Source organism: Streptosporangium fragile, from assembly GCF_039534445.1.
Classification (GTDB): Bacteria; Actinomycetota; Actinomycetes; order Streptosporangiales; family Streptosporangiaceae; genus Streptosporangium; species Streptosporangium fragile.
Genome location: NZ_BAAAVI010000053.1, coordinates 1 through 57,671, shown reverse-complemented (window position 1 = coordinate 57,671; position 57,671 = coordinate 1). Strand labels below are relative to the sequence as shown.

The following is a 57,671-nucleotide window of genomic DNA, read 5'->3' as shown; positions in this document are numbered from 1 at the left end:
ACTGGTCTCCGACGGCGCGCCCACCGACGATTGGGAGGCGCCGCTCGACGCGCTCCTGTCGGAAGGGCGCGCCGCCAAGGCGGTACGGCTCGCGATGGGCATCGGCAGTGATCGCACTCCCGAGGCCGAGCACGTGCTCACCACGTTCGCCACGCCAGGCTGGGACGTCCTGCGCGCCGACCAGGTCGACGAGATCGCGCGGAGCTTCCGGTGGGTCACGGCGAAGGTGACGAGCCAGTTCCGTCAGGTCACCGGACGAGTGGCGCCCCGCCTGCAGGATCTGGACGCGCCATGACCATGACCGTGGAACATATACCGGAGTATGTCCGTGACGAGCGCGGCAACACCTATCAGTTGGACCGTGGGACGCCGATCGGAGAAGGCGGCCAGGGTGTGGTGCTGCGGGTTAAGCGCAGCAGGTTGGCAGTGAAGATCTGCTTTGACGACGGCCAGCCGTCGTTGGGTGACGACATCCGGGAGCGTCTTGATCGGCTCCGCTGGCTTCCGATCGAGGACCTGCCCGTCAGCAGACCAATCGTCCGGCTCGACGAGCCGCATGTCGGATACGTTATGGAGCTCCTGGAGGACATGGCCTCGATGGAGTCCCTTTGCCAGCCGCCCGCAGGCGACCTCGGTCCCTGGTACGCGAGAGGCGGTGGGCTTAGCCGCAGGCTGCGCCTGCTCGCGAAGTGCGCCGACGTGCTGGGCCGGATGCACGGCCGCGGCATCGTGTACGGCGACGTCTCCCCCGGCAACATCCTCGTCTCGGCAGACCCGGAGCATGACGAGGTCTGGTTGGTCGATGCGGACAACCTGCGCGTCGAGAGCTCTCCGGCTGACCGTGTGGTGAAGACGCCGTTCTACGCCGCGCCGGAGCTGTTGCGGCGGCTCAGCGGCAACACACCGTTCAGCGACGCCTACTCCTTCGCCACGGTCGCCTACGAGACGCTGGTCGCCAACCACCCACTGTTAGGCGACCTTGTGGAAGACGGCCCCGTCGAGTACCAGGAGGATGTCCAGCGCGGTCTGCTGCCGTGGGTCGGCCACTCCGACGACGACAGGAATCGCTCCTCGCACGGACTGGAGCCCGGTCTGGTCCTGACGAAGCGGCTGCGGGCACTGTTCGAGCAGACCTTCGAAGAAGGTGTCCGCACTCCGTATCGCCGTCCAGGACTCCACACCTGGGCGGACGCACTACACGCCGCGGCCGATCTCACGATCGTGTGCCCTTCGTGCCGGCAGACGTACTATGCGTTCTGCATGTTCTGCCCGTGGTGTCGGGCGGAGCCGCCACAAATCGTGGTGGTCCAAGCGCACGACGTACTTCCGGCGGGGTTCGCCGGCAGGGCGCAGCACTTGGCTCCCCGGACGGAGTATCTGGTGCTCCAGGGAGGCCAGCCGGTCAACGTGACAGCGCGGCTCACGCGAGTGCTCGGGGGCGACGCGCACACCTCAGTCGCGCGCTTGACCTGGAACGGTGCCTACGACGTGACCGTGCGCAACGTGGGCACCACCGCGATGAGACGGGTCCCGGCTGCGGGTGGGGCAGGCCGGATGGTCTTCCCCGGATCGGAGTTCGTCGAGGACGTACGGATGCCGTGGTTCCTGCACTTCGGCGAGGACAGCCGCGTCCATCGTGCGCTGACCTTTATGTTGCCACGGCGATCGGAGAGCTGACGTGAAGGCCCATGAACTGCACACGGGAGAGGCCGTCCCTGTCGAATTGCAGCCGTGCGGCACCCCGCAGGGATGGCTGCGGAATCCGTCGGCGGAAGTGTTCCTCAGAAGGCCCGCGCCGGGCTCCGCGCACGACGTCGTCGTCGTTCCCGTTGGCGGCGGAACGCCAGTGCAGGCGATGGCGGTCGATCGGGCCCAGCTTGACGCCGTGCTCGACTCGGGCATGAAGACCGTGAGCTGGGTGCTGACGGGTACGCGTGAAGCCCGTGACCCCTTCGTCGTCCAGTGCCACCTGTTCCCCGGCGTTTCGCTGGGTGAGCGTCTCGTCATCGGCGTGGACGACTACGTGGCGGACCAGGTCCGCTCATCGGCGGGCTCCCAGAGCGTCTACACCTGGCTGGGAGAAGAGTTCACGCTCTCACCCGGCCCCTCCCGGATCGTCCACAGCGGCGGCCCAGCCGACACGGAGACCCCAGAGGTGCGCCCCTTCAGCATGCACGGCCGCCGCTGGATCGCTGACGTGGGGCTGCGCGACGACCGGCTGCAGATCGTTCGCATCGTGCCCAGCGGCAGAAGACAGCCGAGCCGCTGGATCAGGATCAGCGAGGTCGAGCTGTCGTTCGTCGACGTCGCGGAGGCGGTCGCGACGGAGCAGATACGCGCGATGCTCGCCGGTCTCATGGAGGAGGGACGCTCCTATATCGAGATGTGGAGTGCCTACAACGACATCGAGCGCGAGGCGCTCGTGGAGGAGGCTCTCAGGCTCAAGTCGGCGCGCTACGAGCGGTGGGAACTGCTGCCCGACGGGCTTTGGCGCTTCCACCTCGCTGGCGACGAGCGCTCGGCAGCCTTTCTACGCGCGCTGAAGTCCTACGGGGGAAAGCTCGACCTCGAGGCGGGTAGCGATCTTCCGCCGGAACTGACAGGCGACCAGAAGTCCCGCGGCGGCCAGACGGTGTCCGGCGCCCTCGCCGGCGTGCGGCCGGACATCGACGCGATCGATGTCACGCCGCTGCGCGACGACCTCGACGCCGATGATCCGTCCTCGTCCGGGCACCTGTTCCGCGCGCTCACCGGCGACCGGATCCGGCTGAGCCGACGTGAGCAGGCCAAGCGCCGGATCTGGTCCGGCCACGCGGAGATGCGCGGCCTCGCCCAGTTGATCGAGGGCATCGACGTCTCAGCGGGCACGCCGCGGCGGATCATGGGGGAGAGCGAAATACTCTCCCAGGCGGTCAGAGACGTCTTCGGCGGAGGCGGGCCCACCGACGCGCAGCGGGCGGCGCTGAAACTCGCCCTGACCACGCCTGACATCCTCCTCGTCCAGGGGCCTCCCGGCACCGGCAAGACGCAGTTCATCAGCGCCCTCCTGCACTGCCTGGATCAGATCGACGAGAAGGCGCTCGCGCTCAACCGTACTTTGATCACCAGCTACCAGCACGACGCGGTCGACAATGTCGTGGGCAAAGCACGCCGCAGGGGAATGCCGCCTACCCGGGTGGACTCCCGGCCAGGGCGCCAGGCTCAGAGCGCCCGTAGCTGGCGCGAGGAGACCCTGGCCAGACTCGACGAATACCTCCAAGAGCACCGGCCCGACGTCAGGACCAGGCAACACCTGGACGACCTGCGGCGCATTGCCGCTGCCTACGATGCGCACCCGGCGACCGCCCGCGACCTACTGGATCTGCTCGACAAGGTCAGGCGGTCGGTGGGAGAGCTGCTTCCGCCCCCGTTGCGCGGACGTCTCGACCAGGCTCGTGCTGCCGTCCACGGACGCATCAACGCTCAGCTGCACCTGGCCGCGCCCGTACGCAGAACCGCGCTCGCCGTGATCAGGTCGATCCGCGTCAGCGCGGAGTCGTTCGCAGATGACGGCCCGGAGCGCGCCAGGACGGCACGCGCTCTGCTCGACCGCTACGACCTCCTCGACGAGGGGGACCACGCCCTACTGGACCAGGCGGCGGACCAGCTCGACAGAGGAGACGTGCAGGCCGTGATCGGCGAGCTGCGGCTTCTGTGCGAGCGGCTGTTCGACCGGATCTCCGCCGAGCGGCATCTCGAGGGCACGACCGGTCGCGACCCCGCCATCCTCGTGCTGCTCCAGGACATCATCGACGCGGTCGAGGAGCGCGTGGCGGCCGAGCCGGACAATGTCGGTGAGGTGCTGCGCGCCTTTCGAGCCGATCTCCAGGATGACCTGTCTCTGGTGGAGGCGACGCTGCGCCGATACAACTCCGTGCTCGCGACCACGGTCCAGCAGGTGGACTCCAGCGAGATGCACCGAATCGTGGACGCGCCGCTGCCGGTCTTCGACACGGTGATCGTCGATGAGGCAGCCCGGGCCAACCCGCTCGACCTCATGATCCCGCTTGCCTGCGCGCGCAAGCGCATCGTCCTAGTCGGCGACCACAAGCAGCTTCCGCACGCCCTGGAGCTGAAGCTGGAGAGGGAGCTGCGCCGTACGAACCGCATCAGCACTTCCTCGGACCTGTCACGCAGCCTGTTCGAGCGGTGGTTCGACATGTTCGACGGCATCGAACCCCGGCTGCGCACGATACGGCTGGACGAGCAGTTCCGCATGCATCCCCACTTAGGGGAGTTCGTGAGCAGGGTCTTCTACGGCGGCCCGCGCGCGGTCCGGCCGCATCCGTCCACGCACGCGCTCACCCACTCCCTGCAGCCCTACCACGGAAAGGTCGCCGCGTGGATCGACGTTCCGCACGAGACGGGTGGCGAGGAGAGGGACGGCCACAGCTTCGTCCGCGAATGCGAGGCGAAGCGGCTCGTCAGCGAGCTGGCCGCCCTGATGGCGTTGGACGCCAATCGTAGGCTCAGCTTCGGCGTGATCACCTTCTATAAGGCGCAGCAGCTACGGCTGGAAGATCTTCTCGTGGACGCGGGGCTCGGCGTCAAGGACGACAAAGACCGTTTCGGGCCGATGCCTCATATGGCGTGGACAGACGAACGCCGTCCCCGCGAACGCCTGCGCGTCGGCACGGTCGACGCCTTCCAGGGCATGGAGTTCGACGTCGTCCTGCTTTCCGTCACCAGAAGCAGCCCGTGGTCGGACGAGCCCGGCTCGGCGGTCAGACGCTACGGCCACCTGCTCCGCGACAGTCGCATGTGCGTGGCCATGAGCAGGCAACGTCGGCTGCTCATCGCTGTGGGCGACCCGGCGATGGCTGATCGTGACACGGCTCCACACGACCAGCTCCTCGGCCGGTCGCTCGCCGAAGGACTCGTCGCCTTCCGCGAGCTGTGCGAAGGGAGGCACGGTGTCGTTCGGTCCTGACACACCCGTGCTGATGTCGGAGTACGTGAGCTATCGGGGCAGGCTGCAATGGCTGCTCTGGCCGGCATGGCAATACCGCGTGCTGGCACCACTGGTCTACGAGCAGCACCTCAACGCCTTCCAAAAGGCCGTGCTAGGTCTCGCCCGAGCCGGACACCGCAACACGACGACTATGGCCGAGCTGCTGCAACTGCACCCGGACCTGCTCGAACTCGTCCGCGACGACCTGCGCCAGCTCTCCTACCTCGACCAGCACGGCGTGGTAACCGAGCGAGGGGCCGCGGCCATGAAGGACGGCTTCCTCGATCCGGACAAGACCATCGTCACCTATGTCTACCAGGACCCCGTCACCGGCACCCTCTGGCCGGCCTCTACTCAGGAGCCGCAGATCGCTCCGGCGCAGTGGGAGGGCGTCAACCGCGCGAGCGTGCGATTCCGGACCGCGGGCGCGCCGCTACATGTGTCGGCCCTGCCCGTCCCCCCGCCCGCTATGGGTCCTTCCGTTGGGCCGCCAGGCCACGAGGACATCGTCGAGGCGGTCTCACGCGGTGAACGCCTCGGCAGGCGGATTCGACGCGACCGACCCTGGCAGCAGGCGCCGCCGGAACGCGTCGTGGCCCGCGTCTCGGTGGTGAGCGCCGGGCAACCGGTATTCCTGCCTGTCGCGCTCGGGCTGTCCAAGCAGGCCAAGGAAGGCGTCGCGAGCGTGACCTGGGTCGCGCGCAATCCGTTCTCCGGACGGCCCAGCACGTACCTGCGGCGGCTCGTCGCCACTCGGGCACAGCACAGCCCCCCGTTACGCGGCGCCATCGACAAGCTGCTCGGCCGGTCGAGCCAGGCCCTGTACGCGGAATTCGACCAGATGGATCGGGAAATTCGCCGGAGGCTGGCGGAGGACCTGGAGGCCCGATTCACCCATCGCATCCGCGACGAGCAGGCGGTGTTAGAACTGCTGACGCTCCTGGAACGCGACATCAACAGGGTGCGGCGGCCCGGCGACCACACCGCCGAAGTGGCCGACGTCGTGCGCAACGCCTGGCGACTGCACGAGGTCGTGCTGCGCGGTCTCGTGCGCCGCCGGCGTGTGCCGATCGCCAGGAACGAGTCCATACGCGAGCGCCTGACCAGAGCGCTCACGGAGCTGGGCCTGCCGTTCTCACAATACGCGCCGATCAAGGCTGCGGACTGGCGCACGGTCTTAAAGGCGTTCAACAACCCTGACAGCGCCACTTCCCCCAGCCTGCTCGCCGCCGCCACTCTGTCGGCCGCCGCCGGGGACTCCGCCCACCCCTTCCGCAGGCTCGCCGCCCATCGGCGAACTTTAATCACCGACCTGACGAACCTCTCGAAAGACCGCAACTCCCCCGGCTCGCACGCGGGGCTTACCCCGCTCAGTCCCGCGTTCGCCGAGCTCGCCTGGCAACTGGCGCAGGAGACCGTTGCGGCACACCTCAATCTGCCGATACCGAAGGGAAACGATGTCGAAGCGTAGTCGCCGCTCGGGCAGCACCAGGCAGAACAACGGCACGAGCGTCGCCAGGAAGACCGAGGCGCTCAAGACCCTGCTGGAGCGGGCTCGACAAGCCGATCCAGCAGAGGTGGAGGCAGTCATGACGGCGGAAGGCGTGCCGGCCGCCGACATGACTGCCATGACAATCGAGCCTGCGGACGTCACGCGGCTGGGCGAGGTGCTGGACGCGTTGGACATGCAGCGTCTGGCGTACCAGAAATGCGCCACGGCAGCCAGCGAGCGGGAGCGCCAAGCCGAGGAGACCCGCAAGTCGCTGGAGGAGGAGCGCCGAAGCCTCGCCGGCGAACGCCAGAACCTGGCCGACCAGCAAACCAAGATCCAAAAAACGAGTCTGGCCTTGGCTGCACGCGAGGACCAACTCCGCGCCCTCGAGCAGGACGCGGAAGAGGGCTTCGTCGCCGCTGCGGCGAACGCCCACCAGGCTCTGACGACCGAGCTGACCCGTCGCCGCGACGATTTCGACCGGCGGCTCCAAGAGGAGGCTGACGCCCTGCGGGACGACCATCGGCGGCGGTTAGCGCGGCTCGACGAGGACCGCGTCGAGCTCCAGGCCGCCCGCGACACGCTGAAGGCAGAGCAGGCGGAGCTGCGCGCCGCGCTCGCCGAGGCGCGCCGTACGCAGATCGCCGGTGAGCGGCGCGATGCGGCGATCGAGGCCGAGGTGGCCGCGCGAGCGGCCGCCGAGATCGCGGCGGTGCAGGTGGAGCTGCACACCACGACCGTGCGGGCGGACGCCGCCGAGCAGCTGGTAGGCGAGCTGTCGGCCAGGCTGCGGAGGCTGGAGAGCGACTGGGAAAGGTACGGGATCGAGGACCCAAGCCACATCCTCGACCAGCTCCATGCTGTCAAGGAGGCGAATAGGGACCTCCGCGACAAACTCGCCGCCCGACTTGACGACGACACGCTCGACCGACTGCGCCGTCTGGAACAGCAGAACCGCGAACTCAACGCCGAGCGCGAGCGACTCGGCTACGAGCTGGAGGAACTGCGCGGCCAGGCGCTGGCGAACCGGATCAGCAACCTCCAGATCAAGCAGCTCGCCGACGCCGAACAACACTTCGCCATCCTCGAACGCGGCTACCAGACACGCATCGGAGAGCTGCGCGCGAGCGTGGAGGAGCTCTATCGGGATCGCCCCGATCCCACATCGCCACTGTTCCCAAACTGCGTCGCCATGGACGACGATGACGAGCTGAACGAGGAGGGCGTGCTGGTGGACGAAGCGCCCGACTTGGCGGAGCTCGCGCTCGCCCTCCAAGCCAAGATGTTCACCGGGTCCGACCGGGCCTACCGGCTCAACGACGTGTGCGCCACGCTCGGAGGCATGCACATGAGCAGGCTCCACCTGCTGGAGGGCATCAGCGGTATCGGCAAGACCTCGCTGCCCAAGGCGCTGGCGCGAGCACTCGGCACCGACTGCGTGGTGATCGAGGTCCAAGCGGGCTGGCGCGACCGCCACGACCTCATCGGCCACTACAACACTTTCGAGAAACGGTTCGACGAGTCGGAGTTCCTGCAGGCCATCTACCGGGCGCAGACACCGAGATTCCGCCACCGCCCCTATTTCATAGTGCTCGACGAGATGAACCTGTCGCGTCCAGAGCAGTACTTCTCGGTGTTTCTGTCCAAGCTCGAGAACAACGACGGCAAGCCCATCCAACTCGCCCCCACTGGACTGGGCAGGCAACCCAACTGGATGGTGGGCGGCAAAGCCATCCATCTGCCGGACAACATCTGGTTCGTCGGCACTGCCAACCAGGACGAGTCGACGCTGGAGTTCGCAGACAAGACCTACAACCGCTCGTTCGTGCTGGAACTGCCCGCCGTACGGCCGTGGGTGCCGCGCTTGGCCGCGCACGCCGCGCAGCCGTACAGTGTTACAGCCTTGGACCAGGCCTTCCGCGGGGCGAGGAAAACGCACGCCGAAGCGGGAACGAAGGCACGCGAGTTCGTCAAGTCACTGCGCAACGACCTCTACGAGTTCGGCAGGGTGCAACTAGGCAGCCGGGTGGAGAAACAACTGGAGAGGTACGTGCCCGTGGTGGTGGCCGCGGGCGCCGGCCAGCAGCAGGACGACTCCGGACAGGACGGCCTGGCCTTCGCTATTGACCAGTTCCTCTCCTCGAAGGTACTTCGCCAGCTCCGCACCAGATTCGAAGTGACCGTCGAGCATGTGAAGAAGATCGAGGCCAGCCTCCTCAACGAGTGGGACAACGGAGGCATGAGCGGAATGCCCGAACGGTCCATGCGTACGCTGGAAGACGCACGCCGTCGGCTGGACGGCTGATCATGAGCGCTCCGGACCTGCTGATGTCATCCTCGGTCATCGCCGTGGCACACGCGCTGCGCCGAACGTCGAGCGTGGCCGGCTGGCTGCGCGAGAACGTCTTCATGCCCGACACCAAAAACCGATCTGGACTGAACGCGCTGGACAAGGCGATCATAGAAGACTGGCGGGCGTTGAAGACGGTGTGCTGGCGCCCCCACGACCGGCTCGAGACCAGGCCGGAGATCGTACGCGCGGCGCGGGCTCGCCGCGTGCCGCCGGCTGGCCTCATGCGCTTGGCAAGCCACACCGCGGACTGGGCCGGTGTCGAGCACGGACGCATTCATCCGCACCGGCTGCTCTCGCTGAACTTTGCCGAGAACCTCGACTTCTACGAGAACCGGGTGGCAGCCCAGCTCGTTGATCGGCTACGCGCCTATTTGACCGCCCGCATCGACGAGCTCGACAATCTTGCACGGAGCATGGCCGACCTGGATCAATACCGCTACCACGACGCTTTGGGGCGAGCGCAGTCATGGCGGAAGACCGACAGGCTCGCTCACCTGGTGGCTGCCGCCGTCGCCAGCACCGAGGGGCAGGCCGTCGTCGTCCAGGAGACCGTCGCGACGCTGCGTACGGCCCGCGACCGAGTGCTGGGGCTGCAGAGCTCGCCGGCCTACCGGCACGCCAGCCGCCGTCTGCGGGTTCCGCTAAGGCTGCTCCGCACTAACCTTTTCGCGAACGACGACAACTATCACCGAGTCGGCACCCTCTGGGATCAGTGGCTGGTCCGGCACGAGGCCGAGCGCGACCTGCGGAAGGCGGCCGACGCCGAGTTCAGCTCGTGTTACGGGCTTTATGTGGCGACGCTCGCCGTACGCGCGTGTCAGGTGCTCGGGTTCTCTCCAGTGGACCCGTCCGCCCCCTTCCCGCGATCCGGCTCTGGCATCGATCTGAGCGACTCGAGCAGGACGATCACATGTCATCTCGAACCGGACGGCATAAGAATGTCGATGGACGGGCGCATCCTCGTCCACGTCAAGGCCGTGCAGGAGTCGCTCTCGGCGCATTCCTCGGCCGCCGCCGCCCAGGAGGCGGTCAACCAGCTCTATGCCGCACTCGGCGACGACGGCCCGGTCATCGTCGCCTATCCAGGGCTTCGCCACGAACGAGAGAACCTTCCTCAATCACTCCGGCGAGCGCTGCACAGCAGCGGACCCAGCCGCGGCAGTCCCGCCTCACTCATAGGAGTCGTCCCGGTCACGCCACTGGAGATCGAGGGTATCGAGCGTCTGGCACGTGCCTTGCGCTGGGTCGTCCACGGTTTTCCGATGCGGGATGAGTATCCCCCAGCCCAGCTCGCGGGACGGACGCCCACCGCTGAAGACCTGCGAGAGGCGGACGGCGGGCGTGCCCAGCACATTCTGCGGTGCCCACTGTGCGGGGCAGCGAACGCCAAATTTTCCGCCCGTGGTGGTGACACCTTTCATTGCCGCTGCGGGGATTGCGAAGGAACGTGGGGCACCCGCCTCTGCGGCCGATGCAGCCGACGTTATCCGGTCCTGTGGCCGAAGAACGCGAAGGCGACTGGCGATGACGGCGACCAGCTCGATCTCGCCTTCGGCGCTGACCTCCTGGCGATGCCCTGCACTTCGCCGGAGGCGGGTACCCGTTTTCGCTGCCCATGGTGCGACTGACAAGGAAAGGGCTCACCGTGGTACTCATCAACCTGCAAATCCACTTCTATGGTCTTACGTTCGAGGAGCTTTACAAGTTCGTCAATGCGGCTCGTGCGACCGGCGTGGATCCATCGAGCGAGGTTCCGTTGGCCGAGCGCGAAGACGACTACGAAAGAGTGACGACGGTGACAGGCTTCCAACTCGCACTCAACGACAGAACCTTCAAAGGTTTCCCCGAGCCCCTGAGCGCTGATGAGGCGCAGCAACTCTCCACCGTGCTGGATAGGCTGCTTACCGCGGAGGACCCCCAAAACTCCGTTCAGATGTCCTGCTGTGGAGGGATCGACTTCGGGAGGCCTGGCATCTTGCTGCAGCGATCTGACAGCGCATTCGCGACGTGTGCTGCGGTGAAAATTCGGAACATCGTCCGGCCATGCCCTTGCCGTTGACAACGAAACTGGATTGTCGGGGCCGTCGCGGCAGTCCAGTCGGCTGGCACGTGACAGACCACGCGGCAGCCGGATGCGTACGATGTGGTTGAGATCAACCGTCCAGCCGGACACGCACGCGTCCCCCTACCGAAAGTGGCTGGAGGGCCGAAGTACGCGCGAGCAACCATGGCTCGCCATCTGGGGACATACGCGGGATGATCAAGCCTGTCCCATGCGGGCGCCACAGCGTTTCAGCAGGTCAGCCCATATGCGCGGGCATCTCCGCCCCCACTCTTCTAAAGCGGGTGTCGCATGTTCGAATCATGCCGGGGGCACCTAGTTGACCTTGTGGTCTGCCTGAGGGCTTCTTGCATGCCTCAACGATAGAAGCAACCGAATCGGTTGATCCGGCTGCTCTGCCCGTCTCAAGGCATACAGCAAGCCTTACGTCTCCAGAGCTTCGGTGATCTGCCTGTTCGCATGGGCATGCTGCCCGTCGATGCACTTCGGGTAGATGCGGAGGAGAACATCAACCCCGTGCCCGGCACGTTGAGCCACCTCGGTCGGCGGGATTCCCGCTTTGAGCCGCAGGGAGACCGCCGCGTGCCGGAGGTCGTACGGTCTGGCCGAGTCCCTGCCGGAAGCAGCGGTCCGGGAAACGCCGGAGAAGACCGGCCTCGCCAGCACCTGCACCAATCCCAGGTGCGTCATCCTCTACATCAGTACACCAGCAACGGTGAGACCGCCAGGAGTTCTCCATCGTGCTGGGCGCCGCCCCGTCGCCGGCGAGCCGGCTCCGAGCGGCGAGTCCCGCGAAGTGCGGTGTGTGCCCCGCGACACGGTCGCCTCCCTGACCATGGACCGCTCGGTACGCCTGCGCATCGGCCACTACCTCGACGGCACTGCACTACCACGCATCGGCCACTACCTCGACGGCACTGCACTGCCGCGCGTCGGCTGACTCACCTCGATTCTGCGCGGCCCTTATCAGGCGAGAGCCGTGCCATCGAGCGGGAAAGCGGCAGTGCAGGGGGCCACCGCGAGGCAGCTACGCGACCTTGCCGGACGGGGCGGTCCAGGTGTTGCACGACTTGGGGTTGCCGGTGGAGTAGCCTCGCTTGACCCAGTAGGCGAGGTTGGCGCCCTTGCCGAAGACGCTGATCACGCCCTTGTCGGCCCCGGCCTTCGCCAGGTCCGCCAGACGCTTGGCGTCCTTGGCGGGGTAGCCGAGAGCGGGCCACAGGCTCCTGGCGGTCACTCCGCTGATGCACTGCGCCTGCAGGTTGTAGCGGCGAAGCTGCTCGGAGATCTCCTCGCCGTCGTCGGCGTGCAGGGCGTTGTAGGCCTCCGCGATGTCGACCATGTTCAGCACGTGCTCGCCGTACGCCGAACTCAGCTGCGCGAAAATCTGGACGTCGTCGGATGCTTTGATCCAGTCGGAACGGATCTGCACGATGAAGTTGGCGTGCCCTCCGCAGTAGAAGGCTGCTGATTTCTTCGGGCTCAGCGTTCGCCCTCGACAGTCCGTCTTGTACTTGTCCGTCATCTCCACTCGGACCGGGACGAACTGCAGGTTGGCACCTTTGAGGTAGGAACCCCAGGTGTCGTCCAGACAGGAGATGACCGCGTTGACGTGCTTCTTAACCGAGGCCAGGGTCTTTCCCTTGGCGGGTTTCACGCACGCCGCGTCGGGGAGCTTACCGGCGGCGTAGAGGGAGTTGTTGGTCAGATCCGGGGCGTCCTCGACCGGATATGCGGAGGCGGAGGCCGTACCGGGGAAGAGCAGTGCGGACGCGCCGACAGCTACCATGATCATGCGAATCTTCATGGTGAAGGACATTAGAGCAAAAATCTATGCTTGTTGAGCATTTATCCTTTATTGGCCTCTTCCGCTTCCACGGTAGAGAGCCTTTCGGCTGCGCTGCCGCCAGGCCCTCACCGCTCCTACAGCAAGGCGGTTTCACCGATGGACAGCACACATATCCCTTTTGAGCGGCACGACACTGCCGCATATCGGGTAAGTTTGCCCTGGATCACCACCGTTGCGCGCGTTTAAGAAATCGCCGAACGAGCGGTTTACGAACGCGGTCCACCCTCTCAGGCACTCGGCGAACGGCCGACCGCCCGCGCTCGGCGAGGTGGCCGAAAGGCGAGCTGTGACCTGACCCATCACACGACTGATGTACGGGAGCACCGATCGAACGGAACCGGCGTTTCAGTGCCGTGAAGCGTCTCCACGTGGTCGGCGTCGTCCTGGCCGCGATCGCGGTCTGCGCGGCAGCCGTACTGATCTCGCGATCGGTGGGCGGGCCGTCATCCGTACCGGCGTCGTGCCCGCAACGCTGGGACGGTGAGGAGCCCGGTGGCTGGGTGCCCGCCGCCGCCGACATCGACGGGGTCGAGGAGTCGCTCGTGCCCGGTGAGCCGGTCGCGGCGATGATCTGCGCCTACCCCGGCGACAATGCGCATCCGGGAGGCGAGCGCCTCACCGGATCCCGGACCCTGACCGGTGAGGCCGGAGCGATGGCTCGTGACCTGGCCTACCTTCCGGTGGCCACAGCGGCTGTCGGAGGCCCGTGCACGCAGATGGGCGGGCCGATGACGAACTATCTCATCCGGTTGGCCTACTCCACCGGGGAGGCGCTGTGGGTGGGCAGCGCCGAAGAGGTCAACTCCTGCGTGACAACGACGAACGGCACGGTCGGCACCCGCTCGTACGTCGGGAAGAGCATCACCGCCGCCTACCGGACCGGAAGGTGGAAGCTCATCCGTCCCGACGACCCCTGCCGAGAGACCATCGGACGCCGGGGCCAGAACGAGTGGATGGTGCCCGACGGACCCATCTCTGTCCTGGTGTGCGGGGAGGCCACCTCCCACGACAGCCCGTCCCCCCGGCGAGAGCACGGCAGGCAGGTCGCCGAGACCCTGGCGGCGGCACTGAACTCCCTGGACACCTGGCCGAGCGAGAACACCTGCCGCGGAGGCGGCGACGGCTGGTTCCGGCTCATATTCACCTACGCCGACGGACCACCCGCGGGCATCGGGATCCTGGTGGGCTGCACCCCCGGCATCAACAACGGGCTGCTCCAAGCCGACCTCATCGACCTCGTCCGCGACCAGGTGGTACGGCTCGCCCCACCGGCCTGAACGACCGCAGCGCCGATCGGCCGAGGGCGACGCGATGCTCGGCGAACGGATGGTCGTGAAACGGATGTCAGCGCGACCCGTACACCGCGCACGAGTGATGCGCGACCAACCGGATGAGCTTGTCGTCGGCCCGGTGGGCGTCGCCCAGGTAGCGGACACCGTCGAGCGACCCGATGAACATCACGCAGGTACCGGACACCATCGAGCGGGTGGAACCCGGTGTCGACCGGCTCCGGCGCATGCCGATGTCGTACGGCCAAGCCGACGCGGTCAGCAGGGCTCGTTCCGTGCTGCCGGACGCCCTACGTGACGATCCGGCATCCGGCTGTGCGACGCGGTCACTGGAGAAACCGGCCGAACTCCACCGCTATTTCGTCCATCCGACCAGCGGAGACGGCATCGTCGCCCGTACGGCCCAGCAGGTCGAACACTCTGCGCCCACGGAGTTCGCGCGGCAGGTCTTCCATGCGCGGCACGAGGTGAAAGTGCACGTGCTGGAAACCCTCCAACTCGGCGAACTGCACCACGTACGTCTTGGCGCAGCCGGTCACCGCGTGCAGCGCCCGTGACAGCCGGACCTGCCAGGCGCCGAGCGCGGACGCCTCCGCGTCGGTCAGGGCGGCGATCTCCGTGACGTGGCGGCGGGGAACCAGCACCAGCCAGCCCGGCAGCGCCGTGCCGATCGCATGGGTCACACGCCAGTGCCCGTCGACGGCAATCCTCTCCCTCGGCGGCAGCGTGTCGAACCGCGCCTCCTGCTCGCACGTGTAGCACCCGGTGGAGGTCGTCACACCGCCCGATGCTACGTGGCGGGTGCTCCAGGGGTCTGGCTTTGCGCCGGCGCGGTCTGTACGGCATGGACGGTATGGATGGTGTAGTCCCAGGGTCGTGCATCTCGCGGACAGGGCTCGTCAGGTCATGAAGAGCGACCCGCGGGCGATGCCAGTGATCTGCAAGCCAGCCTTCAGCGCCTCTACCTAGCGTGATCGTCGGCCACGGGGTTCGGCATCGATGGACGGCCGGACCGTTGGGGGGTCGATACGGCCGGACCGTTCGGGGCCGGTGTGGTCGGGCCGAGTTACGCCGGTTGTCTCGGGAAGGGGAGTCATGACGGGGGACAAGAAGCTCCCAAGGGCCGCTGTACTGCGGATCAACAAGTGTCTGCGAAAAGAATCGGACGTGCTCAATCTGAGCGACATACCTCTGGACGTGTTGCCGGAGCAACTGCGTGAACTGACTCATCTGCGCGAGGTTCGCCTGCACCTCACCAGGATCCCTGAGCGGCTGAGCGACCTCACCAACCTCACCCATCTCGGCTTGGCTGGTCAGCTGACCAGCCTCCCTGACTCGCTGGGCAACCTCACCTCCCTCACCTCCCTCACCTCGCTCCACCTGTACGGCAACCAGCTGACCGAGGTTCCTGAGTGGCTGGGCAGCCTCACCTCTCTTACCTCGCTCCACCTGCAGGGGAATCAGCTTGTCGGCCTCCCTGACTCGCTGGGCAACCTCACCTCCCTCACCGAGCTCATCCTGAGCAAGAACCAGCTGACCGAGGTCCCTGAGTCGCTGGGCAACCTCACCGCCCTCAAACGCCTCTACCTGGGAATCAACCGGCTGACCCGCCTTCCCGACTCGCTGGGCAACCTCACCGCCCTCACCTCGCTCGTCCTGGAAGTCAACCAGCTGACCGAGGTCCCTGAGTCGCTGGGCAACCTCACCGCCCTCAAGCACCTATTCCTGGGGTACAACCGGCTGACCCGCCTTCCCGACTCGCTGGGCAACCTCGCCGCCCTCACCTCGCTCTACCTGGAGAGCAACCCGCTGGCCGGCCTTCCCGACTCGCTGGAAAACCTCACCGCCCTCACCAGGTTCCGCCTGGAGGGCGACCTGCTGGCCGACCTTCCCAAATCGCTGCGCCGTCGCGCCCGGACCCCGTCGCGATAGCACCGGTTCCCGGCCGACCTCAACCGTTGACGAGCCCGTCCTGACAGCCTCGCGATCATCTTCCGAGCACGTTCTCAGAGGTCGGTGGGGGTCACTGATCCGTGAACGCCGGTCCACCGCCGAGACGGACCGATCCGCCAGGCGGGGAACGATGTCCTGCGCCCACTGGTGTAGGACATCGAGGAAGCCGGACGAGGTCTTGCTGAACGCTCTGCAGAAGGCCGGGCAGGGCGTCACGGGGGATATCGATGTACTGCTCGGACGGGCCGGGGAGTCCCCCCGGCGGAGCCGTCGGCCTTGACCGGAACGCCGACCACGGTGTCGGCGATGGCGACCTCACCTGGGGAGCGGGCTCGGCCCGTGGGTCATCATGGATCGCCTGCGACCAGCTCCGCTGCGGTTGTCGGGCGGAATGTCGGCAGTACTGCGAGCAGTTCGGCCTCGGACGCCTGGTGGCTCTCGACTTGCACCAGGGCGTCGCCGTGTGTGGCGAACACGGTTGTGCGCGGGCCTTCGGCGCCCTCCCGGTCCTTGGACGTCCCGGTGCGCACCCAGACACCGGTTGCCACCTGTCGGCACGGCACGGTCGATTCGTAGTCCCAGGCCGGGTACGGTCGCGCGCATGCGGCCTCCGGGGTCGCGGCCGTACCCGGCCTGACATCGATCTCGATCTGCCGGCGGTGACCGTTGGAGAACTCCTCGTGCTGGTAGGTGAGCTCGATCGCCTGCCGCGAGAGCGAGTCGTTGACATACGCCAACCGATAACCCGGAATGACGGGTGCGATGAGCGGCACGCCGGAGCCCGCCAGGTCCCGTATCCGCTCCGATTCGCGCATCGCGTCGTCCACCAGCGAACTCACGGGGTATGCGAAAACGATTGCGCCGACCGCAAGGACGCGCGGCACCCAGTTCCCGGGAGTGAACACCCACGCCGTGACCAGATAACCGGCCACGGCGCCGGCAAAGACGGTGAGGCTCCTGTAGACCGCGTGATCGGCGTACGGCGCGAGCGTGAGCTCGAAGAGGGTGAACGCGAACATGGTGAACGGCGCGAGGACCGCCACGGCTCCCCAGAGTCGCAGCTTGGCCACCCAGCACAGCAACAACCCCAGCGGAAACGGCACGAAGGCCACGGCCCCCAGTATGGCGAAGCCGGCGAATTCGCCGCCTCCCGGTTTGTAGTAGATCGGGATGAGAATTTCGGCCGCCCCGATCACGGCTCCCACCGACGCAGCCCGGATCAATGTTTTCACAGCCCGATTTTTCAGCCTGGACCCTTTCGGGCGGTAGTGCGCTCGTCCGCACCGGGCTTCAGCGCCGGCGTTCAGCGGAAGGAGCCGCTGTGGCTGCGTCATCGCCCGGTCACTCTCCGGTCCGTCGGCAAGGCGTTCCCACCGATGCACGTCAGGGCGTACCTCCCCGATCACCGTGGCGTTGCCGTGCGTCGGGGAGGTACGCCCTGGATCGTCGTCGTTGTGCGCGTCGGGGGATCCGCTGAACGAACGGTTTCCGAACGCGGTGCGCGCTCGTAGGCGCTCGGCGAACGGCTGACCGCGCTTGGCGAGGTGGTCGAAGAGCGAGGCGCGGCCCGACCCGTCACGCGACCGGTGTGCGGGAGCACCGGTCGGACGGAACCGGCGTGTTCAGCGAGACACCACGGCCACCGGGTCGTCCCAGGAGATCCGGTAGTCGTGCATCCAGGCCAGCGAGTTCTTCCTGGCCATCCGCCGCATGATCACCGGTAGGACGAGATCGCGGACGAAGGCGCCGGCGACTCCGGGGGCTTTGCCGTCTCCGTTGCGTTTGCCCTGCGCCACGATCCGCTCCACCCGGTCTCGCCGCAGCCGCTCGAACGCGGCGAACGCGGCGTGGGTGTCGGGGGTGTCGCGGAGGCATTTGGCCAGCACCACCGCGTCCTCGATCGCCATGGACGCGCCCTGACCCGACGAGGGCGAGGTCGCGTGCGCGGCGTCACCGATGATGACCATGCGCTCGTTGAACCACGTGGGCACGGTCGGGAAATCATAGGTGTTCCAGCCGGTCAGGATGTGCTCGGTGCCGCCGATGATGTCGAGCATCGGCCCGGTGTCGTCCCTGAACAGTTCCGTCAGCCTGGCGCGCCACTGCGAAGGAGTGATCGCCGCGAGTTCCTCCCGGGTCGGTTCCCCGGGGCTCGGCGGGTTGGCGAACCACCACACCTCTCCGCTCGGGTGGATCAGGTACCCGAAGAAGCACCTCTTCCCGAAGATGAAGTAGCTCGTTCCCGGTTCGCCCGGTACCGCGACGCCGTGTGCGAAACCGCCCGTGTTCAGCAGCCCGACGTGCCGGGCGCGTGGCGCGCCGGGGTCGATGATCGTGCGCGTGCGCGAGCGCAGCCCGTCGGCGCCGATCAACAGATCGCCCTCGGCCGCGCTCCCGTCGGTGAAGAGCGCCCGTACCCCGCCCGTGGTGGTCGAGGCGTCGTCGAGACGCTTGCCGTAGTGAATCCGTACGCCGCGCCGTACGGCCTCATCGCGCAGCGCCCGGTAGAGGTCGGCGCGCTTCAGTGTCCGGCCGGGGTTGCGGAAGGAGGCCAGCAGCTTGCCGCGACCGTTGGAGATCCGCATCCGCGGCGAGTCCATGCCCAGGTCGCAGACGAGATCGTGCAGGTCGAGGACGCGCAGGGCCTCAAGTCCGTTGGCCGCGAGCGTGAGAAAGGCGCCCACGCCTTCGGAGCCGCGGTCGTACGCCTCGAAGACGTCGCTGTCCAGGCCGGCGCGCTGCAGGGCCATGGCCGTCACCGGGCCGGCGATGCCCCCGCCGATGATCAGAGCTTTCCTAGTCATGACATGACTATACATAAAATAACTAATCTGTGGCCGGCACTACCATGTGCGGCATGTCTCCGAGGCGGTCTCCCCTGGCCATGGCGGTGCTCTCGCTGGTCGGCGAGGAGCCCATGCACGCGTACCGCATGCAGCAGCTGATCAAGGAGCGGCACAAGGACGACGTGGTCAACGTCGCGCAGCGCAACAGCGTCTACCAGACCATCGAGCGGCTTCTCCGCGACGGGCTCATCGCGGTCCGCGGAACCTCGCGCGAGGAGAACCGGCCGGAAAGGACCGTCTACGAGCTCACCGGCACGGGCCGCGAGACGTTGCGGCAGTGGATGCGGACGATGCTCTCCACGCCGGCTCGCGAGTTCCCCGAGTTCCCCGCCGCGCTCGCCTTCCTGCCCGTGCTGCGGCCCGATGAGGTTCACGCGGCGCTCGAAGAGCGTCTCGCCGCCCTGCGGGCACAGCTGAACGAGCTGGACGGCGAGCTGACCGAGAGCGGGAGGTTCCTGCCCCGGGTCTTCCTGGTGGAGTCCGAGTACCAGCGGGCCGTGCTCGTCGCGGAGCTCGACTACGTCCGGGCCCTCGCCGACGACCTGCGCGCGGGCCGGGTCACGTGGGACGACTCCCTGTAGCGCCGAACCGGGGCAGCGCCGTCGGCACTTGGGATCGCTACGTGGCGAATCCGGCGGGCAGCCCACCGCTGCTTTGCGGCTCACCGTGGCTACGGAGGTCCCGGGCGGCCCTGAACGTTTCGTCCCGGGCCGTCCTGAACGTTCCTCCCCGGCACCCTGCGACCGGGGCTACACGACTCCCGCGCCCGGCCGGTCGAGCCCGGCCGCGAGCTCGGCGATGGCCTCGTCGCACTGCCGGCCGAGGAGCGTCATGTCCGGCCGGCCCACGTCCGGGGTCTGCCGGAGCCATCGGTCCAGGACGACGCGGAGCGCCGTCAGGGCGGCGGCCGCGCACAGGAGCGGATAGATGGGATCTCTGGATCGTCCGGCTGTCTGGTACGCGGTGGAGTGCGCCGCCGGATGACCGATGTGCTCGGCGATGGCGTCGGCCAGGGCCTTCTCCTGGGCGGCGAGCACGGCCAGTTGCCGGGGCACCAGCGTGGGTGCTGAGCGGATCAGTTGCAGGGCCTGGATGTAGTTGCGGCTGGCGGCGTCGTCCTGGTTCATGACGATCAGCACCGCCTCGCGGAACGCCTGCAAGACTGTTTCCGTCCGCGGCCGGGCCCGGAACTGGGCGATGAGTTCCTGCGCGGCGGCCGACAGGGTGGCCACGACTGCTTCTTCCTTGCTGGAGAAGTAGTTGAAGAAGGTCCGCAGTGCGATGTCGGCCTCGTCGGCGATCTGCTCGACGGTGACGTTCTCGACGCCGTGGCGCAGGGAAAGGCGGAGCGCGGCCTCGCGGAGCGCGGCGCGGGTGGCTTGTTTCTTGCGTTCGCGGCGGCCGACGACCGGCGGCGCCGCACCCGTCACGGCGAGGTGGGCCTCCTCGTCGCCCGACGCGGGCTGAACCACTCCGACCTCCTCCTCCACGGCTTTTCATTATGGGCGGCCGAGACCGGCGTCGACGCAGCCGATATCCGCGGGGACGGCCCCATGGCAGGCGCCGGTCGACGTCGGCGCGGCGTCGCACCTCCGTCAGAGGCCCAGTCCGCCGTTCACGCCGAGCACCTGCCCGGTGACGAGGGCGACCCGGCCGGCGTCGTTCGTCGCTGTCCTTTCCTCGGTGGGCTCAGGCCCAGGTGACCGGCAGGGAGTGCACGCCGAAGATGAGCATCTCGTCGCGCAGTGGCACCTGCTCGGCGGGCACGGCCAGGCGCAGGTTCGGCAGGCGGGTGATCAGCTCCCTGAGGCCGATCTGCATCTCGACGCGGGCCAGCTGCTGGCCCAGGCACTGGTGGACGCCGTGCCCGAAGGCCAGGTGCGGGGTGCGGGGGCGGTGCACGTCGAGCCGGTCGGGGTTGGGCCAGTGCCGGGGGTCGCGGTTGACCTCGGGGGTGGCGATGACGACGGTGGCGCCGGCGGGGATGTCCGCGCCGCCCAGGGTGACGGGCTCGGTCGTGACCCGGCTGACCCCCAGCTGGATGATGGTCAGGTAGCGCAGCAGTTCCTCGACCGCGTTGTCGATGCGGGTGGGGTCGTCCCGCATCGCGGCGAGCTGGTCGGGGTGTTCCAGCAGGGCGAAGGTGCTCAGGCCCAGCATGTTGGCGGTGGTCTCGTGGCCGGCGCCGAGCAGGACGAGGGCGACGTCGACGAGCTGAGCGTCGGTCAGCGGCGGGTCGGCGTCGTGGACGAGCCCCGACAGCAGGTCGTCGGCGGGGTTGGCGCGCTTGTCGGCGACCAGGCGCTGCATGAACGCGTACAGTTCCGCCCCTGCGACGGCCCGCTCCTCGTCGGTGGCGTTGGCGTTCAGCCCGACGGCGGTGCGTTCCTGGAACTCGGCCCGGTCGGCGTAGTCGACGCCGAGCAGCTCGCAGATGACCAGCGAGGGCAGCGGCAGCGCGAACGCCGGCACGAGGTCGGCCTCGGTGCCGGCCGCCTTCATCGCCTCGACATGCTCGATGGCGATCTCGGTCACCCGTGACTCCAGCGCCCGCATCCGTCGCACGGTGAACTGGCCGGTCAGCAGCCGCCGGATCCGGGTGTGCTCGGGCGGGTCCATGAAGACGAAGAAACCGTCCTCCCGGCCGGCGAGGGTCGTGTCCGGCTCGGGTGTCGTGGCCGCCATCTCGGTCACCTCGTACGGTTGCAGCGACGTGGCGTCACGATGACGGACCTTGTCGGCGCTGAAGCGGGCGTCCGACAGCACGGTGCGGGCCTCCTCGAAGCCGGTCACCAGCCACGCCTGCGCGCCGTTGAGCAGGGGCAGCGGCTGTACCGTGCCCTGGCCACGCCGCGCCCGCAGGCCAGGCGGCGGATCGAACGGGCAGCGTCCGCGCTCGACCATGTCCGCGGGCAGGATCCGGCGCATCGCCGTGGGGCCGGCGCCGGGAGACTCCTCGGTCAGGCTGTTGTCGTTCATCGGCACATCCTGTTCTCGGGCGGGACCGCTCATCAGGCGCCCGGGGCGAAGGGCGCAACCACCCTACAAAGGATGCACAATGTGCATCAATGCGCGTCATGCATGATTATCGTCGCGGCGGTTGAGCCGCTCCACGCGTCCCAGACCGGAGGCGGGCCCCGGGCCGGGCGCGCGGGAGAGCCGGTCGTCCGTCAGCCGCGTGTCCCCCCGGTCACGCCCGGCGCCGCGAGCCGCACCGCCGACGTGCCGAGGCCCACGGGCAGGAAGGGGAACGAGAAGCCCGTCGGCACGCTCGGGGTCAGGATGCGGCGAAGCTCGGCCTCGGTGTAGCGCACGCACCTGCGGTGCCATTCCAGGATCCCCGACATCCACTCCTTGAGGTCGTCGGCGTGGCGGGTGAGGATCCTGCGGACCGGCTCGTCGAGGGCGAAGTCGTCGAACAGCGCCGGCAGGTCGTTGGCGACGATGTGCTCGAACTGCCGCATCCGCGCCGTCATCAGGTCGGCCACGATGTCCCGGGCCCGCAGCCGGTCCACTCCCAGGAAGTTCTCCACCACCAGGACGAGGTTGTGGATCTCGCCCTCGAACTCGATCTCCTTCTGGTACGAGAACAGGTCGTTGACGAAGCAGGCGTAGTCCTGTGCCGCGGTGTCCAGCTCGCGCATGACCCGTGTCCGGTAGATCTCCGGGGACACCACGTCCCAGTGCGCGAGCCGGGCCAGGCTCCTCGTCATCTCCGACCCGAACGTCTTGCGGCGCATCTCGATGTAGTCGACCGGGTCGGGGATGCGGTTCTGCGCCTGGTTGGCCAGCTCCCAGAGCCAGCTGGAGGTCATGTCCTCGACCGCCTCGCGGAACTGCCGCCGGGCGGGCACCGTCATCGGCCCCGCGGTGCGCCGCCACAGGTCCGCCAGGCCCCGCTCGATCGGGTTCGTCGGCTCCGGGGTGGCCCCGGCGTCCAGCGGCATGAACGCCGGGAGCCGTTCGTTGCAGAGCTTCGCCGCCGCGAGGTCGCGGGTCGTCCCGAACACCACGGGGAAGTAGTCGTCCCCGTACGTCCCCCAGGTCAGCCAGTCGGAGGACAGGTTGAGCTGTTCGGGGGTGGCGTCGGCGTGGATCATCGCGGCGCAGTGGGGCAGGTCGAGGCCGAGGAAGCGCCGCTCGTCCCAGATCCCGCCGACCTCCACGCCGGGTACCGAGTCGAACATGCCCATCCGGCGCGCCCAGCCGACCGCGTAGCGGCGCGCGGCGTCCAGGTGGGGGCTGGTGCGGATCGGGTAGGGCATGTGGAAGTCGGGCAGCGGCAGATGCCCCACCGGCTGGAACGGCACATGGGAGTGCTGCCGGAGTCTCCGCCGCAGCCCCGTCCTTCCCGGGGCGAGCGCCATCCTGGCGGCGGAGGTGCCCAGGCCGGTCGGACCTCTCAACACGTCGGCGGGGTCCGAGGCGGCACCCTCGTTCATGTATCGGCTGGATCTCGCGTGCCACTCGTGCCCGCCGGACTGCCAGTCCTGCAGGCCCTTGACGTAGGCGGCCACCCCGGCCTGCTCGTGCGGGGGCACGGCGTGCTCGGCCAGCAGGGCCGGAACCTCGATCAGCGCCGTGTTCTCGAACTGCTGCAGCCGGGAGGTGAGCAGGTCGTTGACGAGTTCGGCGGCCTCCTGCGTCGAGCAGTCGAAGAACCGCTCGAAGACCAGCACCGCGTTGGAGTTCTCCCCCTCCTCCTGGACCTCGCGCTGGTAGGAGAACAGGTCGTTGCGCAGGTGCACAGCGTCCGAGAACGTGTCCGACAGGACCTGCATCGGCCTCGTCCCGGCGAGGCCGTCGGGGATCTCCGCGTGGACGGCGTACTCGACGAGGTTCGCCGACCACGGCGCCCCGCCGACCCTGCGCCGCATCTGCACGTACTCGATCGGGTTGGCGATGCGGCCGCGGTCGATGTTGTCCAGCTCCCACATCGACTCCACCATCAGGTTGTGGGTGCTGGTGATGAAGCGCTGCCGCCATCCCTGCGACATCGCCGGCACCGTGCGTTCCCACAGGTCCTTCAACCCCGCCTCGGCCGGGTTCTCCGGTTCCGGGGGCGTCTCCCCGTCCGCGGTCATGAACAGTTCGAGGCGGTCGAGGTAGGCCTTGGCCCCCGTCAGGTCGCGGGAGTACTTGAAGTGCTCAAGGAAGTGGTCGTCGAAGAAGAACACCCAGACGTACCAGTCGGTGATCAGATCCAGGGTGGGGCCGTCGCAGTCGGGGTGGGTGTAGGCGCACATCAGGGCGTAGTCCATCTTGGCCAGCGCCGCCTCGTCCCAGACGACGCCTCCGCCCGGCTTGGGCGCGTCGAGCATGCCCATCCGCCTGGCCCAGGCCGCGCTGTGCTCGCGGGAACGTTCCAGGTGGGGATTGATCCTGGCCGGATACGGCATGTAGAAGTCGGGCAGGGTGAAAGCCTGCATGAACGTGCCTACTCTCTTTAACCTACCGATGCTGTTCACTGACGGTAATGAGAGTTGCACTTTGAGTGCCGTATCGCAAGATCCGGCCGGTGATGTCTCCTGACCGGCCGCCACCGCGTGGCGATTCACGTCGCACCACCGGCGCCGGCCGGCCTGCCGCCCGGTTCCCCTCAGACGGCGATCCACGTCGCGCTGCTGGCGCCGACCAGCCTGCCGCCCAGTTCGTAGACCGCCCCGCTCGCGAAGCGCTTGCGCCGCTCCGTGCCCTCGTTGCGGGCGACGACCACGTAGGTGGCACCGGGGCGGACCGGTCGCCGGACGTGGGCGGTGAGCCTGCCCAGCAGGGCCGCGCCGCCCCCGATGAGGTGCGTCCAGCCCGTCGGGCAGTCCAGCGCTCCCCATACGTGGCACAGAGGCAGGGTCTGCGACCATTCGGCGAGCCCGTGGTGTACGTGCCACAGGGCGGCGAACATGCCGGGCTCGCCGGTCGGTCCGGGATGGATGCGCAGGCCTTCCCCCGGCTTCCGGTCACCGCAGACGAAGCACCCGGGAAACGGGTGGACGTCCATGCCCGGGAAGTTCCGTTCCGCGGCGGCGGCCTGTTCGGGGGAGACGAACGGGGGCGGGAGCGGATCGTCGTCCACCGTTCCGGCCTCCACCAGCAGTTCGGATCCGTGCAGGAGGCGCACCCTCGGGGGTGCGCACTCGATGCGCAGGACGGTTTCGAGAGGCGTCGGGGCCCGGAGGGTCACCTCCACCGCCCGGCCCGCCGGCAGGTAGCTCGCGACCAGGCCCGAGATCCACCCTCCGTTCGCCGTTCCCTCCGGGCCCCGGAAACGCTCCGGCACCCGCACCTCGTGGATGGGAGTCTTCATTGTCCGTTCTCTCCTTTCTCAGGACGAGAACAGGATGAGCGCGCGACCTTTCACGGCACTTGTAGCGGAATGTCACCGCAAAGATGATCCTTAAGACTCTCCCCGCGCCGAGGACGGCGCGGGAACCCTGTGATCACACCGAGGGCGGACATGGTGGAGGAAGAGCACAGCGGCACGGACGCCGGCGGGGACGGGCCGATCCGGTCCGAGCCCATCGGCACCGAACGGCTTGTCCTGGTCCCGCTCCTCGCCGAGCACGCCGGGGAGATGGCAGCGGTGCTGTCCGACCCGGAGCTGCACGCTTTCATCGGCGGCTCCCCGGCCACCCCGGGTGAGCTGCGCTCCCGCTACGAGCGCCTGGTCGCGGGCTCGCCCGATCCCGGCGTCTCCTGGCACAACTGGGTGATCAGGCTGCGTGGCGAGGAGTGCCTGGCGGGCACCGTCCAGGCGACGGTCGGCACCGGCGAGAACGGGCGCGTCGCGGAGGTCGCCTGGGTGGTCGGAACCCCCTGGCAGGGACGGGGCATCGCCACCGAGGCGGCCCGCGGGCTCGTCGCCTGGCTCCGGCGGCAGCCGGTGCGGAGCGTCGTCGCCCACATCCACCCCGGGCACCGGGCCTCCGCCGCCGTGGCCTCGGCTGCGGGGCTCGCCCCCACCGACCGGTGGCAGGACGGGGAGGTGCGGTGGGAGCTGGAGATCGGAGGATGAGACCGACGGCCGCCGGGGCGCGGACGGGGCACCCGGCGCGCACCCCGCATCGGGAGTGGGCGGACACGTCCCGGACCCGCACGGCGTGCTCGCCGGGCGCTTCCCCCTGTATCAGGGACGGGCGGGCCGCCTCTTACCCGTGTGAGGAACCCACGATCCCCCTGGCCGTTCACCGGCAGGGCTGAGGAACTGGATCTCGTACGGCGGAGCCTGGCGGCCGGGTGCCGAGGCACCGTCGTGATCGGGGCGGCCGGCAGCGGCCGGAGCCGCCTGGCCGCCGAGGCGGTACGCGACCTGGAACACGTGCGGGTCGCGGGGACGCGTGCCACCCGGACGCTCTCGTCCGGTGCCTTCACCCACCTGTTGCGCGGTCCCGCCGGGTACGGGGAGGACGCCCGGAGCCGGGCCCGGGCGGCCAAACAGGACACGCAGAGCCAGGCGCGGGCGGTCGAGCAGGCGCTGGGACGGGCGCGGGTGCTCGTCGTGGACGACGCCCACCTGCTCGACGGTTCCTCCGCGGCTCTCGTCCACCACCTGGCGCTCCGGGGCCGGGTCCGCCTGCTCGTCACGGTGCGGACGGGCGAACCCGTCCCGGCGGGCGTCTCCCGGCTCTGGGAGGACGGGCTCCTTCCGCGCCTGCCGCTGGCCCCGCCCTCGGAGGAGGCGTGCGCCGAGTTGCTGTCCCGGGCGGTGGGCGGGCACGTCGACGCCCTCACCGTCCGCCGCCTGTACCGGGCGAGCGGGGGCGACCTGCGGCTCCTGCACGAGCTGGCCGTCGCCGTCCACGCGGGCGGCGACCTGAACCAGGTGTCGGGCACGTGGACCTGGCGGGGCACGCCGCCGATGACCGCACGCGTCGTGGCGCTGGTGGAGGACGCGCTCGGCGGTCTCACCCCGCGGGAGCGGGAGGCTCTGGAGCTCGTCGCCTCCGGCGGGCTGCCGTCCGGTCCCCGGGCCGCTTCCACGGCGCTTCCCGTCCTCGACGAGCTGCGGGCGAAGGGGCTCGTCACCGTCGACGACGGGTTGTCGGTCAGGCTCGCGCACCCGCTGCACGGCCCGGTGCTCCGGGCCACCGCCGGGCGGGCGGGGACGGGCGGGGCGTCCGGCGCGCGGCGGTCCCCGCGGCCCTTCGCCGCCGCTCTGGCGGCCGAGTGCGAGGAGCTGGCCGCGCGCGTGTACGGGGGGCGGCTCACGGACGTCCCGCGGGGCGTCGGCGAGCGGATGGCGGAGGACGACACCGGCTGGGACGAGCCGGCGATGCCGGAGTTCTGTGCGTGGCGGGCGCGGGTGGCCCGGCTCCGCGGCGAGGTTCGCGAGGCCGTCGTGTGGAGCCGCGAGGGGTTGCGCCGCTCCCCCGACCACCGTGCCTGCCTCGCCGAGCTCGCGCACGCCTCCGCCTATCTCGGTGACCTGGCCACGGCGTGGCGGGCCCTCTCCCGCGGCCCGCTCGCCTCCGAGGAGGATCCGGCGGCGGAACACGCCAGGACGTGGGTGCTCGCCGCCCAGGGAGATCTCGACGGAGCGCTGCGGCGCGCGCTCGGCACCGCGGGGATCGGGCCGTCCGACCTGTACGGCGCCGCCGGGGATGGGCCGGGTGTCCCGCGCGACCGCGCCGGGGAAGAGCTGTTCGCCCTGCACGACCTGGTGCGGCTGGGCGCGCCGGAGCCGGTGGCCGGGCGGCTCGGCGAGCTGGCCGGTCGGGTGCGGGGAGACCTCGCCCCGCTGCTGGCGCGGCACGCGTCGGCGCTGGCCGGGCGGGACGGGAAGGCACTGGACGAGGTGGCGCGGCGGCTCGCCGCGCTCGGCCTGAGGTTGCACGCGGCCGAGGCGGCCGCGCACGCGGCCCTGACCCACACCGACCCGCACGCCTCACGCGCGGCGAGAGCCCTGGCGTCGGCGCTGGCCCGCGCATGCCAGGGGGCGCGCAGCGCGGCCCTGGTGGACCTGGCGCTACCGCGGCTGACCGCCCGCCAGCGGCAGATCGTCAACCTCGCCGCCACCGGCCTGACCAACCGGCAGATAGCCGAGCGGCTCACGGTCTCGGTCCGCACGGTGGCCAACCACCTGTGCGACGCGTACGCGCGGCTGGGCAGCAACGACCGGGCCGCGCTGGGACGGCTCCTCAGCGTCGGCTAGCACCGCGTAGGCCGTGGCCGGGGCGCCGGTGTCCGGGCCGCGGGCATGGCGGTCACCGGCGTCGAGGCATGACCCATGAATTCGCGCGGAGGTAACTCTCCGGATATATGACGTCGACTTTCCGCTCCCCCCGGAGGCGATGCGCGAGAAGGCTGACGGAGAGTATTCGCTACATGGGTTTTCGCAGGTCGGATCCGGTTTTATTTTTTTCATGTGCGCAAATTACCCATAAATGAAAGAATGCCGCCCGAACCGGATCGGAAAAGCGCTCGGGAAAGGCGATGCGGAATGGCCGAGGAGACGGTGCGGGCGAATGAGACGGTGGTGCCGGTGCTTCCCTGCGTGTCGGCGCGGGAGACCCTGGACTTCTATCGGGCGCTCGGCTTCGAGGTGACCTACGAGCAGACCAGGCCGTATCTGTATCTGGCCCTGCGCTGGAGCGGGTTCGACCTGCACTTCGGCGCTCCGCCCCGGGGCATGGACGAGCCGCGGGAGGACATCGGGGGGTGCCTGGTCATGGTCGACGCGGTCGCCCCGTACCACGCCGCCTTCACGCAGGCCATGCGCCGGGCCTACGGGAAGGTGCTGTCGCAGGGGCTGCCGCGCATCACCCGGTACCGGGCCGGGGCGAGCCGTTTCACGCTCGTGGATCCGTCGGGCAACTCCATCGTCTTCATCCGGCGCGACGAGCCGGCGGAGCTGGAGTACGGCGGATCGAAGAAACTGCAGGGGCTCGCCAGGGCCCTGGACAACGCCCGGATCCTCAGCGAGTTCAAGAACGACGACCGCGCCGCGCTCCGGGCGCTCAAGTCGGCGCTCCGCAGGCACGGCGACCGGGCCGCGGCGCTCGATCGCGCGCTGGCCTACGCGACCCTCGTCGAGCTCGGCGCCGCGCCGGAGGACTGGCGGGGGAAGAACAACGGCTCCGGAGCCGCTCCGGAAGCCCGTGGCGGTTGACCGGGGCCGGCACCGGCCGGCCGAGTCCGCCCGGTGCCGTGACCGGAGCGGTCAGGCGGCGCCGATGGCGGAGAAGGACCAGGCGGTCGCCCGGTGGAGGGGGTCGTCCGGCATGGCGAGCCGGGCGTCGCGGAGGGCCTCGGCCATCCCCAGACCGCGCCGCAGGCCCTCGTGCAGGGCCAGCATCAGCGGGACCACGGCCGCGTCGTCGACCGGCACCGAGCTGGCCACGATCCCGGCCGTGCCCAGCGGGAGCAGCGCCGCGGCGAGGCCGAGCAGTTCGTCGGCGCCGACGGGTTGCATCCTGCCGGAGTCGCAGCTCGACAGGACGATCCGGTACGGGGCGCTGCGCAGCCGTTCGAAGTCGTGCACCGTGAGCGGGCCGTCGTCCATCGTGAGCGAGGAGAACATGGGGCTGTCGGCGCGGAAGGCCCCGTGCGCGGCGATGTGGGCGAGGCCGCTGCCGTCGAGCGCCGCGAGCACGGCCGAGGCGACCGCGGTGCCGTTCCCCAGCACGGTCGCGTCGGCGTACCGGGCGGCCAGGCGCGGGACCTCCGCGCCGCCCGTCGCCAGCCCCGGGCCGCGGACCAGCACGACCCGCTCCGCGGGCGGCTCGACCCGCCGGGCGCGGAGCCAGGCGCTCGCGGACGGCGACACGCTCAGCACCCGCTCGCGCAGCGCCGGCAGCAACGCCCAGGGCACCCCGTGCAGCCTCCCGGGCGGCACGACGACGACGGGACCGTCCCCGAGGTGGCGGGCGGCCGGGCCGAGCAGCGACTCCTGCAGGCGGCGCCCGCCCGCCTCCAGGACGGCCAGGCGGCCCGCGGGCCCGCCGTACGCGAGACGGCGCAGGCCGGCGCGGGCGTGGTCGGCGTCGATCGCGGCGTCGGCGAGCCGCCCGGCGGCAAACCTGCGTACCCTCCCCCGGCCGCAGAGCAGGACGTGCAGGTCGCCGTCGACGGCGACGATCTCGGCCAGCGTCCCGTCGCCGAGCCGGTCGAGCAGCTCGCCGACATCGAAGCGGCGCCCGTCGGTCCCGCCCTCGCCCCGCATGCGGAGCGTGCGGGCTCGGATCCCGCGTTCGAGGCGTCGCTGCTCGCGTTCCAGGGCCGGGACCGGCGTCCCCTCGGGCCGGGCCGCCTCGATCCGGCTGCTGATCTCACGGAAGGCGGTCACGTCGCGCAGGAGCTCCGGGTCGTCCGGCGGGCGGGTGGGCGGGACGGCGAGCGCGGTGGCGCGCCAGCGTTCGCTCCAGACGAGGAGGCGGCGGGCGTCGCCCCGGGTGAGGGCGGCTCGCTGGGCCAGGGCGGCCAGTTCGGCCCCCTGCTCGGTCGCCCGGGCCCGCAGTTCGGAGGCGCCGAGCGTCATGCGGTGCTCGTCCAGCAGGTCGAGGCCGCGGCGGCAGGCGTCCAGCACGCCGCGCGTCCGCCCGTCCGCCGCGGCTCGGAGCGCCTGGGCCACCCAGCCGTCCACCCGGGCGAACGCCGGGCCTCTGGTCCTGCCGCGCGCGGCGGCGGCCAGGTGCCGCTCGGCCTCGGCCGCCTGGCCGAGGGCGAGGGCGACGCGGCCGGCGAGCAGGGACGCCTGGACCGTCTCGGGGGAGCGCAGCTCGGCCAGGCGCGCCGCCACCGCGGTGGCGTCCCGCAGCGAGCGCCCGGAGGCCCGGCCGGTCGCGAGCCTGGCCTGGACGAGCACCAGCCGGGCGTGGGCCAGCCACCAGTCGCGACGCTGACCGGAGAACAGCCGGACGGCGGTGGTGGCGCGCGCGACGGCCGCGTGCGGCCGGCCCGCCGCGATCGCGGACCGCGCCGCGATCAGCAGGAGCTCGGCTCCGCGTGTCGTCTGCCCTCCCATGCGGTCGAGGAGCTCCGCGGCGGCGTCGGCCTCCTCCAGCGCCTCATGCGCCAGCCCCGCCGCCAGCAGGGCGCCGCAGCGCCGGATGTGCAGCACGAACATGGGCGTGCCGAGAGCCTCGTAGCGCCCGGCGGCCTCGTCGAACAGGCGCAGCGCGGCGGGCAGATCGCCGGAGCGGAACGCCGCCAGGCCCCGGCTCTCGACGGCGTCGGCCTTGTCGTGCTCCTGGTCGGTGGTGTCCCAGAGCCGCTGGGCGGCGGCGAAGTCGGCCTCGGCCCGCTCGACCGAGCCCATGGCCAGGTGGACGGTGGCCCGGAGGGTGAGCGCGCGGGCGGTCCAGATCGTGTCCTGGGCGCGGCGCAGGACGGGGACGGCCCGCCGGAGGTCGTCGAGCGCCTCCCGGTGCATGCCGAGGACCCACCGGACGTAGCCGCGCCGGAACAGCACCCGGGCCCCGGTGACGCCGCTCCCCCGCGCGATGGCCGTCTCCAGCGTCGCCAGGCCCTGCCTCGTCCGGCCCGCGTGGACGAGCGCGGCGCCCAGCGCCCCCAGCACGTCCGCCTCCCGGTCCGGGGAACCGGACCGGGCGGCCAGGGAGCGGGCGAGACGCAGGTGGTCGAGCGCGACCGCCAGGTCGCCGAAGTCGCGCTGCCAGATGCCGATGACCTGGTGGGCGACGGAGGCGTCGTGCGGGGAGGGACGGGCCGCCAGCACGGCCCGCGCCCCGGCGAGCGCGTCCGCCGGGCGGGCGAACACCAGGGGGAGCAGATCGAGAGGGTCTCCCGCGGGCCGCGGGATCCGCGCGGTTCCCCCAGCCACGGATCGATGTTAAACGTGAGGTGTTCGGGGCGTCCATGCCGCGCGGCTCGCGTCGGAGGTGTATCAGCCGGGCACCGAGCGGCTCCTGCTTGACAGCGAATGAAGGCATCTTCGAGACAAGGACCGTGGCATGGGCATGGCACCAGACAGGTTCCGGGAGCAGTTCCACCAGATCCAGCAGGCCATGGCGGACGTCCCCCTCGCCGCCGGACCGGCCGGCGCGCCGCAGTTCCTCTACGAGAAGGGGTACGTGCTGGCCAGGGAGAGCGAGGCCGAGGAGGTCGCCGAGCTGATCCGGGACAGGTTCCGCGAGGAACCCGGCAGGGAGGAGCAGGTGGAGCGGGTGGGACGGAGGTATGACCCCGGCGGGGTGGCCAGGATCCGGGTGGGGCGCGGGGAAGACCGCGACCCGTGGAGCGACCGGGACGTGACGGACGCGCTGGAGGCCGTCCGCGGCCGGGAGCGGGAGACCGGGCGCCGGATGGTGACGCGGAACCACGTCGTGTCCATCGCGGTGAACTGCTGCCCCGGTGACGAGCCGGTCCCCGTGGCCCCGTGCCGTCCGCCGAACCCGGCGGTGGACGCGGGCGCGCCGGGCGGCGGGACCGTGCGGGTCCTGGTGGTCGACACCGGGCTGGTGACGGACTACGACACGCACTCGTGGATAGGCCACGTCGGTGGCAGGGGGAAGAGAGAGGGTGAGGTCGACACCGAGGGGATCCTCAAGCAGTACGTCGGCCACGGCACCTTCATCACCGGGCTGATCGGCGCCGTCGCCCCGCACGCCGACATCACGGTGCACAACACCTTGGAGAACGCGGGCGCGATCCTGGAGAAGGATCTCGGCGACAGGCTTCTCGAAGATCTGGCGGCGTTGGGGAGGTGGCCCGACATCATCAGCCTGTCCGCCGGGACCCCGACCACGTGCGTCGAGACCCTCCTGGGGCTCGAACGCTTCATGGAGAGGCTGGCCGCCGAGCCCCGCACGCTGCTCGTGGCGGCGGCGGGGAACAACGGCAGCGACGAGAGGTTCTGGCCCGCGGCCTACGCCGGGCAGCCGGAGTACGCCGACGTCGTCGTGTCCGTGGGAGCGCTGCGCAAGGACGGCTCGGCCCGTGCCTGCTTCAGCAACCACGGGCCCTGGGTGAAGGCGTACGCTCCGGGGGAGCGCCTGGTGAGCGCCTTCACCGCGATGGACGGCACTCCCGTGCGGTACGACTACCAGCACTCGACCTACGACCACTGCCGGTACGGCTCCACCTACGACTGCACCTGCCAGTTCCCCCCGCACCGGGGGGAGCTCACCGAGAACATGGCGGCGTCGCCGACCGCCGTACGGGACCGCGTCGAGTTCGACGGGCTCGCGCAGTGGAGCGGCACCTCGTTCGCCACGCCCCTGGTCGTCGGCATGATCGTCAACCACATGATGGCGAACCCCGGGGTCGGCTCCCGGCAGGCCGCGCGTGATCTGCTCGCCGGCAGCCCGGCCGCCACGGTGCAGGGCAGGTCCACCCGTGTCCTGTTCCCGCCCACGTGGACACCGTCCGCGGTGCAGGAAGCGCCGCCTTTGTCATGAGAAATCCCTCGGCCGGGCCGGCACTCCGGCGTACGATGACAGTCCCTGCGGCAGAGGGACGTCATCGTGGACCGAGACTCGATCGGCATCCTCTTCCGCGCGGCGGCGGACGGCGACGCCGCGGCGTGGAAATCGTTGGTGGAGGGGCTGAGCCCGCTCGTGTGGGCCGTCGTGCGCTCCCACCGCCTGACCGACGCCGACGGCCACGAGGTGTACCAGACGACCTGGTTCCGGCTCGTGCAGAACCTCACGCGGATCCGCGAGCCGGAGCGGGTCGGGGCGTGGCTGGCCAGCACCGCGCGGCACGAGTGCCTCAAGGTGCTCAAGGCCGCCCGCCGGGTCTCGCCCAGCGACGACGCGGGAACGCTCGACCGCGCCGCCGACGACCACACGCCGGAGCAGGCGGTGATCGAGTCGGAGGAGGCCGCGGTGGAGCAGGAACGCGTCCGGCAGGTCTGGCAGGCCTTCCAGGATCTCGGCGAGAACTGCCGCCGGCTGCTGCGCGTGCTCATGGCCACGCCTCCGCCCGGCTACCAGGAGGTGTCGGCCGCGCTCGGCCTCGCCGTCGGGAGCATCGGGCCGATCCGGCAGCGCTGCCTGGGGCGGCTGCGCGTCCTTCTCGCCGAGCGAGGCGTCTCGTGATGTCCTTCCCACGGCCGCAGCCGGGGGTCTCCGCGCCCGGGGAGGCCCGATGAACGACGACGAGCTGGAACGTGAGCTCCGCCGCGCGGGCGGGCTGTTCGACCCCGTCCCCTCCGATCTCCTGCAGACCGCCGTCGAGGCCTTCGCGCTGCGCACGCTCGACGCCGAACTGGCCGAGCTGGCCTTCGACTCCCTGACCGAACCCGCCCGGGTGAGGGGGGAGGAGCGGCCGCGCATGCTGACCTTCCACGCGCCGGGGCTGACCGTCGACCTGGAGATCACCGGTGGCGGCGCGGACGGGCGCGTCGTGGGCCAGCTGATACCGCCGCAGGCCGCGCGGATCGAGCTGCTGGGCCGGCAGCCGGCCGCGCTCACCGCCGACGACCTCGGCCGGTTCGTCTGCGAGGTGGTCCCCACCGGCCCGTTCAGCCTGCGCTGCCGGCTCGCCGGCGCGGTGGTCGCCACCGAGTGGGTCACCGTCTGACCGGGCCGGGTCACCGGGCGCCGTCGTCCCCGCCGAGTCTGCGCGCGTCCTCCTCGTCGAACTTGCGGGTGTCGCGCGGCTCGACATAGGGCTCGACGTCCGCCGGCTGTCCGGCCTCGATGGCGCGTTCGCGGGCGAGCTCGGCGTCGAACTCCACCCCGAGCAGCACCGCGATGTTGGAGATCCACAGCCAGATGAGGAAGACGATGACGCCCGCGAGCGCGGCGTAGGTCTTGCTGTAGGAGCCGAAGTTGGCGACGTAGAACCCGAACGCGGCCGAGGCGGCGATCCACAGCACCACGGCGAGGGCGCTGCCGGGGGTGAGCCAGCGGAACCCGGGATGCTCGACGTTGGGCGAGGCCCAGTAGAGCAGGGCCAGGACCATCGTCACGATGATCACCAGGACCGGCCATTTCACGATGCCCCAGACGGTCACCGCGGTCTCGCCGACCCCGAGGAGCCGTCCCGCCTGCTCGGCGAGGCCGCCGGTGAACACCACCGCGACCGCGCCGGCCGCCATCAGGATCACCAGGACGGCGGTGATGGCCAGGCGCAGCGGCAGCGTCTTCCAGATGGGCCTGCCTTCGGGCATCTCGTACATGACGTTGGCGGCCCGCATGAAGGCCCCCACGTATCCCGAGGCGGACCAGAGCGCGACGGCGATACCCGTGACGGCGGCGAGGCCGGCCGCGCGCTGGCTGCTCTGCAGGGCCTGGAGCACGGTGTCGATGGTCTGCCGGGCGGGTCCCGGGGCCAGGGCTCCCAGGTTGTCCACGAGCGGCTGGGTCGCCGACTGGCCGAACAGCCCGAGCAGCGAGACCACGGCCAGGAGCGCCGGGAAGATCGACAGGACGGCGTAGTAGGTGAGGGCGGCGGCCCAGTCGGTGAGGTTGTCCTGCTGGAACTCCTTGACCGTGCGTTTGAACACGCCCCACCACGACCGCCTGGGCAGCTCGGCCGGGCTCTCCGGCCCGGCTTCGCCCGCCGGCCCGGTCCCGGGACCGTCCACGCGCGCCGGACGGCCGGCATCGGCGGAATGAGGGGCGGGATGTTTGAGGTCATGACGTGACATGGGGACACCGTCCTCGATCTGGGACCGCCGCCCTGCCGGTCGGCGGGGCGGCGGCGTCCGGGCGGCCCGCGGGGTGATCACGTGCCCGTCGGGCCCGGCGGCCGGGGTCGCTCGGGCCGAGGGTCTCGGCCGGAGCGACCGGCGCGGGCCCGGTGGGGAGCCGTGGTCACCGCCGCGACGGCACCGGTGGTGGGATCCGCGTCAGTAGCCGGTGGTGGAGCGGTTCTGGTCGGCCACCCGCCGGGCCTGGTCGCGGGCCTCGCTCCCGGTGGCCTGCGCGGCCTCCGTGGCGGTCTCCTTGACCTGCTGGGCGGCCTGCCGGGTCGCCTCCTTGGCCTCCTGGCCCAGCTCCTGGGCCGACTCCCGCACCGCTTCCTTGACCGGCTGGATCACTCCCTCGGCCTGCTCCATGAGCTGGCCGGCGGCCCGCTCCTCGGCCTCGGTCCTCGGGATGAGAGCCGCGGCCAGGAGCCCGGCGCCGAACGCGATCACCCCGGCCGCCAGCGGGTTGCCCTGGGTGCTCCGCATCGCCTGCTCCGGTGCCCGCTGGACCGCCTCGGCGGCCTGCTGGGCGCCGTACCTGACGGTGCCGGCGGTGTCCGCGGCCACGTCGCGGACCGTGCCCGCGGTGTCCGCGGCCACGTCGCGGACGGTGCCCGCGGTGTCCGCGGCGACGTGGCGGACGGTGTCCGCGGCGTGTGACGCCTGCTGACCCACCCGGTGGGCGGCGTACGACGGGGTGCCCATCACCCGCTCGCGGACCGAGTGCATCGCACGGCGCACCCTGTCGGTGCGGCGCCGCACGATCCGCGTCGGGCTCGTCCGGTCCGCGAGCCGCTCCACGTCCGCGGCCAGCTCGGCCCGGGTGGCGTTGATCTCAGCCCTTATTTCCTCAGGTCCCGCGCCCATCGCGCATCCTCCTTCAGCGTTTCGACGGTCCGTTCCGGCTTGGGCGACACCTCGCGCAGCCGGGCGCGCCCGGTGACGTAGAGCACCGCTCCGATCACCGCCCAGACGGCGGCGACGATGAGCGCGGCCCAGCCCAGGTCCATGACGTTGCCCAGGCCGAACATGACGGCCAGCGTCACCAGCAGGGCGACCATGTATCCGGCGAACCCCGCGCCGCCGAGCAGCCCGGCCGCCTTGCCGGCTTTGGTCGCCTCCTCGCGGACCTCCGCCTTGGCCAGCTGGAGCTCCTGGCGCATCAGCTTGGACAGGTCTTCCCCGATCTCGCCGACGAGCTGTCCCAGGGACGGCTCCCGTGGTTTGGCGCTCGGGTAGGTCATCGGAGGTCACCGCCCGGATTCCTCGGCGAGGAACCGCTGGTCCCGCCGTACCGCTCCTGCGGCGTGGCTGGCTGCTCCGGGTACGTCTCGGCGGGTGTCCGGTACGGGTCGGCCGGGGTGCCGTACGTCGTGCCGTACGGTCCGGTCCCGTAGGGCTCGGCGGGCGGCGTGCCGTACGGATCGGTCCCGTAGGGTTCCGCGGGCGGCGTGCCGTACGGATCGGTCGTGGGCGTCTCGTACAGGCCGGACCGCGGCTGGGCGGGAATCCTCGGCGTGGTACCGCCGTACGGGCCGGTGCCCCCGGTGGAGGAGCCGGACGTGGCGCCGCCCGACGCCTTGGCGAGCCTGCCGACGAGGAAACCGGCGGCGAGGGCTCCGGCCAGGAACGCTCCAGGACGGCGGCGCGCGAAGTTCTGGACTTCCTCGACCACCCCGGTGAGACCATGCTGCTCCAGGTAGTCGGCGGCTCGCCGTCCCCCGTCGGCGACCTGCTGCACCACCCCGGACACCGGCGAGTCGGGCTTGCCGCCCTCACTCATCGATGCCAGGTCGTCGGCCCACTGGCGGATCCCCTGAGCGGCGCGCCGGCTCTGCTGCTGCGTCTGCTCGCTCACGCGGTCGCGCAGCTGGTCGACCACCTGGCGGGCCTGCTGCCTGGCCTCGCCGGTCACGGCCTGCGTTTGCCCCTTGGCGGTCTCCGCCACCTCTCCGGCGGCGGATCTGGCCTGCTGGGCAGTGCTCTGCGGCTGCCCACCCTGCCCGGGGCGCTCCCCCACCCCGTTCGGAAACTCAGTCATCGATGCCTCCAGAGGTCGTGCATCTTCGGTTGGGGCGCCGCTACCCCCCGTACTCGACTCCACGCACGGAATCATCAGAAAGCCATCGGAAAGATCTACCCTTTGGCCGCTTTTTGCCGTGCTGAGCTGGGACTCGTCCGGCCCGGTAAATTTTCACGCCTCCGGGTCGGCGGCCCGCGGGCGCCGAAGGCCAGGTCAGGCGGCATCCGCCCAGGTCAGTCGCTCTTCTCCGGGTGGAGGGCCGGTCGCCGGAAGAGACTTTCGGCGCGCCCGACAATCGGCGCACGCCATATCAGGGGCGACCCGGGAAAATGGCCGGCGAGCTGGGGACCGGTGATTTTCCGCGCAGCGCGGAACGGTTCTCGTGCGATTCTCTCCCGGGTTTCGAACGGCAGGCGCGGGTAGCACCGCAGAGACGGGAAGAGACCGAGGAGGACCCATGAGCGATCGCCAGACCGTGCCGGAGCTGATGGACGACACCGACGTCGTCGATCTGCTGCTCCGGCAGCACGCATTGATCAGGGACCTGTTCGACGAGGTGGAGGAGGCGCCCGCCGCGGATCGGGCGGAGGCGTTCCGGCGGCTGGTGCGGATGCTGGCCGTGCACGAGACGGCCGAGGAGGAGATCGTGCACCCCTACGCCCGCCGCAAGCTGGACGGCGGGGACTCGGTGGTGGACGACCGGCTCGCCGAGGAGAACGAGGCCAAACAACTGCTCATGCAGATGGACAAGGCCGGCCCCGGGGATCCGCAGTTCATGACGAACCTGGCACTGCTGCGGGCGGCCGTGCTCTCGCACGCGAGGTCGGAGGAGCGCTACGAGTTCACCCAGCTCCGCGCCCACACGAGCGCGGCGGAGCGACGCGCCATGGCGGCCGGGGTGAAGGCGGCCGAGGCGCTGGCGCCCACCCACCCGCACCCGGGGACGGAGTCGGCGACGAAGAACCTGCTGGTCGGGACACCGGTAGCGATCATGGACCGGGCCCGTGACGTGATCCGGCAGGTCATGGACAACAAACACGGCTGACGCGGACCCGCGGCGAAGGAGCACGGCCGGCTCGGCCGTCCGGGGGCGCGTTTCCCCTCCACCTATACGGGCATTTGTCACAAATGGCCGATAAAGAGGATATTCCGGTTACTGTGACGACCTGCGAGGACGGGCCGCTCCTGCTGCGGGGCTCCTTCGCGCTCCTCACCCAGGACGGGCAGGCCATCGACCCGGGCAGGGCGACCGTGGCACTGTGCCGCTGCGGCCGGTCCGCGACCAGGCCGTTCTGCGACGGGTCTCACAAGGTCACGGGCTTCCGGGCGCCGGGCGGGCTCGAACGCTCCGCCTGACGGCGCACTCTCTCGTCCCGGGCGCCCTGAGCGGGCACCCGCACGTCCCGGGCGGACACCCGCCCACCCTGCTGTGACGTCCCGGCGGCCGGACGGCGTGCCCTGAGGTCGCGCACCGAGTGCGCCGCGGTCCGCAGCCGGCGGCCGGCGTACGGGACCCCGCCCCGGGTGAGCCGGGCGGCCAGGGCGAGCCAGCTGCAGGTCGCCCGCTCCAGGACCCACACCGGCGCGAACAGCGAGGTCGTCCAGGGGAACACCCGGCGTCCCCCGGCCCGGCGGCGGCCGATCTCGGCCAGGCCGATCGCGAGCCCGGCGCCGGCCGCGACGGCCCCGGGGCGCCGGCCCAGGACCGCGACGGCCAGGGCGGGCAGGATCCCGAGGAAGGCGGCCATCCGGGCGGGCTGGGCCAGGTCGTCGTAGGCCTGGCGCACGCGCTGGGACCAGAACCTGCCGGGGTCCGGCGGGAGGCGGCGGACGTACAGGTCGAGGGGGCTGGACTCGCGCCCGCCGTGAGCGCGCACCGTGCGGATGAGCTCCAGGTTCTCGAACAGCACGTCGCCGTCGTAGCCGCCCATCTCCCGGAAGGTCGAGCGCCGCACCCCGAACGTGCCGGGGTAGTCGGCGCCGAAGCCGCGGTTGAGGAGGGTACGGGCGGAGTCCCAGCGGGCGTGCCAGGGCAGCGGGTCGAAGTAGTTCTGCGGCCGGACCAGGTCGGCCCCCTCCAGCAGCGCGCCGATCCTGGCCAGTTCCGTCTCGCCGTAGCGGACGTCGTCGTCGGCGATGACCACCCGCTCGGCCCGGGCCAGGCGCATCCCGGTGAGCACCCCCGACACCTTGCCGTTGGCGAAGCGCAGGCCCGGGTCCGGGCGTACGTGGTGGACGAATCCGCCCCACAGCCTCGCGTGCCGGTCGAAGATCTCCGGCGGTGAGCCGTCGACCACGACGACGCGGACCCTCCGGGAGAGCCGGTGGAGGTAGGCGGTCAGGTCGTCCAGGGCCGCGTCGTCGTCCCAGCGCAGCGGCAGCACGTAGTCAAGGTCCATCATGGTCGTCTCACCACCGCTCGGTATCGGTCATGCTTCCGCGCCGGTCGGGGCCCGGCGCCGCCGCGGTCTCCCGCAGCGACGTGGCACCCCGCCGCCAGCACGCCAGGACGTGCTCGGCGAAAAGCCGGTCGAGGGCCAGCGCGCAGGCCGCGCCGTACAGCACGTCACCGGCCAGCGCCGGATGGGCCGCCGCGAATCCGCCGCACATGTCGTGGGCCGCGATCTGCTCGTGAACGGCGTCGGCCTGCACGTGCTCGTCGTAGAAGCGGCACGCCGCCTCGTCCCCGCCCAGCCGGCGCAGGCCCTGACCGTATCTGCGGTTGGGGAGCGAGGAGGTCATCTCGAACGCCGCGAGGTGCCCCAGCAGCGCCCCGCGACGGCGCCGGTGGAGCCCGAACAGCGACATGGCGTTCGAGATCGCCAGGGTGACCGCGGGCACCCGGTCGAGGTACGCGCCGTAGGAATCGTCCAGGCCCAGTCCGCGCATGGTGGCCCGGAACAGCTCCGCGTGCATCCGCTCGGCACGCCCGCCGCCGTACTCGTCCGCCTGGATCTCCACCAGGGCCGCTTTGGCGGGGCCGCGTAGCCGGGGGATCGCCCAGGTGTGCGGGTCGGCCTCCTTGAGGTGGTAGATCGACCGGTGCACGACGAACTCCCGGAACTGCTCCAGATCCGCCTCCCGCCACAGGTAGGCCGAGAGGCTGGGGCCGTCGTCCGCGGCCACCAGCTCGGCCAGGGCGCGGCGCATCCGCGCGGCCGGCACGGCGGGCGGGCGCGGCACGGCCCGTGCGAGCCCGTCCTCGAACCGCGCCTCCAGGGTCTCGCGCGCCTCCAGCAGGGACGGGTTCCACTCCCACCGGTCGTCGACCCCGTCGAAGCCCTGGTAGTGCAGCTCGTAGCAGGCGAACAGCGCGAGCTGGAGGTCCTCGTCGCCGAGCGGGCCGGGGGCTCCGTCCGGGGAGCGCGCCGGGAGCGGGGACCGGAGCTGGAGCGGGTCGAACCGGTGCGGCGGGCGCGCCAGCCGGTCGAAGAGCCAGGCGGTGATCGGCCCCCTGGCCTCCGGCAACGGCCGCCCGGCCCCGTCTCGGGCTCCCGCGGGCCATCCGGCCCCGTCTCGGGCTCCCGCGGGCCGTCCGGCCGCGCCTCCGGCGTCCACCGGGAGCCCGCCCGTGTTCTCCGCCGTCGCCGGTCGCTCGACCGGAAGGCGCTCGTTCATGGGGGGAAGCTCGTTCGCCGCGAAATGCTCACCGGTTGCGACCCGGCCGTCGGCCGTCGCCCGGCCACCGGTCACGCCGCCGCGGGCACCGCGCCGTCCGCGAGCGGACGCCTCTGACATACGCGCCATGCATACCCCCGTTCCGTGCCGCAGAGGGTGCGATGCCCGGGACATACCTCTCGAAACGCCGTAAAGATCCCCAAGGGGAGGTGCGGGACGGTCCCGGCCCGGGACGACGCCGGGAACGGCGGCCCGGCCGCGTCCGCGCTTCCACGGAGATCGAGAACCGCCGCGGAAGACGGGACGCCGATCCGGCGGACGCGACTCGACGATCTACCACCGTTTCGGAGAGAATCAGGCACATCCTGCGGTTCCTCTCGTCTCGCCTGGAAGCGGTCCACGTGTCTGCCTCTCCACTCGCGTCGGCCTCGGCCGACGTCCCGCGTGCCGCCGTGGACGGCGCACCGGCTCCGGCCGCGAGCGTGCCCGGAGCGACGGCCACACCGGAAACGGCAACCGGGAAGGGCGCCGTTTCCGAAACACCGGACGTGGTGGAAACGCCGGACGTGGCCGGGGCCCGGGACGGGATCGGGCGCGGCGGCGCGGACGAGTCCCGCGGGGAGGACGACGCGCGGCTGGCGGCCGTCCGCCGGTACGAGATCCTCGACACCCCCGTGGACGGGACCTTCGACGAGATCGTCCGGCTGGCCATGGTCGTGTTCGACACCCCCATCGCCACGGTCGGCATCGTCGACGCCGACCGAGTGTGGTTCGCCGCGGCCGAAGGGCTGGACGGGGTGACCCAGGTCGGCGCCGAGCCCGGACTGTGCGCCTCGGCGGTGCTGGCGGACGGCCCGTACGTCGTGACCGACGCCTCGACCGACCCGCGCACGCTGGACCACCCGCTGGTCCGCGGCGAGCTGGGGCTGCGGTTCTACGCCGCCGCCCCGATCGTCACCGCCGGAGGGCACCGGCTGGGCACCGTCAGCGTGATCGACCGCCGGCCCCGGGAGGTCACCGACACCCAGACGGCGGTGCTGACCCGGCTCGCCGCACTGGTCGCCCACCACCTGGACCTGCGGCTGGCGAACCTGCACGCCGTACGCGCCGAGCGGCGGCTGCGCGAGGAGGCCGACGAGCGCGCCGAGGCGAGCGCCGCGCTCGCCGTCCGGCTGCGCGAGGTCGCCGCCGTGGAACGGGCCGCCGACCGTCCCGCGCTCTGCCAGCTCGGCACCGCCGGGCAGCAGTGCACCCAACCGGCCGAACTCAAGATCGCCGATGGCTGGGGCGACTCGGCGTGGGGCTGCACCGCGCACGCCGAGGAGGCCCTCTTCGTCGCGGCGGTGTTCATCGCGAACAAGGAACTCGGCGGCCTGAGCGTCTACCTCAACCGCCGCTGATCTCCGCGTCCGGCCGTGACCGGTAGGACGCCGGGGCCGCGGGCGCCGCGGCGGTGAAGCCCCTCGGGCCCGCCCGCCGGCCCCTCCCGGGGTCGTCTCCGGGCGGTCGGCCATCGGATTCCCTCGAATGTTCAAGCACACCCCAGCGAATCGGGCGCTGCGCCAAGTCCTTACCAAGATCATCGCCGGTCGGGCATCGCGTTATCCAGCTTTGGGTACTGCTGACGCTAATAGGACTGGATGACCGATTTTTGGGGTCATGTACCGGGTTCGGTGGGGATCTCGGGGGGTTCGTGGTGAATACACCGGTGGTTCGCTGGATGGCGAGCGGCGTCGTGCTCAGCATGACACTCGGACTGGCGGCCTGCGGGACCGCCGAACAGGCGGGCGGTCCCGCGTCCCCCGCCGCGACGGGCGGCGCGACCGGGAACGTCGCCGAGGGGTTCAAGATCGGCCTGCTGCTGCCGGAGGCGAAGACGGCCCGCTACGAGAAGTTCGACCGTCCCTACATCGAGCAGAACATCACCAAGCTCTGCCCCAAGTGCGAGGTCGTCTACAACAACGCCAACCAGGATCCCAACCAGCAGCAGCAGCAGGTCGACTCGATGCTCACCAACAACGTCAAGGTGCTCATCCTGGACGCGGTGGACGCCAAGGCGATCGCCTCGTCGGTCTCCAAGGCCAAGCAGCAGGGCGCGAAGGTGATCGCCTATGACCGCCTGGCCGGCGGCCCGATCGACGCCTACACCTCCTTCGACAACTTCCAGGTCGGCAAGATGCAGGGCGAGGCGCTGCTGAACGCGATCAAGGCGGGGGGCGACCCCAAGCGGGGGCCGATCGTGATGATCAACGGCTCGCCGACCGACCCGAACGCGGGCGACTTCAAGAAAGGCGCCCACTCGGTCCTCGACGGCCAGGTGACCATCGGCAAGGAGTACGACACCCCGGACTGGAGCCCGGACCAGGCCAACACCGAGGCGACCGGCGCCTTCACCGCGCTCGGCGCGGACAAGGTCATCGGGGTCTACTCGGCCAACGACGGCATGGCCGGCGGCATCGCCCGCGCCATGCAGAACGCGGGAGTCAAGAAGGGCACGCCGCTGACCGGTCAGGACGCCGAACTGGCGGCCATCCAGCGCATCCTGCTGGGCACCCAGACGATGACCATCTATAAGCCGATCAAGCCGGAGGCGGAGAACGTCGCCAGGATGGCCGTCGACATCGGCATGGGCAAGCAGGTCAACGGCACCGGCACGGTCGACAACGGGACGTCGTCCTCGATCCCCGCGCAGATCATCCAGCCGATCGTCGTCACCAAGGACAACATCAAGGACACCGTGGTCAAGGACGGCTTCTGGAAGGTCGAGGAGATCTGCACCCCGGACGTCCAGGCGGCCTGCCAGAGCGCCGGTCTCTCCTGATGGGAAGAGCGGGAACAGCGGGAACACGGTCGGGGAGGGGATTACCGTGGCCGGAGCGATACTCGAAATGGAGGGCATCTCCAAGCGTTTCGGAGCCGTGCAGGCTCTGACGGACGTCGACCTGGAGGTCCGCGAGTGCGAGGTGGTCGCCCTGGTGGGCGACAACGGTGCCGGTAAGTCGACGCTCATCAAAGTGATCGCGGGCGTGGGGCCCGCCGACTCCGGCGAGATCCGCTGGGCGGGCAGACCGGTCACGATCCACAGCCCCGGCGCCGCGCAGGCGCTCGGCATCGCGACCGTCTACCAGGACCTGGCGCTCTGCGACAACCTGGACGTGGTCGGCAACCTGTTCCTCGGCCGCGAGATGCGGCACTTCGGGATCCTGGACGAGGTCGGGATGGAGAAACGCTCCCGCGACCTGCTCCACACGCTGTCGATCAAGATCCCCAGCGTCCGCATCCCGGTGGCGTCGCTCTCCGGAGGCCAGCGCCAGACCGTGGCGATCTCCCGGTCGCTGCTGGGCGAGCCGCAGGTCGTGATCCTCGACGAGCCGACCGCCGCGCTGGGTGTCGAGCAGACCGCGCAGGTCCTCGACCTGGTGGAGCGGCTCCGCGCCCAGGGGCACGCGGTGATCCTGATCACCCACAACATGGTCGACGTGAAGGCGGTCGCCGACCGCGTCGCCGTGTTGCGCCTGGGCCGCAACAACGGGGTCTTCGACGCCAAGAAGACCTCTCAGGAAGAGATCATCGCCGCGATCACCGGGGCGACCGACAACGCGGTGACACGGCGGCGCGCCCGCGCCGAGCAGGTACCGGAGGCCGTCGATGAGTGAGAACATCCCGCCGCGCCGCTCCCAGGGAGCACACCGCGCGACCCGGGGACCGGCGGGTCCGGGCGGGGCGACGGGCACGGTGAGCCCGCTGGAGCCGGCCGCCCCGGCGGGACCGGCCGCGCAGGCGCAGATCGACCCCCGGCTCCTCGTCCGGGAGCAGGGGTTCGCCGGTTACCTCCAGGAGTTCAAGCGCCGGGTCAAGGGCGGCGAGCTCGGCTCGCTTCCCGTGGTCGTCGGCCTGATCGTCATCTGGATCATCTTCCAGAGCCTGAACAGCCAGTTCCTGTCGCCGCAGAACCTGTCCAACCTCAGCATCGACATCGTGGCGACCGGCCTCATCTCGGTCGGCATCGTCTTCGTCCTGCTGCTCGGCGAGATCGACCTGTCCGCCGGTGCGGTCAGCGGGGCCTGCGCCGCGCTGCTGGCCGTGCTGTACGTCAACAACGGCTGGAACCCGGTGACGGCCATCGTGGTGGCCGTGGTCGCCGGCGCCGTGCTGGGCCTGCTCCACGGCTCGTTCTTCGCCCTGATCGGCGTGCCGTCGTTCGTGGTCACACTGGCCGGCCTGCTGGCCTGGACCGGTCTCCAGCTGCTGATCCTGGGCCCGAACGGCACGATCAACCTGCCGGACACCGGCATGGTCGCCCGCCTCACCAGCACCTACTTCAGCCAGGTCATCGCCGCCTACGGCCTCGCCGCCCTCGCGACGATCGGCTTCTTCGCCGTCTCGTACGTGGGCAACAGCCGCCGCCGCGCCGCGGGCATCCCGACGCGGACGATGGGTGACATCCTGTTCCGCACGGCGGTGCTGGGGATCGTCGCCTTCGGGGCGGCGTTCATCCTCAACAAGTACAAGGGCCTCCCGCTGGCGCTGCTGATCTTCCTCGCGGTGGTCGTCATCGCCGACTTCGTGCAGCGCCGCACCCGCTACGGGCGCAGCATCTTCGCCGTCGGCGGCAACATCGAGGCGGCCCGCCGGGCGGGCGTCAACGTCGCCATGATCCGGATCACGGTGTTCATGATCTCCGGTGCGATGGCCGCGGTGGGCGGCGTCTTCGCCGCCTCCCGCATCGCGTCGGCCAGCCAGGCGACCGGCCAGAGCAACGTGCTGCTGATGGCGATCGCCGCGGCCGTCATCGGCGGCACGAGCCTGTTCGGCGGCCGGGGCACCGCCTTCTCGGCGCTCCTGGGCATGCTGGTCATCCAGTCCATCGCGTCCGGGATGGCGCTGGAGGGCGTGAGCAACTCGGTGCAGTTCATGGTCACGGGCGCGGTGCTGCTGGCCGCGGTGGTCATCGACTCGGTCTCCCGGCGGAGCCAGAAGGCATCGGGACGGGCCTGAACCGCGGAGTCCCGGGCCCTGAAACCGGCCGGGACCCGGGCCCCGGCCGTTCCGGGGCCCGGGCTCACCGCGGGTGACGGGTGCCCCCGGAACCCCTAAACTCGTCAACAAAGTTGTCGGAACGGCGGGTCAGGAAGGGGATCATGGCGGCCGACCCTCCCGGTTTCGAACTGCCGCTCCGGCTCTTCCTCGGCTTCCGGGTCATCATCGATGAGCTCCACGCGGAGCTCGCCCGCCAGGGCCACCCCGACCTGCGCCCGATGCACGGCTTCGTGCTGCAGGCGATCGGCCCCGAGGGGACGACCGCCGTGGAGCTCGGCAGGCGGCTGGGGGTCTCCAAACAGGCGGCGGGGAAGACCGTCGAGGCCCTGGAGCGGCTGGGCTACGTCGAACGCGGCTCCGACCCCCGCGACGCGCGGCGCAAGATCGTGCGTCTCACCGGGCGGGGCGTCGACAGCCTGGTCCGGTCGGCGCGCATCTTCGACGACCTGCGGGCGGGCTGGGCGAAGACCCTCGGCGAGGATCGCCTGCGCGCCCTGGAGGCCGATCTGCGCGCCGTGACCCCGGCCGACGCCTTCCGTCTCGACGTCCCGGGCTGGTTCGGCGGCTACTGATCGCCGTCGGCCGCCCCGCTCCCCCGGGCGGGTGCGGTCACCTGCGTGACGAGGACGCAGGTGTCGTCGGTGGCGCTGCCGGGCACCATGGCGTCCATCACCGTCCGCAGCCGGTCCTCGGGGGCCGCCGCGCGCAGCACCCGGGCCAGGGTCTCGCTCATCAGGTCGAGGCCCTCGTACAGGTCCCGGCCGCGCTTCTCGATCAGGCCGTCGGTGAACATGACCAGCACGTCGTCGGGCCGGAGCCGCACGGCGGCGCAGGTGTAGGCGGCGTCGGGGAAGACGCCGAGCAGGACGCCCGGATGGAGCAGGCGTTCCACGTGGGCGCCCCGGGCCAGCAGCATCGGGGGGTGGCCCGCGTGGGTCCAGCGGAGCGTGCGGTCGGCGGGGCTGTAGCGGGCCACGAGCGCGGTCGCCAGCACGTCGGGCCGGAGCTTGCAGAGCAGGCGGTTCAGCACGGTGAGGATCTGGGCCGGATCGTGGCGGGCGAAGGCCAGGCCGGTGATGGCGTGGCGCAGCTTCGCCATGGCGGAGGCGGCGGCCAGCCCGTGCCCGGCCACGTCCCCCACGGCGAGCAGCACGTCGCCGTCGTCCAGCTCGATCACCTGGTACCAGTCGCCGCCCAGGAACGCCTCCCGCTCGGCGGGTGCGTACCGGCCGGTCACCCGCAGCCCCGGCAGGGTCCGGGGCTCGTCCTCGGCCGGCATGATGATGTTCTGCAGGCGCATCGAGAGCTGGCTCTCCTCCGCCAGCCTGCGGCTGACGCTGGCGAGCTCGTCGGCCGCCCGGCGCCAGTCGGTGACGTCCTGCATGATCCCGTGGATCTCCAGAAGCCTGCCGGCCACGTCGCGGACGGGCTCCGCGAAGATACGGATGTTCCGGACGCCCGCACCGACCCGGACCCTGACCTCGAACTCCTGGGTCTCGTCACCGCCGGCCAGCGCGGCCATCGCCCGCTCCATGACCGGCAGATCTTCGGGCTCGACGATGGTGAAGTACTCCTCCAGCGTGAGCGGCCCCTCTGCCGGATCACGCCCGTGGATGGTGTACAGCCGCGGCGACCAGGTGATCTCGCCGGTCAGCAGGTTCCAGTGCCCCCAGCCCAGGTTGCCCAGTTGCTCGGTGCGCTCCAGCCGGGCGGCGAGCTGCCGGTCGCCGTCGTGACGGATCCAGGTGGTGAGCAGGCCGCCGGCGACGCGGGCGACCCGCACGGTGAACGTCGAGCGGTACGGCACGTCACCGGCGGCCTCGACGTGCTCGTACCGATCGATCTGCTCCGGCTCGCCGGTCTCCATGACCCGCAGGTACGCCTCCCAGAGCGGGGTGCCCAGCACCGACGGGTAACGTTCCAAGCCGCGCACGCCGACGAGTTCGCCGCCCCGCAGGCCGTGGACGTCGACGGCGCCCGCGCTCGCGGCCTCGACGAGGAAGTCGACGACGGCCCCCGTCTCGTCCCGGACCGGCACGGACCAGCTCGCCGCACCCGGCATCACGTCGAGCAGCGCCCGCACGTCCGCGGTGGAGGCGGGGAAAGGCGCCTCCGGGGCGCCCTGGAGCGACCCTCCGCAGGCGCCCGGGGAGGAGGCCCCGGGGCCGTCCGGGGAGGGGTCCGACGGCGGCAGGAGCCTCACGGGCCGCTCATCCGAGGGGTCGCGGATCTCCGGGGCGCCGGGCGCCGTATCGCCCGCCGCCGGCCCGGGTCCGGGTCCTTCGCGGTCAGCGTGGTGCTCTTCGGGAAGCGACACTGCCAAGGCGGCTTTCTCCAAAGGGTCGGGCCGGCCGGGGGAGGGCCGGCCACGGTGATCTCCCGGCGTCACGGTCGCGTCCCTCCCCCGCCACCCTCGCGGACGAGAGCGCCGGCACGGGCCGGGACACGGACGCTGTCCCGGAACGGGGGCACGGGCGCGGTCATCCTATGGGACGTCGAAATACGCCCGGACGGTGGTGCCGTCCTCACCGGTGTGGATCCGGACGAGATCGGCCAGGAGGTTGGTCACGAGCAGCCCCCGGGAGCCACGTTGCCGGGGGTCGACCGGCCGTCGCCCCGCCAGGGGGTCGGCGATGTGGCCGGCGTCGCTGACGTCGAAGACCACGCGGCGGCCCTCCGTCCAGATCCGCAGGACCCCGGAGCCGCCGCCGTAGTCGAGGCTGTTGGCGGCCAGCTCGCTGGCGATCAGCCGCAGGTCCTCCAGCCGCTCCCCCGCGAGACCGGCCTCGGCGGCGTACTGCGCGGCGAAGGCACGCACCAGGTACAGGTCGCCGTCGAAGGCGAGCACGGCGGCGTCCGGCGGGTCGGACAGCGGGCGGTTGCACTCCTGGATGATGCGTTCGGGCGCGTAGGCGGCGCTGGCGCGCGGCCCCGAGCCGTCCACGACGACGGGGTGGGTCGCCCTGGCCTGCTCGACGACCTCGGCGGCCAGCGCGCCGACGTCGTACGGGCACAGGATGGTGGCGTCGCGGCCGGCGAACGCGAGATTGATCAGCGCCTCGTGGTGCAGGCACGCCGTGTACTCGATCGCGGACCGCTCGGGCCAGATCGGCTCGCCGACGATGCGGACCCGCCGGCCGGGGTGGAGGTCGGCGAACGCCCACAGGACGGCCGGGAGGATGCGCCCCGGGTTGCGACCGGCCTCCTCCATGTCGAAGAACCGCACCCCGGCGGCCATCTCGCCCAGCTCCGCCCGGATCAGCTTCAGGTTCCGGCCGGGCACGGCCACCGCGACCGGCTCGCCCGCGGCCAGGCCGTCACGGACGAACGGTATGACACCGTCGAGATACTGCCGGGCCCCCTGGTAGAACAGCGCCGGATGGGCGAACGGCTCCGTGCCGGAGGTCGTGGCGCTCATCGGATCTCCACTTCGATCGGGGACGGATCCGAACCGATCAAGGTGAGGACGGATCTCAGGCAGTACGGCGAGCGGTGCAGGAACATCCGGTTGCCGGAGGGCAGGTCTCGCGCGGCCTGGGTCAGCAACCATGCCCCCCGGACATCGATGAACGTCAGCTCCGACAGGTCGAGGTGCAGGTCACCGCCCCCGGTGACCAGCCCGCCCAGCGCCTCCTGCCAGATGCCCCTGGTGGTGCGGTCGACCTCGCCGCTCACCTTCAGACCCGCGGGCGTCATGAGCGGGGCGATCCGCAGGCTGCCCCTGCCGGGCCTCCCGGGGACGGCGCCTCCGGCGGAAGGAGATTCACAGGGGCCCGTCTGCGAGCGGTTCGGCACGGTGACCACCCTGAGGTCGACGATGGACTTCTTCAACGTACCCGCTGTCGCCTTCTGATCGCATACGGGGATCGCGGGAGCCCGCGGGGAAGGATCCGGGGGCGGGCGGTCGGGCCACGCGCCGGAGCCCTTTCAGGCTCCCAGGTCCAGCGCCACGTTCTCCAGCCGGTCGGCCAGCATGTCCAGCTGCTCCTCGGTGACCGTGTCCCCGGTGAAACGGACCAGGTCACGGCGGTCCGCGATGACCAGCCGCCGGTGCTGCTCGTCGAGTTGCCCCGCCGGCAGCACCACGCAGTCACCTCGGACGAATACCAGGACGGCGTCGGAGTCGGGTGACTCCAGAAGCCTCCGGACGCATTCCCGATCGATGAGCGCCATCGGAACCCCCCTGTCTGCGATGACCGCATCGTGATCGTCTGTAATGGGCCGTATCGGGCCGGCGGCCCCGCTCAGCCGGATCCGGCCACCGGGCGCGACGGCCGGAGCGGGTTGTGCCCGACCTCCAGCAGCGCCCGCCGCCGGTCGTCGTCATCGGCGTCGAGCGCGCCGTCGGCCAGCGTGTCCTCGACGCGGTCCACGGCCCGCCGCATCGCGTCGACGTCGTCAGCGGTCAGGTCGGTCTTGCGCTTGCCGAGAACCTGGAGCACCTGGCGGCCGAGCTCCGGCATGGCCGACTCGGGGTCCCGGTCGCCGGCCCCGTCCGCGGCCGCCGACGCCAGCAGGAACGCCCGCAGCTCCTCCGACGTCATGTTCACGACCTCGTGGAACTCCTGCCACACCAGGTCGAGGATCAGATCCGACTCGTGGGCCATCGCGCTCCCCTTGTCCTCTCGGCTTCCCGGCTGCTCCCTCGGCTACCCGGCGCGCCCGGCCGCGAGCCCCGGGCCGGGCCCGCCCGCACCTTCCACACGTCGTCCGCGAGACCCCGCCGGTTCCCCGCGGGCTCCCGCGCGTCGGCACGCGACGGTGGGCGCACCGCGGCCATACCCCGGCTCCCGCTCCGCTAACAACCTCCCGGGCGGCCCTCCGCCCTGGTCACGCGGTACGGCCGCGGTGGGCGCCCCGGTACGCGACCGCCGTGGACGTGGCCGGAGAGGCCGCCGGCGTGATCAGGAGGGATTGTCGGCGGTGAAGTGCACGCCGGAGAAACCGCGGCGCCACTCGGTGACCTCCGGCGCGACGGTGGCCGGATCGACGCTCCCGTCCAGCCCCCGGGCGACGAACGAGGCCAGGACGGGCATGTCCGCCTCGGTCATGCCGAGCCGGACGATCTCCGGTGTGCCGATGCGCAGGCCGTTCACGTCGCCGTCGACCGCCTCCACGGGCAGGCCGATGCCGCAGGAGAGCAGGTTCGCCTCGCGCAGCCGCCGCGCGGCCCGCTGGCCGCCGCCGTAGCGGTGGGCCAGGACCGCGAACTGGTGGGACCGGGTGCACCCGCGGTCGGCGGCGAAGACCGGGACCCCGAGGTCGAGCAGCTCGGCGGCGAGCCGTCGCGCGGTCGCGACCATCTCCCGCGCGTAGGCCTGCCCGGCGGCCTTCCAGTCGAGCATGGTCATGGCGAGCGCCGCGGTCTTGCCCGCGTCGAAGTTGGCGGTCAGCCCCGGGTAGGCGATCGCGTCCAGGCACTCGGCCAGCTCGGCGTCGTCGGTGACGATGAGCCCGCCCGCGGGACCGCCCAGGCTCTTGTACGTGCTCATGGTCATCAGGTGCGCGCCCTCGTCGAGCGGCTGCGGCCAGGTCCGCCCGGCGATCATGCCGCACAGGTGCGCGGCGTCGAAGAGCACGCGGGCACCGACCGCGTCGGCGATCTCCCGGATCGGCGCGACGGGATGGGGGAACAGGTTGAGGCTCCCGCCGATGGTGATCAGGGTCGGCCGCACCTCCTCGGCCAGCGCCCGCAGCGCGCCGACGTCGACCGTGTAGCCGTCCGCCGCCACCGGCGCCGGGACGACGTTCAGCCCGTACAGCCCGGCCGCGCCCGGCGCGTGGTGGGTGACGTGCCCGCCGATACTCGCCGGCGGGGCGATGATCGTGTCACCGGGCTCGCAGACCGCCATGAACGCGTAGAGGTTGGCGAGCGCCCCGGAGCCCACGCGCACCTCGGCGTGGGCCGCCCCGAAGACCTCCGCGGCCAGCTCGGCGGCGATGATCTCGATCTGCTCGATCGCCTCCAGCCCTGTCTCGTACTTCTCTCCCGCGTACCCCAGCGACGGGCGCGACCCCAGGCCGGCCGAGAGCAGCGCCTCCGCGCGGGGGTTCATGACGTTCGTCGCGGGATTGAGGTTGACCGACTCGACGTCGTGGATGCGACGGTTCTCGGCCGCCAGTCGTTCGATCTCGTTCTGCACCGAGGCCACGGGCTGGTCGGCCACGACCTTCATGACGGACTGGACGCGTTCCTCGGTGACGGCGGGCACCCAGGACCGGGGTGCGAGGGCACGGGGCATCAGATGACTCCTGGTCGACAGGCAGACGACTGTCGGATTTGTCAGGTTGTCTGCCAGATGACGGTAAATCGAGGTCGCCTGTCCGCGCATCAGGTGAACGACGGGGCTTCGGGCGCGCTTTTCCTACATTTGTAGGAGACCGAAGCCGTTTGCGGAACCCCGAGGCCTCCGCGACAAACAACAGGTGCGCGGTGGCCGCGGGGCGGATGACCGTGAGGCGGGTGACGAGGGCGGATGACCGCGAGGCACGACGACAGCGAAGGCAGGTGACCGCGAGGCACGACGACAACGAAGGCAGGTGACCGCGAGGCACGACGACAGCGAAGGCGCGGATAAGCATGTGAAGCCGCTCCCCCGCTTATCTAGAGTGACCGGCATGCTCTCGATGTCCCGGCGGGCCTCCTCCCGGCGCGCCACTCCCCCGTTCCCGGACACCGGCCCCCGAGAATCCCGCTCCGGCGTCTCGCCCGGGGAGGGCCCATGCTGAGCCGGCTGCTCCGCGCCTACCTGCGCCCCTACTCCCCGGCGCTGGCCGCCGTGGTGGCGCTGCAGCTGGTGGGCACCATGGCCCTGCTGTATCTGCCCAGCCTGAACGCCGACATCATCGACCGGGGCATCGCCACCGGCGACACCGGCTACATCCTGTCCGCCGGGGGCTGGATGCTGGCCGTCTCCCTGCTGCAGATCGCCTGCTCGATCGCGGCGGTCCGCTACGGAGCCCTCGCGGCGGCGGGGTTCGGACGGGACGTCCGGGCCGCCGTCTTCCACCGGGTGGGCGAGTTCTCCACCCGCGAGGTCTCCCGGTTCGGCGCGCCGTCGTTGATCACTCGCAGCACCAACGACGTGCAGCAGGTCCAGATACTCGTGGTGACGACCTGCACGATGCTGGTCGCCGCGCCGATCACGGGCGTCGGCGGCGTCGTCATGGCGCTGCGGCAGGATGTCGGCCTGTCCTGGCTCATGCTGGTGTGCGTCCCGGCGCTGCTGCTCTCGATCGGCCTGATCAGCATCCGCACGATCCCCCTGTTCCGCGAGATGCAGACCCGCATCGACGCGGTCAACCAGGTGTTGCGGGAGCAGCTCTCCGGCATCCGTGTGGTCCGCGCGTTCGTCCGGGAGCGCGAGGAGACGCGCCGGTTCGCCGCGGCCAACGACGCCCTGACGGAGACCGCGTTGCGCGTCGGGCGGCTGACCGCGCTCATCTTCCCCGTGGTGATGCTGATCCTCAACGCCTCCAGCGTCGCCGTGCTCTGGTTCGGCGCCGCCCGGGTGGACAGCGGTGAGATGCAGATCGGCGCCCTCACCGCGTTCCTCATGTACCTGATGCAGATCCTGACCTCGATGATGATGGCCGCCTTCATCGCGATGATGGTCCCGCGCGCCGCGGTCTGCGCCGAGCGGATCGGCGAGGTGCTGGAGACCGAGTCGTCGGTGACCCCGCCCGGCGACCCCGTACGGGAGGTGCGCGGCCGGGCCGAACTGGAGCTGCGCGACGTCGGGTTCCGCTACCCGGGGGCGGCCGAGCCGGTGCTGTCCGGCGTCTCCTTCCGCGTCACCGCGGGACGCACCCTCGCCGTCATCGGCAGCACCGGCGCGGGCAAGACGACGCTGCTCTCCCTGGTGCCCCGGCTGTTCGACGCCACCTCCGGCACGGTCTCGGTCGACGGGGTCGACGTCCGCGACCTCGACCCCCGGCTGCTGTGGACGCGGGTCGGCCTGGTGCCGCAGAAGCCGTACCTGTTCAGCGGCACGGTCGCGAGCAACCTGCGGTACGGCAACCCGGACGCGGACGACGAGGAGCTGTGGGAGGCGCTGGAGGTCGCCCAGGCCCGCGACTTCGTCGAGGCGATGCCCGGCGGTCTCGACGCGCCGATCGCGCAGGGCGGCACGAACGTGTCCGGCGGGCAGCGGCAGCGGCTCTGCATCGCCCGCGCGCTGGTCAGCAAGCCGGAGATCTACCTGTTCGACGACGCGTTCTCGGCCCTCGACACGGCCACCGACGCCCGGCTGCGCGCCGCGCTGCGCCCGTACACCGCCGAGGCCGCCGTCGTCATCGTCGGCCAGCGGGTCTCCACGGTCGCCGACGCCGACCAGATCATCGTCCTCGACGGCGGCGTTGTCGTCGGCAGCGGAACCCACGACGAACTGCTGGATTCCTGCCCGACGTACGCCGAGATCGTCGAGTCCCAGCGAGCCGTGGAGAGTGCGGCATGAGCGACCGGCCGATGACGACCACGCGCCCCCGCCCTCCCGCGGGAGGCGGCGGCTTCGGGCGAGGCCCCTTCGGGGGAGCCGGAATGCCCGCGGAGAAGTCGATGACCTTCGGGCCGTCCCTGCGGCGGCTGACGCGGCGGCTGGCGCCCGACCGGCCGAGGCTGCTGACCGTGATCGGGCTCGCGGTCGTCAGCGTGGCGTTCTCCGTCGTGGGACCGAAGATCCTCGGCCACGCGACCGACCTGATCTTCGCCGGTGTGATCGGCATGCGGCTGCCCGCCGGGACCACCGCGGAGCAGGCGATCGAGGCCGCCCGCGCGTCGGGTGAGGACGACTTCGCCGCCCTGCTCGCGCGGATGGACGTCGTACCGGGTCAGGGGATCGACGTCGCCGCGCTGGCCACGGTCCTCGCGTGGGCCCTGGCGCTCTACGTCGCGGCGTCGGTCTTCGCCTGGTTACAGGGGTACCTGCTCAACGACGTGGTGCAGCGCACCGTGTTCCGGCTGCGGGCGGACGTCGAGGACAAGATGCACCGGCTCCCCCTGCGGTTCTTCGACGGTCAGCCACGCGGTGAGCTGCTCAGCCGGGTCACCAACGACATCGACAACGTGTCCCAGACCCTGCAGCAGACGATGAGCCAGCTGCTGACCTCGCTGCTGACCGTGCTCGGCGTGCTCGGCATGATGTTCGCGATCTCGCCGCTGCTCGCGCTGATCGCCCTGGTGACGATCCCGCTCTCGATGGTCGTCACCGGGCAGGTCGCGAAACGCTCGCAGAAGCTGTTCGTCGCGCAGTGGGCCCACACCGGCAGCCTGAACGCCCACATCGAGGAGGCGTTCACCGGCCATGAGCTGGTGAAGGTGTTCGGCCGCCGGCCCGAGGTCGAGGAGGTGTTCCGGGCCAGGAACGAGGACCTGTTCGCGGCGAGCTTCGGCGCCCAGTTCATCTCCGGGATCATCATGCCGCTGATGATGTTCATCGGGAACCTGAACTACGTCGCCATCGCCGTCGTCGGGGGCCTGCGGGTCGCCGGCGGGTCGATGAGCCTGGGCGACGTCCAGGCCTTCATCCAGTACTCACGGCAGTTCACCCAGCCCCTCACCCAGGTCGCCTCGATGGCCAACCTGCTGCAGTCGGGGGTGGCCTCGGCCGAGCGGGTCTTCGAGCTGCTGGACGCCGAGGAGCAGGAGCCGGACCCGGCCGACCCGGTGCCGCCCACCGCCCGGCGGGGCCGGGTCGAGTTCGAGCACGTGTCCTTCCGCTACACCCCGGACCAGCCCCTCATCGAGGACCTTTCCCTGGTGGCCGAGCCCGGGCACACGATCGCGATCGTCGGCCCGACCGGCGCGGGGAAGACCACCCTGGTCAACCTGATCATGCGCTTCTACGAGCTGGACGCCGGCCGGATCACCCTCGACGGCGTCGACGTCACCGCGATGCGCCGGCAGGACCTGCGCTCGCGCGTCGGCATGGTGCTCCAGGACACCTGGCTGTTCGGCGGCACCATCCGGGAGAACATCGCCTACGGCAACCCGGAGGCCACCGAGGAGCAGATCCACGCCGCCGCGCGGGCCGCGTTCGCCGACCGGTTCATCCGCACGCTGCCCGACGGCTACGACACCGTGGTCGACGAGGAGGGGGGCAACCTCAGCGCCGGCGAGAAGCAGCTGCTGACCATCGCCCGCGCGTTCATCGCCGACCCGTCCCTCCTCATCCTCGACGAGGCCACCAGCTCGGTCGACACCCGGACCGAGGTCCTGGTGCAGCACGCGATGGCCGCGCTGCGCTCGGACCGCACCAGTTTCGTCATCGCCCACCGGCTGTCCACCATCCGCGACGCGGACCTCATCCTGGTCATGGACGCGGGGCGCATCGTCGAGCAGGGCACCCACGAGCAGCTGCTCACCGCCCGGGGTGCTTACCACCGGCTGTACTCCGCCCAGTTCAGCGGCGCCGCGGCCGCGGTCGACGAGGAGCTCGCCGAGAGCTGACCGTCCCCGCCGTGCCGTGGAACGTCCTCACCGGCCGCGCACGGCGGGCAACCGGGACCGGCGCCGAAGAATCCGCGGCGACGCCGGAGAGTCCGCAGCGGCACCGGAGAGTCCGCAGCGGCACCGCCTCAGGGAGCGGTGCCGCTGCGAGCGCCGGCGTGCGGCCGGTCGGCAGTGAAATCCAAGCGTTCCCGATAAATCAGCTCATGGTCAGGCAATGATCGCGACAAATACCTCATAACACCCAGAAAAGGATGTATCTTGGCCAGACTCGATCCGGCATTTCCTCGGCCCGCCCATTGAACGATCACCTTTGGTGGTCCCGGCCGGAAGGAGCGACGACGATGGGAAAGCGACGTGTCATGTTGCTCGGCCCGGCGCTCCTGACAGTCCTGGTCATCGGCCCCGCACCGGCTTCCCCTGCCACGGCCGTTCCCGGGTCCGCGGGGGCGGCCCCCGGCATCACGCGGCATGTCACGACGGCTGACGCGTCCTCCGCCGGACCGTGCTGGAAGATGGGGAAAAAGAAGAACCGCGAACGGTGTTACGCGGAATTCCACCGGAGCCTGCACCGGAGAGATCTGCTGGACGACGAAAGAGGGCCGTTGGACCGCCGGAGGCTGCACCGGGACCGCGACAGGGACTCCTGGAAGCGCGACTTCTTCCGGTTCCTCCGGTAGCACGGGAGAGACCCCCGTCGTCACCGCGGGCACACCGCCCCGAACAGCCGATCACCCGCCGGCCGCGTCCCCTACCTCAACGGGCGATACAGCCGGCGCCGCGTCACTCGCCGCCCTGGTCCAGGGGAATGCTCGGGCGTTCGTTGTCGCCACCGTCGGAACCGTCGCCGTCACCGGAACCGTTGTCACGGCCGGGATCGTCACCGTCACCGGGACCGTTGCCGGGACCGTCGTCCTGGGTGGCGTCGTCAGCCGAGGGCGACGGCGTGGGCTGGCAGCTCTGGTCGCAACCGCCGAACCGCGCCGAGTCGATCGGGGTGAACGGCGTCGGCTCGACGTTCCGCAGCGCCACCAGCATGGTGTCCTTCCAGATCGGACCCGGGATGCTGGCGCCGAAGACCGAGCCGTAGTAGCGGCCGCCGATCGTGACGTTGT

General features: G+C 70.7%; 48 protein-coding genes, 1 tRNA gene and 1 pseudogene (1 of these 50 running past the window's edge). 27 read left to right on the top strand and 23 right to left on the bottom strand.

Annotated features, from left to right (window positions below; all coding sequences use genetic code 11):
* The 9 genes from ABD841_RS29100 to ABD841_RS29060 form a co-directional block, all read left to right on the top strand.
* Positions 1–295 carry the final stretch of a vWA domain-containing protein gene (locus ABD841_RS29100; RefSeq protein ID WP_344978470.1) on the top strand. Its footprint begins 380 nt before the window's first position, so the window shows 295 of its 675 coding nt (coding positions 381–675); the start codon falls outside the window, past its left edge; the stop codon is at positions 293–295.
* Positions 292–1,677 carry a protein kinase domain-containing protein gene (locus ABD841_RS29095; RefSeq protein ID WP_344978468.1) on the top strand — a complete coding sequence of 462 codons (1,386 nt, stop codon included), beginning with the start codon at positions 292–294 and terminating at the stop codon, positions 1,675–1,677. The genes ABD841_RS29100 and ABD841_RS29095 overlap by 4 nt, the downstream gene beginning before the upstream one ends.
* A gap of 178 nt (positions 1,678–1,855) precedes the next feature.
* On the top strand, positions 1,856–4,969 hold the full coding sequence (locus tag ABD841_RS29090) for a DEAD/DEAH box helicase (RefSeq protein WP_344978466.1): 3,114 nt from the start codon (positions 1,856–1,858) through the stop codon (positions 4,967–4,969).
* Positions 4,953–6,461, top strand: a complete 1,509-nt coding sequence (locus ABD841_RS29085) for a hypothetical protein (RefSeq protein WP_344978464.1) — start codon at positions 4,953–4,955, stop codon at positions 6,459–6,461. The genes ABD841_RS29090 and ABD841_RS29085 overlap by 17 nt, the downstream gene beginning before the upstream one ends.
* Complete coding sequence (locus ABD841_RS29080) at positions 6,448–8,787, top strand: hypothetical protein (RefSeq protein ID WP_344978462.1); 2,340 nt, start codon at positions 6,448–6,450, stop codon at positions 8,785–8,787. The genes ABD841_RS29085 and ABD841_RS29080 overlap by 14 nt, the downstream gene beginning before the upstream one ends.
* A gap of 2 nt (positions 8,788–8,789) precedes the next feature.
* On the top strand, positions 8,790–10,463 hold the full coding sequence (locus ABD841_RS29075; protein WP_344978460.1) for a DUF2357 domain-containing protein: 1,674 nt from the start codon (positions 8,790–8,792) through the stop codon (positions 10,461–10,463).
* Between the two features lie 17 nt (positions 10,464–10,480).
* Entirely contained in the window at positions 10,481–10,894 is a 414-nt protein-coding gene (locus ABD841_RS29070) for a hypothetical protein (RefSeq protein ID WP_344978458.1), read from the top strand.
* Positions 10,895–11,116: 222 nt separating this feature from the next.
* Positions 11,117–11,211, top strand: a tRNA-Arg gene (locus ABD841_RS29065).
* 491 nt (positions 11,212–11,702) lie between these two features.
* Positions 11,703–11,837: a hypothetical protein gene (locus tag ABD841_RS29060; RefSeq protein WP_344978456.1), complete on the top strand. Its 135-nt coding sequence runs from the start codon at positions 11,703–11,705 to the stop codon at positions 11,835–11,837.
* Between the two features lie 87 nt (positions 11,838–11,924).
* Here the strand turns inward: ABD841_RS29060 and ABD841_RS29055 are convergent, their stop codons facing one another.
* Positions 11,925–12,692, bottom strand: a complete 768-nt coding sequence (locus ABD841_RS29055; protein WP_344978454.1) for a neutral zinc metallopeptidase — start codon at positions 12,690–12,692, stop codon at positions 11,925–11,927.
* A gap of 407 nt (positions 12,693–13,099) precedes the next feature.
* On the opposite strand from ABD841_RS29055, the gene ABD841_RS29050 reads away from it, so the two are divergent.
* Complete coding sequence (locus ABD841_RS29050; protein ID WP_344978452.1) at positions 13,100–14,023, top strand: hypothetical protein; 924 nt, start codon at positions 13,100–13,102, stop codon at positions 14,021–14,023.
* Positions 14,024–14,090: 67 nt separating this feature from the next.
* Here the strand turns inward: ABD841_RS29050 and ABD841_RS29045 are convergent, their stop codons facing one another.
* The gene (locus ABD841_RS29045) at positions 14,091–14,264 is read right to left on the bottom strand and encodes a hypothetical protein (protein WP_344978450.1); all 174 of its coding nucleotides are present in this window, start codon (positions 14,262–14,264) and stop codon (positions 14,091–14,093) included.
* Between the two features lie 97 nt (positions 14,265–14,361).
* Positions 14,362–14,814 (bottom strand): HIT family protein, encoded by a 453-nt coding sequence (locus ABD841_RS29040; RefSeq protein WP_344978448.1) that lies wholly within the window; start codon positions 14,812–14,814, stop codon positions 14,362–14,364.
* 388 nt (positions 14,815–15,202) lie between these two features.
* Between ABD841_RS29040 and ABD841_RS29035 the strand changes: the two genes are divergently transcribed.
* A complete protein-coding gene (locus ABD841_RS29035; RefSeq protein ID WP_344978446.1) occupies positions 15,203–15,967 on the top strand; it encodes a leucine-rich repeat domain-containing protein in 765 nt (254 codons plus the stop codon).
* A 368-nt stretch (positions 15,968–16,335) separates the two neighbouring features.
* Here ABD841_RS29035 and ABD841_RS29030 read toward each other — a convergent pair whose 3' ends face one another.
* Both ABD841_RS29030 and ABD841_RS29025 read right to left on the bottom strand, forming a co-directional pair.
* Complete coding sequence (locus ABD841_RS29030; protein ID WP_344978444.1) at positions 16,336–17,220, bottom strand: hypothetical protein; 885 nt, start codon at positions 17,218–17,220, stop codon at positions 16,336–16,338.
* Positions 17,221–17,610: 390 nt separating this feature from the next.
* Positions 17,611–18,792 (bottom strand): FAD-dependent oxidoreductase, encoded by a 1,182-nt coding sequence (locus ABD841_RS29025; protein ID WP_344978442.1) that lies wholly within the window; start codon positions 18,790–18,792, stop codon positions 17,611–17,613.
* Between the two features lie 53 nt (positions 18,793–18,845).
* On the opposite strand from ABD841_RS29025, the gene ABD841_RS29020 reads away from it, so the two are divergent.
* On the top strand, positions 18,846–19,415 hold the full coding sequence (locus ABD841_RS29020) for a PadR family transcriptional regulator (RefSeq protein ID WP_344978440.1): 570 nt from the start codon (positions 18,846–18,848) through the stop codon (positions 19,413–19,415).
* Between the two features lie 168 nt (positions 19,416–19,583).
* Here ABD841_RS29020 and ABD841_RS29015 read toward each other — a convergent pair whose 3' ends face one another.
* The 4 genes from ABD841_RS29015 to ABD841_RS29000 all read right to left on the bottom strand — a co-directional run bounded on the left by ABD841_RS29015 (position 19,584) and on the right by ABD841_RS29000 (position 25,138).
* Positions 19,584–20,306: a TetR/AcrR family transcriptional regulator gene (locus ABD841_RS29015; RefSeq protein ID WP_344978438.1), complete on the bottom strand. Its 723-nt coding sequence runs from the start codon at positions 20,304–20,306 to the stop codon at positions 19,584–19,586.
* A gap of 217 nt (positions 20,307–20,523) precedes the next feature.
* Positions 20,524–21,813, bottom strand: coding sequence for a cytochrome P450 (locus ABD841_RS29010; protein ID WP_344978436.1), 1,290 nt, complete (start codon positions 21,811–21,813; stop codon positions 20,524–20,526).
* A 191-nt stretch (positions 21,814–22,004) separates the two neighbouring features.
* Complete coding sequence (locus tag ABD841_RS29005; RefSeq protein ID WP_344978434.1) at positions 22,005–24,263, bottom strand: family 2 encapsulin nanocompartment cargo protein terpene cyclase; 2,259 nt, start codon at positions 24,261–24,263, stop codon at positions 22,005–22,007.
* A gap of 170 nt (positions 24,264–24,433) precedes the next feature.
* A complete protein-coding gene (locus ABD841_RS29000) occupies positions 24,434–25,138 on the bottom strand; it encodes a hypothetical protein (RefSeq protein ID WP_344978432.1) in 705 nt (234 codons plus the stop codon).
* A 129-nt stretch (positions 25,139–25,267) separates the two neighbouring features.
* Between ABD841_RS29000 and ABD841_RS28995 the strand changes: the two genes are divergently transcribed.
* From ABD841_RS28995 to ABD841_RS28985, 3 genes are all read left to right on the top strand, one after another.
* Positions 25,268–25,846 carry a GNAT family N-acetyltransferase gene (locus ABD841_RS28995; protein ID WP_344978430.1) on the top strand — a complete coding sequence of 193 codons (579 nt, stop codon included), beginning with the start codon at positions 25,268–25,270 and terminating at the stop codon, positions 25,844–25,846.
* A gap of 141 nt (positions 25,847–25,987) precedes the next feature.
* Positions 25,988–27,982 carry a LuxR C-terminal-related transcriptional regulator gene (locus tag ABD841_RS28990; RefSeq protein ID WP_344978428.1) on the top strand — a complete coding sequence of 665 codons (1,995 nt, stop codon included), beginning with the start codon at positions 25,988–25,990 and terminating at the stop codon, positions 27,980–27,982.
* A 288-nt stretch (positions 27,983–28,270) separates the two neighbouring features.
* Positions 28,271–28,939 (top strand): VOC family protein, encoded by a 669-nt coding sequence (locus ABD841_RS28985; protein WP_344978426.1) that lies wholly within the window; start codon positions 28,271–28,273, stop codon positions 28,937–28,939.
* Positions 28,940–28,990: 51 nt separating this feature from the next.
* On the opposite strand, the gene ABD841_RS28980 is transcribed toward ABD841_RS28985, so the two are convergent.
* Positions 28,991–31,612, bottom strand: coding sequence for a CHAT domain-containing protein (locus tag ABD841_RS28980; protein WP_344978424.1), 2,622 nt, complete (start codon positions 31,610–31,612; stop codon positions 28,991–28,993).
* Between the two features lie 130 nt (positions 31,613–31,742).
* Here ABD841_RS28980 and ABD841_RS28975 point away from each other — a divergent pair, with 130 nt between their 5' ends.
* From ABD841_RS28975 to ABD841_RS28965, 3 genes are all read left to right on the top strand, one after another.
* Positions 31,743–33,188: a S8/S53 family peptidase gene (locus ABD841_RS28975; protein ID WP_344978422.1), complete on the top strand. Its 1,446-nt coding sequence runs from the start codon at positions 31,743–31,745 to the stop codon at positions 33,186–33,188.
* Positions 33,189–33,254: 66 nt separating this feature from the next.
* Positions 33,255–33,830 (top strand): RNA polymerase sigma factor, encoded by a 576-nt coding sequence (locus ABD841_RS28970; RefSeq protein WP_344978419.1) that lies wholly within the window; start codon positions 33,255–33,257, stop codon positions 33,828–33,830.
* 49 nt (positions 33,831–33,879) lie between these two features.
* Positions 33,880–34,314 carry a hypothetical protein gene (locus tag ABD841_RS28965; protein WP_344978416.1) on the top strand — a complete coding sequence of 145 codons (435 nt, stop codon included), beginning with the start codon at positions 33,880–33,882 and terminating at the stop codon, positions 34,312–34,314.
* A 10-nt stretch (positions 34,315–34,324) separates the two neighbouring features.
* Here ABD841_RS28965 and ABD841_RS28960 read toward each other — a convergent pair whose 3' ends face one another.
* From ABD841_RS28960 to ABD841_RS28945, 4 genes are all read right to left on the bottom strand, one after another.
* Positions 34,325–35,386, bottom strand: coding sequence for a YihY/virulence factor BrkB family protein (locus ABD841_RS28960; RefSeq protein WP_425582061.1), 1,062 nt, complete (start codon positions 35,384–35,386; stop codon positions 34,325–34,327).
* 201 nt (positions 35,387–35,587) lie between these two features.
* Entirely contained in the window at positions 35,588–36,295 is a 708-nt protein-coding gene (locus tag ABD841_RS28955; RefSeq protein WP_344978410.1) for a DUF3618 domain-containing protein, read from the bottom strand.
* Positions 36,271–36,672 carry a phage holin family protein gene (locus ABD841_RS28950; RefSeq protein ID WP_344978407.1) on the bottom strand — a complete coding sequence of 134 codons (402 nt, stop codon included), beginning with the start codon at positions 36,670–36,672 and terminating at the stop codon, positions 36,271–36,273. Before ABD841_RS28950 ends, ABD841_RS28955 begins: the two co-directional genes overlap by 25 nt.
* Positions 36,669–37,469, bottom strand: a complete 801-nt coding sequence (locus ABD841_RS28945) for a F0F1 ATP synthase subunit B family protein (RefSeq protein WP_344978404.1) — start codon at positions 37,467–37,469, stop codon at positions 36,669–36,671. Before ABD841_RS28945 ends, ABD841_RS28950 begins: the two co-directional genes overlap by 4 nt.
* A 439-nt stretch (positions 37,470–37,908) precedes the next feature.
* Between ABD841_RS28945 and ABD841_RS28940 the strand changes: the two genes are divergently transcribed.
* Positions 37,909–38,496, top strand: a complete 588-nt coding sequence (locus tag ABD841_RS28940) for a hemerythrin domain-containing protein (RefSeq protein ID WP_344978401.1) — start codon at positions 37,909–37,911, stop codon at positions 38,494–38,496.
* Between the two features lie 113 nt (positions 38,497–38,609).
* Positions 38,610–38,807: a CDGSH iron-sulfur domain-containing protein gene (locus ABD841_RS28935; RefSeq protein WP_344978399.1), complete on the top strand. Its 198-nt coding sequence runs from the start codon at positions 38,610–38,612 to the stop codon at positions 38,805–38,807.
* On the opposite strand, the gene ABD841_RS28930 is transcribed toward ABD841_RS28935, so the two are convergent.
* Together ABD841_RS28930 and ABD841_RS28925 are read right to left on the bottom strand one after the other, a co-directional pair.
* Positions 38,756–39,853 (bottom strand): glycosyltransferase family 2 protein, encoded by a 1,098-nt coding sequence (locus ABD841_RS28930; protein ID WP_344978397.1) that lies wholly within the window; start codon positions 39,851–39,853, stop codon positions 38,756–38,758. The two genes, ABD841_RS28935 and ABD841_RS28930, sit on opposite strands and share 52 nt — an antisense overlap.
* Positions 39,854–39,860: 7 nt before the next feature.
* Positions 39,861–41,069, bottom strand: a complete 1,209-nt coding sequence (locus ABD841_RS28925; protein ID WP_344978395.1) for an iron-containing redox enzyme family protein — start codon at positions 41,067–41,069, stop codon at positions 39,861–39,863.
* Positions 41,070–41,617: 548 nt separating this feature from the next.
* On the opposite strand from ABD841_RS28925, the gene ABD841_RS28920 reads away from it, so the two are divergent.
* The 5 genes from ABD841_RS28920 (at position 41,618) to ABD841_RS28900 (ending at position 46,681) form a co-directional block, all read left to right on the top strand.
* Positions 41,618–42,469, top strand: coding sequence for a GAF domain-containing protein (locus tag ABD841_RS28920; protein WP_344978393.1), 852 nt, complete (start codon positions 41,618–41,620; stop codon positions 42,467–42,469).
* A 344-nt stretch (positions 42,470–42,813) separates the two neighbouring features.
* Positions 42,814–43,890 carry a sugar ABC transporter substrate-binding protein gene (locus ABD841_RS28915; RefSeq protein WP_344978391.1) on the top strand — a complete coding sequence of 359 codons (1,077 nt, stop codon included), beginning with the start codon at positions 42,814–42,816 and terminating at the stop codon, positions 43,888–43,890.
* Positions 43,891–43,957: 67 nt separating this feature from the next.
* Positions 43,958–44,725, top strand: coding sequence for an ATP-binding cassette domain-containing protein (locus ABD841_RS28910; protein WP_425582062.1), 768 nt, complete (start codon positions 43,958–43,960; stop codon positions 44,723–44,725).
* On the top strand, positions 44,718–46,067 hold the full coding sequence (locus ABD841_RS28905; RefSeq protein ID WP_344978387.1) for a sugar ABC transporter permease: 1,350 nt from the start codon (positions 44,718–44,720) through the stop codon (positions 46,065–46,067). The genes ABD841_RS28910 and ABD841_RS28905 overlap by 8 nt, the downstream gene beginning before the upstream one ends.
* Before the next feature lie 143 nt (positions 46,068–46,210).
* Positions 46,211–46,681 carry a MarR family winged helix-turn-helix transcriptional regulator gene (locus ABD841_RS28900; RefSeq protein WP_344978385.1) on the top strand — a complete coding sequence of 157 codons (471 nt, stop codon included), beginning with the start codon at positions 46,211–46,213 and terminating at the stop codon, positions 46,679–46,681.
* On the opposite strand, the gene ABD841_RS28895 is transcribed toward ABD841_RS28900, so the two are convergent.
* From ABD841_RS28895 to ABD841_RS28870, 6 genes are all read right to left on the bottom strand, one after another.
* Positions 46,675–48,312, bottom strand: a complete 1,638-nt coding sequence (locus ABD841_RS28895; protein ID WP_344978383.1) for a PP2C family protein-serine/threonine phosphatase — start codon at positions 48,310–48,312, stop codon at positions 46,675–46,677. The two genes, ABD841_RS28900 and ABD841_RS28895, sit on opposite strands and share 7 nt — an antisense overlap.
* 282 nt (positions 48,313–48,594) lie before the next feature.
* On the bottom strand, positions 48,595–49,527 hold the full coding sequence (locus tag ABD841_RS28890; RefSeq protein WP_344978382.1) for an anti-sigma factor RsbA family regulatory protein: 933 nt from the start codon (positions 49,525–49,527) through the stop codon (positions 48,595–48,597).
* Positions 49,524–49,940, bottom strand: a complete 417-nt coding sequence (locus tag ABD841_RS28885) for an STAS domain-containing protein (RefSeq protein ID WP_344978381.1) — start codon at positions 49,938–49,940, stop codon at positions 49,524–49,526. Before ABD841_RS28885 ends, ABD841_RS28890 begins: the two co-directional genes overlap by 4 nt.
* Positions 49,941–50,036: 96 nt before the next feature.
* The gene (locus tag ABD841_RS28880; protein ID WP_344978380.1) at positions 50,037–50,282 is read right to left on the bottom strand and encodes a hypothetical protein; all 246 of its coding nucleotides are present in this window, start codon (positions 50,280–50,282) and stop codon (positions 50,037–50,039) included.
* 71 nt (positions 50,283–50,353) lie between these two features.
* On the bottom strand, positions 50,354–50,716 hold the full coding sequence (locus tag ABD841_RS28875) for a DUF3140 domain-containing protein (RefSeq protein ID WP_344978379.1): 363 nt from the start codon (positions 50,714–50,716) through the stop codon (positions 50,354–50,356).
* A gap of 297 nt (positions 50,717–51,013) precedes the next feature.
* The gene (locus tag ABD841_RS28870) at positions 51,014–52,351 is read right to left on the bottom strand and encodes a serine hydroxymethyltransferase (RefSeq protein WP_344978378.1); all 1,338 of its coding nucleotides are present in this window, start codon (positions 52,349–52,351) and stop codon (positions 51,014–51,016) included.
* 480 nt (positions 52,352–52,831) lie between these two features.
* Here ABD841_RS28870 and ABD841_RS28865 point away from each other — a divergent pair, with 480 nt between their 5' ends.
* Both ABD841_RS28865 and ABD841_RS28860 read left to right on the top strand, forming a co-directional pair.
* A complete protein-coding gene (locus ABD841_RS28865; RefSeq protein WP_344978377.1) occupies positions 52,832–54,565 on the top strand; it encodes an ABC transporter ATP-binding protein in 1,734 nt (577 codons plus the stop codon).
* 83 nt (positions 54,566–54,648) lie between these two features.
* Complete coding sequence (locus tag ABD841_RS28860; RefSeq protein WP_344978376.1) at positions 54,649–56,556, top strand: ABC transporter ATP-binding protein; 1,908 nt, start codon at positions 54,649–54,651, stop codon at positions 56,554–56,556.
* Between the two features lie 783 nt (positions 56,557–57,339).
* Here the strand turns inward: ABD841_RS28860 and ABD841_RS28855 are convergent.
* Positions 57,340–57,671: pseudogene (locus ABD841_RS28855) on the bottom strand (transglycosylase domain-containing protein); the annotation flags it as partial.

Bases quoted from the DNA above. Each gene is read 5' to 3' on its own strand.
- ABD841_RS29095 (WP_344978468.1), top strand. From the start codon at position 292: ATGACCATGACCGTGGAACATATACCGGAGTATGTCCGTGACGAGCGC.
- ABD841_RS29090 (WP_344978466.1), top strand. From the start codon at position 1,856: ATGGCGGTCGATCGGGCCCAGCTTGACGCCGTGCTCGACTCGGGCATG.
- ABD841_RS29080 (WP_344978462.1), top strand. From the start codon at position 6,448: ATGTCGAAGCGTAGTCGCCGCTCGGGCAGCACCAGGCAGAACAACGGC.
- ABD841_RS29075 (WP_344978460.1), top strand. From the start codon at position 8,790: ATGAGCGCTCCGGACCTGCTGATGTCATCCTCGGTCATCGCCGTGGCA.
- ABD841_RS29055 (WP_344978454.1), bottom strand. From the start codon at position 12,692: ATGATCATGGTAGCTGTCGGCGCGTCCGCACTGCTCTTCCCCGGTACG.
- ABD841_RS29045 (WP_344978450.1), bottom strand. From the start codon at position 14,264: ATGCGCCGGAGCCGGTCGACACCGGGTTCCACCCGCTCGATGGTGTCC.
- ABD841_RS29025 (WP_344978442.1), bottom strand. From the start codon at position 18,792: ATGACTAGGAAAGCTCTGATCATCGGCGGGGGCATCGCCGGCCCGGTG.
- ABD841_RS29020 (WP_344978440.1), top strand. From the start codon at position 18,846: ATGTCTCCGAGGCGGTCTCCCCTGGCCATGGCGGTGCTCTCGCTGGTC.
- ABD841_RS29010 (WP_344978436.1), bottom strand. From the start codon at position 21,813: ATGAACGACAACAGCCTGACCGAGGAGTCTCCCGGCGCCGGCCCCACG.
- ABD841_RS29005 (WP_344978434.1), bottom strand. From the start codon at position 24,263: ATGCAGGCTTTCACCCTGCCCGACTTCTACATGCCGTATCCGGCCAGG.
- ABD841_RS29000 (WP_344978432.1), bottom strand. From the start codon at position 25,138: ATGAAGACTCCCATCCACGAGGTGCGGGTGCCGGAGCGTTTCCGGGGC.
- ABD841_RS28985 (WP_344978426.1), top strand. From the start codon at position 28,271: ATGGCCGAGGAGACGGTGCGGGCGAATGAGACGGTGGTGCCGGTGCTT.
- ABD841_RS28975 (WP_344978422.1), top strand. From the start codon at position 31,743: ATGGGCATGGCACCAGACAGGTTCCGGGAGCAGTTCCACCAGATCCAG.
- ABD841_RS28965 (WP_344978416.1), top strand. From the start codon at position 33,880: ATGAACGACGACGAGCTGGAACGTGAGCTCCGCCGCGCGGGCGGGCTG.
- ABD841_RS28960 (WP_425582061.1), bottom strand. From the start codon at position 35,386: ATGTCACGTCATGACCTCAAACATCCCGCCCCTCATTCCGCCGATGCC.
- ABD841_RS28955 (WP_344978410.1), bottom strand. From the start codon at position 36,295: ATGGGCGCGGGACCTGAGGAAATAAGGGCTGAGATCAACGCCACCCGG.
- ABD841_RS28950 (WP_344978407.1), bottom strand. From the start codon at position 36,672: ATGACCTACCCGAGCGCCAAACCACGGGAGCCGTCCCTGGGACAGCTC.
- ABD841_RS28945 (WP_344978404.1), bottom strand. From the start codon at position 37,469: ATGACTGAGTTTCCGAACGGGGTGGGGGAGCGCCCCGGGCAGGGTGGG.
- ABD841_RS28940 (WP_344978401.1), top strand. From the start codon at position 37,909: ATGAGCGATCGCCAGACCGTGCCGGAGCTGATGGACGACACCGACGTC.
- ABD841_RS28930 (WP_344978397.1), bottom strand. From the start codon at position 39,853: ATGATGGACCTTGACTACGTGCTGCCGCTGCGCTGGGACGACGACGCG.
- ABD841_RS28925 (WP_344978395.1), bottom strand. From the start codon at position 41,069: ATGAACGAGCGCCTTCCGGTCGAGCGACCGGCGACGGCGGAGAACACG.
- ABD841_RS28915 (WP_344978391.1), top strand. From the start codon at position 42,814: ATGACACTCGGACTGGCGGCCTGCGGGACCGCCGAACAGGCGGGCGGT.
- ABD841_RS28910 (WP_425582062.1), top strand. From the start codon at position 43,958: ATGGAGGGCATCTCCAAGCGTTTCGGAGCCGTGCAGGCTCTGACGGAC.
- ABD841_RS28905 (WP_344978387.1), top strand. From the start codon at position 44,718: ATGAGTGAGAACATCCCGCCGCGCCGCTCCCAGGGAGCACACCGCGCG.
- ABD841_RS28900 (WP_344978385.1), top strand. From the start codon at position 46,211: ATGGCGGCCGACCCTCCCGGTTTCGAACTGCCGCTCCGGCTCTTCCTC.
- ABD841_RS28890 (WP_344978382.1), bottom strand. From the start codon at position 49,527: ATGAGCGCCACGACCTCCGGCACGGAGCCGTTCGCCCATCCGGCGCTG.
- ABD841_RS28880 (WP_344978380.1), bottom strand. From the start codon at position 50,282: ATGGCGCTCATCGATCGGGAATGCGTCCGGAGGCTTCTGGAGTCACCC.
- ABD841_RS28875 (WP_344978379.1), bottom strand. From the start codon at position 50,716: ATGGCCCACGAGTCGGATCTGATCCTCGACCTGGTGTGGCAGGAGTTC.
- ABD841_RS28870 (WP_344978378.1), bottom strand. From the start codon at position 52,351: ATGCCCCGTGCCCTCGCACCCCGGTCCTGGGTGCCCGCCGTCACCGAG.
- ABD841_RS28865 (WP_344978377.1), top strand. From the start codon at position 52,832: ATGCTGAGCCGGCTGCTCCGCGCCTACCTGCGCCCCTACTCCCCGGCG.
- ABD841_RS28860 (WP_344978376.1), top strand. From the start codon at position 54,649: ATGCCCGCGGAGAAGTCGATGACCTTCGGGCCGTCCCTGCGGCGGCTG.